The following is a 56,769-nucleotide window of genomic DNA, read 5'->3' as shown; positions in this document are numbered from 1 at the left end:
TGTGCTGCTGGCCGAGCTGCGCAATTTCCGCATGACGGCCGAGCGGCTGTACACCACGCAGGCCGCCGTCTCCAGCCGCATCGCCACGCTGGAGCAGGAGTTCGGCGTGCGCCTGTTCGACCGCGGCGTGCGCGAGGTCACGCTCACGGCCGACGGCGCCAAGGCCCTGGTCCATGCCGAGCGCATGCTGCGCCTCATGCGCGAGATGCGCGAGGACATGCTGGACAAGCAGGCCTATGCGGGCGTGATCCGCATCGGCGCCATCGAGTCCATCGTGCACAGCTGGTTCCCCGATTTCCTGGCGCTGCTGCAGCAGCGCTATCCGCGCCTGCAGGTGGAGATCGCCTGCGACACCACGCTGCACATGTCCGACCAATTGGTGAAGGGGCAGCTGGACCTGTCGCTTCAGGCCAAGCCCGTGACGGCGGCCGGCGTGGGCCATCTGTCGCTGGGTGAATTTCCCATGGCCTGGGTGGGCAGCCCCAAGCTGGGCATTGGCGACGAGACCCTGAGCCTGGCCGAGCTGGCGGCCTTTCCCATCATGTGCTTTGCGCGCGGCTCCGAGCCGTATGCGGTGATCGAGCAGTTGTTCTCCACCGAAAGCAGTGCCTCGGTGCACCTGAACTGCATTGCCTCGGTGGCCACCATGATCCGCGTGGTCTGCGACGGCCTGGGCGTGGCCGCCGTGCCGCCGGCCATCATCCAGCGCGAGCTGGCCGAGCAGCGCCTGCGTCTGCTGCGCGTGGACCGTGAGTTCCCCTCGTTGCCGCTGGTGGCCTGCTACCGCAACGACCACCAGAACCCGCTGACCGAAGTGGTGGCGCGCGCGGCCGAGGAGACTGCTGCCGCCTTTGCGCTGAACCACGGCCAGGCCGTGGCGCGGCTGCCGGGCAGCGGCCTGGGCGGCTAGGCCCGAGGCCGCCTGGTCGATCAGCCCTGCGCCGAAGCTAGCAGCTGCTCCACGGCCAGGGCCACGGACAGCAGTCGCCGGTCCTGCCCGCCGAGGCCGGCCAGGCTCAGGCCCACGGGTGCCTCGCCTGCGCGGTGGCAGGGCAGGGAGATGGCGCAGCCGTCGAGGAAGTTGATCAGCGTGGGGTTGCGCAGGATCAGGCCGTTGGCGCCGAAGTAGGCCTCGTCGCTCTGCGTGAGGTCGGCGATCTTCGGGGCGACCACGGGCACGGTGGGCATGACGATCAGGTCATGGTCGGCCATCTGCGTGCTCACGGCGGCAATCCACTGACTGCGGCGTGCCAGCAGGTCGATGTAGTCGGCCGCGCTGATGTCCTTGCCGCGCAGGATGCGCGTGCCCACGCGCGGGTCGTACTCGGACAGGCGCGTGGCGATGTGGTGGCGGTGCCAGGCCCAGGCCTCGGCGGCCGTGAAGCCGCCCTTGGAATTGATGTCGGCCAGCTCGCCGAAGGGCGCGACCACGGCATGGGTGATGTGGGCGCCCGCCTGCGACAGCCGGGCCAGCGTGCGCTCCCAGGCCGCGGCCACGGTGGCGTCCATGCCGTCCAGCACCACGTTGGTGGGTGCCAGCAGGCGCAGGCCCTGCAGCGGCGCGGCATGCAGCTCGCCCAGCGGCTCGCCGGAGAGGATGGCATCCAGCGTGGCGCAGCAGCGCACGCTGGGGGCCAGCGGGCCGATGGAGTCCAGGTTGGCCGACAGCGGCAGCACGCCTTCCATGCTCACGCGGCGCGCCGTGGGCTTGAAGCCCGTGAGCCCGCACAGCGCCGAAGGAATGCGCACCGAGCCGCCCGTGTCCGAGCCGATGGCCGCCATGGCCATGCCGTCGGTGACCGAGATGGCCGCGCCCGAGGACGAGCCACCCGGGATGCGGCCGTCGCCCTCGTCACGCTGCCAGGGATTGCGCGGCGTGCCGTAGTGCGGGTTGATGCCCAGGCCCGAGTAGGCGAACTCGGTCATGTTGGTCGTGCCCACGATGACGGCGCCGGCCTGGCGCAGGCGCTGCACCACTTCGGCCGTGCGCTGCGCGGGCGGTGCGTCGGCCAGCAGGCGCGAGCCGCCCAGCGTGGGAAAGCCGGCGATGTCGAACAGGTCCTTGACCGAGACCGGCAGGCCCTCGATGGGCGAGCGCGCCAGTCCGGCCGCACGCAGCACGTCGCTGGCGCGGGCCTCGGCCAGGGCCGCGCCCTGGAACACGCGCGTGAACACCTTGGGTCCTTCCCCCGACATGGTGCGGGCCAGGGCCTGCTCGGTCAGCTGCACCGAGGTGGTTTCGCCGCCATGCAGGCGCTGTGATGCCAGTTCCAGGCTGGGCAGGGGGAGGGCTTGGGTCATGTGGGAAGTCCTGTGGGTGAAGGCGGGCGTGGGCGGATCGGAGTCGCGGCTCAGGCCACGACGTCCAGCAGTTCGCTGCGGTAGCTGTGGCGGATGGAACGCTGGCTGCGGGGATCGTACAGCTCCATGGAGAACTGCGTCGAGGGGCGGATGCCGCCGATGGCGCCCACCGTGCCGCAGGTCATGCCGCAGCCTGCGGGCAGCAGATCCTTGCCGCCCGTGAAGCCTGCGATCAGGTCCTGGGGCGTGCGCAGGCTGGCCAGCGTGCCTTCCTGGTAGAGCACCTCGCGGCCGTCTTCCACGATCCACGAGCGCACGACCAGCTCATCCCAGTGGCCGGCCACGTCGGCAAAGCGCCAGGCCTGGGTGGCCACGGGCTTGACGCAGGCCTGCTTGGAAAAGGCCACGCTGTAGGCTTCCAGCTTGCGGTCCGTGTGGTCGGAGGCCAGGCTCACGAACATCTCGCCTTCGTGCGTGAACACGAAGACCTCGACCTCGCCCGAGGAGTCCGGGCCCAGCACCTGCAGCGCGCTGTGCTGGCTCAGCTGGTTGCTGGAGATGCGGTAGTACAGCGGCACGGCGCTGGGGCGCGGGATGCCGATGGCGGCCAGCTCCTCGATGTGGTGCTCGATGGCCTCGCGGTCGCGGCCGGCCCAGCCGGCGACGATGAGGGTGTCGAATTCAGGGGCGAAGGTCTGGCCTTCGGGGGTGGTGAACTGCAGTTGCATGGCAGGCGATCCAGGGGGAATTCGGGGCCGCGGGCCCCGGTGAGAAAACGCGGAAGTCAGGCTGTGGCGTGCGGAGGGCGTGGAGCGGCACCGCACGCGCAGGCCTCACTGCTTCCTGACGAAGAGCACGACCAGGAAGGCCGCCAGGAATTCGAGGGCTGCCACGAAGTACAGGCCCGAGGACAGCGATCCCGTGCTGGTCTTGAGCGCGCCGATCATGTAGGGCGCCACGAAGCCGGCCAGGTTGCCGATGGAGTTGATCAGCGCAATGCCGCCCGCCGCCGCCGTGCCGGCCAGGAAGGCGGCAGGAATCGACCAGAACACGGGAAAGGCCGCGAGGATGCCGATGGAGGCCAGCGTCAGCGCGCACAGGGCGAGCACGGCGTTGTGCAGGAACAGGCCCGTGAGGATCAGGCCCGCCGCCGCGATCAGCGCGGACAGGGCGCAGTGCATGCGGCGCTCGCCGGTCTTGTCCGAATGCATGCCGTTCCAGACCATGGCCAGCGTGCCGGCCAGGAAGGGAATGGCCGAGATCAGGCCGATCTGCAGCGTGTTCTGGATGCCGATCTCCTTGATGATGGACGGCGACCAGAACGCGATGGTGGCGTTGCCGCTGACGATGCAGAAATACACGGCGGCGCACAGCCACACGCGGTAGTTGCGGCAGGCGTCCAGGAAGGACACATGCTTGTGGCCGCCCTGGTTCTCGGCCTCCACGGCGGCGGTCACGGCGCGCTGCTCGGCCGCGCTCAGCCACCTGGCGTTGGCGGGCTTTTCGGGCAGGTACAGCAGCACGAAGAAGCCGGCGATCACCGAGGGAATGCCTTCCAGGATGAACAGCCACTGCCAGTTGGACAGATGGCCCACGCCCTGCATGCCGTTCATGATGGCGCCCGCAATCGGGCCGCCCACGGCGCCCGCAATGGCGAACGAGGTCATGAACAGGCCGTTGACGCGCGCCCGGTGGCGGGCCGGGAACCAGTAGGTCAGGTACAGCACCACGCCGGGGAAAAAGCCGGCCTCCACCACGCCCAGCACGAAGCGCAGCACGTAGAACATGGTGGGCGTGGTCACGTAGGCCATGGCCATGGAGGCCGCGCCCCACAGGATGGTGATGCGCGCCAGCGTCTTGCGCGCGCCGATCTTCTCCAGCAGCAGGTTGCTGGGCACCTCGAACAGGAAGTAGCCGATGAAGAAGATGCCTGCGCCCAGGCCGTAGATGGCCTCGCTGAACTGCAGGTCGTCCAGCATCTGCAGCTTGGCGAAACCGACGTTGACGCGGTCTATCCAGGCCAGGATGAAGAGCAGGACCAGAAAAGGGATCAGGCGCCAGGCGATCTTGCGGTAGGTGGCGTCCATGTCGAGGGACGCGGCCTCGCCGGCGCCTGTGCTCTGTGCGAGGGGGTGTGCGGCGGATGCCGGGCTGCTCATGGGGTGTCTCCTGTCTTCGAAAGTGCAGCGGGCACACGGGCCAGGCCGCTGGGACCGGGCCCGTGTGTCGTGGGAACCTCAGGCGTCTGGCGCTTGCAGCGGTTCCTTTGGCGGCAGTATCGAAAGGCAGGACAGGGCTGTCCAACAAGAAATTATGAGCAGGCCTGAATGCAAATTCTTATGGGCAGCAATGGTGCGGGCGCCGCACCGGCATGCGGCATGCGTGCACCATTTGCGCTCGGGAAAACCCTGATTTTTTCAGGCGGTGGCGGCGGCACGCGGTGCGCGCAAAGGCTGCTTCCACAGCTCGGCCAGCAGCAGGCCGCCGATGGTCAGCACGCCGCCCACGGCGTGGTAGGCCGCCAGGGGCTCGCCCAATGCCATGAAGGCGATCACGGCCGTGAAGATGGGCACGAGGTTGAAGAACATGCTGGAGCGGCCCGGCCCGATGCGCGCCACCGACATCATCCACAGCAGCGGCGCGGCGATGGAGGCCATGATGCCCGCAAAGCCCACCAGCGGCAGGTTGGCCGCGTTCAGCCCCGTGCGCGGCGCCATCAGGAACAGCGGCAGCTGCGCGATCACGGCCACCAGGATCTGCAGGTACAGCAGTTGCACCGTGGCCAGGCGCGGCATGGGCCAGCGCTTGAGCAGGATGTTGTAGACGGCATAGGCCAGCATGGCCACGAACATCAGCGCGTCACCGCCATTGAGGCCCTGGGTGAGCAAGGTGGCAGGCTGCCCCGAAGACACCACCAGGGCCACGCCCGCAATCGCCAGCACGCAGCCCAGCACGGCGCCCCGGCTCAGCGCCTGGCCCAGCATGGCGGTGGACAGGCCCAGCACCATCATGGGCGTGAGCGAGCCGATCAGGCCCATGTGCGTGGCCGATGTCATATGGGCCGCGTAATAGGCCAGGCTCTGGTAGATCACCATGCCCAGCATTCCCAGCACGATGAGGCGCGGAAGCAGTGGCCGGATGTCGGCGCGCTGGCGCCAGATGGACGGCAGCAGGAAAGGCGTGAACAGCACGGCCGCCACCAGCCAGCGGTAGAAACCGATCTCGGCCGCGCCGATGCTGTCGGCCGCCATCTTGCTGACCACGGTATTGACCGACCAGATGAGCACGGCGATCAAAGGGAAAAGGTAAGACCCCATTGTAAGACTCCTAAGACTGGTCCTATGATCGTTCTGTCCGACTTGGAGTGCATCCCTGGTTTCGGACAATCGATAGCGCAACCCGGACCATCCGCCATGCCCCGTCCCAGCAAGCCCATGCGCATCCAGAACGTCGAGGATGTGCCGGGCGAGTACTACTTCCGCTACGACGAATTCGGCGCCGACACCGAGGTGCCGCCGCACAGCCACAGCTGGGGCCACCTGAACTACACGCCCCACGGCAGCATGTGCATGGACACGGCAGGCCAGCGCTGGGTCTCGCCGCCGCAGTACGGCGTCTGGGTGCCGCCCGGCGTGGTGCACAGCTGCCATGTGGCGCACGCCGTGGTCTACCGCTCGGTCTACCTGGCGCCTGCGCTGTGCAGGGAGCTGCCGGCGCAGCCGTGCTCCATGCGCATCGGCGCCATCGTCAAGGCCATCCTGGCCGACTTTGCCGTGCGCGACGTGCACATTCCCGCCACGGATGCCGACCTGCGCCTTGCCCGTGTGCTCTACGACCAGTTGCGGGCCGTTCCCGTGGAGCCCGGCTATCTGCCGGCCGCCGAACACCCGGCCCTGGTCGAAGTGCTGACCCGCATGCGCGCTGCGCCCGAGGACCACCGCAGCCTGGCCCAATGGGCCGCCAGCGTGCACATGACCGAGCGCACCCTGGCGCGCCACTGCCAGCGCGAGCTGGGCATGGGCCTGGGCGAATGGCGCCAGCGCATGCGCTACCTGCTGGCCATCGACGCGCTGGAGGCCGGCCTGAGCGTGCAGCAGATCGCCTATGACCTGGGCTACAGCACGCCCTCGGCCTTCATCGCCATGTTCCAGCGCGAGGCCGGCACCTCACCCGAACAATTCCGCCGCGAGTTCTGCATGCCGCCGTGAGGCTGTTGCGCCATCTGTCTGCAGCCCGGCCCAAGCCGCGAGATAATGCCGCCCGTGAAGCACGCCAGACCGCCGCTGGTGCAATCGTGGAAACACGGCACTGGAGGAACGTCCGGACTGCAAAGGGCAGCGTAGCAGCTAACGGCTGTCCACCGTGAGGTGAGGATCAGAGCAACAGAGACGAGTCGGGGACATGTGCCGCCAACTTGGTGTTCTATGGGGTGCCAGCGCAAGCTGGCGACGGCTGGCGCAAGCCAGACGTCCAGGCGAAAGCCTGGGCCCCATAGCCACCCGGGGACGCGGAACGCGTCCCCGGGTGAAACGGGCAATCTCTACGCGCAGCAATACCAAGTAGGCACACGTTGACGGGGCCCCCGGAGTGTGCGGGTAGGTAGCACCGAGCCGGGCGGCGACGCCCGGCCCAGATTAATGGCGGTCACATGCGGGCAACCGCGTGCACAGAATCCGGCTTATCGGCGCGCTTCACACTTTCTTCCATGCCCCGCCACCGGCGGGGCATTTTCATGGGCGGTTCAGAACTGGTATTTGGCCGTCAGCAGCAGCCTGCGCGGCACGCCGAAATAGTTGCCGCCGTTGTTCGTGCCCAGGGTCTCGAAATAGCGGTGGTCGAACAGGTTGCTGATGTTCATCTGCAGGTCCAACTGCCGGTTCACGCGATAGCCGATGACCAGGTCGGCCACGGCATGGGCGGGCTGGCGGATTGCATAGCCCTCGGCGCTGGTCAGCGACTCGGACGTGGTGCGGCTCTGGTAGCGCAGGCCGCCGCCCACGCGCCATGCGACCAGCTCGCCGCCCAGGTGGTACATGGCCGACAGCTTGAGCTGGTGGCGCGGCGTGTAGCTGGCATAGGGCGCGCCCTTGGCGCCTTCGGTGCTGTCGCTGGCGATCTCGGCCTGGGTGAAGGTATAGCCAAGGCCGGCGTTCAGGCGCGGCAGGATCTCGCCGCTGATGTCCACGTCCAGCCCCTTGCTCCTGACCTTGCCGACGGAGCGGTAGCAATTGGTCTTCACCGTGCAGGAGTTGATGTCCGCGATGGCCTGGGGCAGGTTGTCCTGCGTGGTGTTGAACACGGCAACGGCCAGGTTCACGCGCTCGTCCAGGTAGCTGCCCTTGAGGCCCAGCTCGAAATTGCGGCCCTCCACCGGCGCCAGCATGCTGCCCGAGACATCCAGAAAATCCTGCGGCCGGAAGATGCTGGTGTAGCTGGCATAGGCCGAGTAGGTCTTGCTGATGTCATAGGTCAGCGCCGCATAGGGCGTGGCATGGGCTTTCTCGCTGAATTCGCGCTCCCGGCTCCAGCTGCCCTGGCGCTGGACGTTGGTGAAGTCGTACCAGTCCAGGCGCGCGCCGGCGATCAGGTTCAGTGGCTCGGCCAGCAGGAAGCGGCCCGTGGCGTAGGCCGAGGTCAGCGTGGTCTTCTGGCGGCGCGTCCACAGGTCTTCGGCCAGCAGGCCGGAGCGGTCCAGCGAGTCGGGGTTCCAGGTATAGGGATCGACGCCATTGGCGATCAGCCATTCCCCCGTGGGAGACAGGTAGCTGTAGCCCTGGTCGCTCCAGCGGATGGTGCGTCGGCTGAGGCCGAAGGCCAGGTCATGCTCGCGGCCGAACAGGCGCACGGGGCCCTGGGCCGAGGCATCGAGGCTGAGCTGGCGCTTGTCGTAGTCGTACAGGCCGCCGGCCACGTCGTAGCGTGTGCGGCCCTGTTTGTCCTGGCCGCCCGAGACCAGGTAGGCGCCGTCCAGCGCGGACTGGGCCTGCAGGGCGCGCGCGGCCAGCCTGGCCTTCCAGCCGTTGTCGAAGCGGTGCTCCAGGTCGGCGAACAGGCTGACCTCCTTCTTGTCCCATTTGCTCCAGGAGGGCGAGAAACGCCTGGATCGCGCAATGTCGAGGAAGGAGCCATCGAAGCCCATGGGCACGCCCATCCATTGCGAGCCGGGGTTGTCTTCGTTCACATAGGAGCCGCCCACGCTCAGCGTGGTGTCGCGCCCCAGGTCGAACTCGGCGGTGCCGTACAGCAGCTGGCGGCGGCTGCTATAGCCATCGATGAAGTGGTCACGCGACTGGGCCGAGGCCACCACACGCCCGCGCGCCGAACCGTCCTCGTTGAGGGCGCCGCCCACATCGAGCTCGCCCACGGCCTGGTTCCAGCTGCCGCCGCGCAGGGTGACCGAGCGCTGGGTGGTGCGCGGCGCGCGCTTGCGCACGAAGTTGATGGTGCCCGAAGGGTCGCCCACGCCCGTCATCAGCCCCGTGGGGCCGCGCACCACTTCCACGTGGTCGTACATGGCCATGGTGTCGTAGGTGGAGGTGTCGGTTTCATACGAGACGGGCACGCCGTCCTGCAGGAACGAACCGATCACGAATCCGCGCGAGAAATAGCGCGCCCGGTCGTCGCTCCAGCGGTTGATGGTAATGCCGGTGGCGCTGTTGGCCACGTCGTCGATGGACAGCATGCCCTGGTCGTCCATCTTCTGGCGCGTGACCACGGTGAGGGACTGGGGCGTCTCGCGGATGGACAGCGGCAGCTTGGTCGAGGTGCTCATCAGCCCCGTGGTGTAGGAGCCCGAGCCCTCGGTGGTCGTGGTCTCGCCCACGGCGGACACCGTGACTTCGGGCAGGGCCACGGTGCCGGCGGGCTTTTCCACCACCAGCGTGCCCTGGCTTACATGGCCTTCCAGCCCGCTGCCGCGCAGCAGCCGGGCCACGGCGGCGGCGGTGCTCAGGCGCCCTTCCACGGCGGGCGCACGGCGGCCCTGTACCAGTTCAGGCGCGGCCAGCAGCTGCAGGCCAGCCTGGCGGGCCAGTTGGGCCAGCGCCTGGTCCAGCGGCTGGGCGGGAATGTGGAAGTCGGTGCTGGCGGCCGTGGCCGGGGCCGGTGCTGCCTGGGCCAGTGCGGCTGGAGACAGCTGCAGGGCCAGCAGCGCGATGCCCGCGGCAACGGCATGGTGGCGGGCAAGGCTGCAGGCAAGGCGGGAAGGCTTGGAGGGGAATGAAGACATGGAAGGTCCCGTGGCGGATCTGGGCAATGGCGATTCCCGGGCTGCGAATGCGTCGCGTTCCCGGGTCCTCATGCCTATACGAACGGGCGCAGGCATTCCCTCATGCCTGGTGCGCATGCGACGTGCATTCCGGGGCTATGGGCGCATCAGCTGCGGCGGCGGATGACCAGAGTGCGCCCGCTTCCCGGGCCCTGTTCCTCTTCCTGCACGCTGACCGGCAGGGTGCGCGGGAGCATGCGCAGCCAGCCCTGGGCCGCCGCAATGCGCACGCGCCCCAGCACGGGCAGGGCGGCGGCGTCGGGCTCCACGCGCAGTGGCTGCAGGCTGTAGCGCTCCAGGCGGCGGGCGACCTCGGCCAGCGGCGTGTTCTGGAAGTCCAGCCAGCCCTCGCGCCAGGCGGCCACTGCCGCAACCGTTCGCACGGCGGCCGTCTGGCCTGGCGCCAGGCGCAGCATCTGGCCTGCGCCCAGTGCATGCCGGGCGCCGCTGCCGTCGCGCACCTGCACGCGGCCCGCATCGACGGCGACCAGCACCGCATCGTCCTCCAGCGCCACCTCGAAGCGCGTGCCCAGCACGCTGACCTGTACGTCCGCCGCCTGGACCACGAAGGGCCGTTCCGTGTCGCGCGCCACGGCGAAGAAGGCGCTGCCGGCCAGCAGCCGCACCTGGCGGCGCGTGGCGTAGAAATCCACCTCGGCACGGCTGGCGGCGTCCAGCGTCAAGCTGCTGCCGTCGGGCAGGGGCTGGTTCAGCAGGCGGCCGGTGGCCGTGGCCAGCCGCACCTGGTACTGCGGCATCCACTGGCGCCAGGCCAGCCAGATCGCCGGGCTGCCGACACCCAGGCCCGCCATCCCCAGCAGGGTGGACAGGGCGCGGCGGCGGCCCGTGCGTGGTGCGGGTGCGGCGGTGTCTCCGCGCCAGCGGTGCAGCGAGGCTTCCACGCTGTCCATGGCGCGCATGACCTCGCGTTCCACGGTTTTGACCGAGACGCCGTGGCGCTCGGCCAGCTCGGCATGCGAGGCGCCCTCGATGCGGTCGGCCAGGAAGATGTCGCGGCAGCGCGCGGGCAACTGCGCCAGGGCGCCTTCGACCCCGGCCAGGGCCTGGCGGTAGGAATGGGTGTCGGCCACATCGGGGCTGAGGGGGGAGGGCGGCTCGCCTTCCCTCGCGCTGGTGTCAAAGCGCTCGGCCGTGCGCTGGCCATGGCGCAGGTGGTCGATGGCGATGTTCTCCATCACCGCGTAGAGATAGGCGCGGCTGGCGCCTGGCGGACTGTCCGGCGCGGCGGGCGCATCGCTTTCGCCGCGCTGTCGTTCGGCCAGGCGTATCCAGGCGTCATGCACCAGGTCACGCGCTGCCTGCGGGCCGGCGCGGCGCGCCACGAAGCGCACCAGCTCGTGGTAGCTGTCCTGGAAGGTGCTCAGCAGGGAAGAGGAGGAAGAGGCGGGCGCAGGCATGCGGGAGGCCCGAAGGCAGCACGGGAATCCCGCATTCTATGAAATGATTCTCATTTGCCGAATGTGCTGCCCGCCGCGCACCCGGCAATGCCGGCCTAGAACCGCTCCCAGGGCATCAGGTAGCGCCACTGGCCTTCGGGCACCTTGGCCAGAGAGAGGCGGCCAATGCGCAGGCGGCGCAGGCTGACCACGCGCAGGCCCACTTCGGTGCACATGGCGTCGATCTCGTCGGGCGCGATGCCCTTGAGCGCAAAGCGCAGGTGGTTCTCGTTCTGCCAGCTCACGCGGCAGGGCGGCAGCTGGCGCTTGCCGATCGGCAGGCCGGCCTTCATCAGCTCCAGGCCGTCCTCGTGGATCTGGCCCTCGACGCCGACGATGCATTCCTGCTCCAGCCACATGCCTTCCTCGCCCAGCTTGCGCGCCACGCGCTTGTCCTGGGTGTAGACGATGAGGCCGCTGGCCGGCAGCGGCAGGGGCAGGAAGGATTCCAGGTTCTTGAAGTGCTGGGCCAGCACCAGCAGCGGCATGGGCGTGTCCACCTGGGCCATGCTGGCTTCGCCCAGCAGGGAGTGGGCGCTGCGCACCCGGCCATAGGGCCGGCCCTGGGTATAGCCCGCAGGCTTGTTCATCAGCAGGGTGACGGGCGGCACGGCCTCGGGCTGGGCGCCGCTGCGCAGCGTGACCTGCTGCTCGGGGCGCACGCGCGTCTCGGGCAGTTGCACGACCTTGCCGTCCACCTGGACGTTGCCGGCGGTGATATGCAGCTCGGCCTCGCGGCGCGAGCATTGTTCCTGTTCGGCCAGGCGCTTGGCCAGGCGAACGCTTTCAGATTCAGACATGCGCGCAGCTTAACCAGATACCAGGCCCCGCGCGCGTCGTCGGTCATTGCCGGTCATTGCCGCCCGCACAGCGCACGGATGCGCTCCACATGCGCCAGCAGCGAGCGCTCGGCAATCGGCCACAGCTGCGGCGGGGCGTCGTCATAGGCCAGCCGCACCCAGTCCTGCACGCTGCCGTCGGGCTGTCTTTGCATGGCGGCCAGTACCTTGGCCTCGCGTGCCAGCCGGTGGGCCTTCAGCTTGGCGATCGCCTGGCGCGCAAAGCCCAGCACATAGCCATGGGCCGGCAGGATGAAGCGCGCATCGTGCGCGGCGCACAGCGCGTCCAGCCTGTCCAGCGAATCGATGTACTCGCGCATGTTGCCGTCGGGCGGATCGATGATGGTGGTGCTGCCGTTGAGGATGTGGTCGCCGCTGAACAGCAGGGCATCTTCCTCCAGCAGAAAGCACACGTGGTTGGCCGCATGGCCCGGCGTGAACACGGCCTGCAGCGTGTGGGTGACGGCGCCTTGCGCATCCTGCACGGCGATGCGCTGGCCATCTGCCAGCACGTGGTCTGGCGTGAAGCGGCTGGCCGGCCGGGCCGTGGGTGCCGAAGGCAGGCCGCCGATGGCCGGGCGTGGCTTGCCGGCCTGCACCGCCAGCGCCTGCAGCAGGGCAGCGCCCGGCGAATGGTCGGCATGGGAGTGGGTGCACAGGATGTGGCGTATGTCGCCGCCGGCCGCCTCGAACAGGCGCTGCACATGCGCGGCGTCGGCCGGGCCGGGATCGATGCAGATGTAGCCCGTGGCGGCATCGCCCACCAGATAGCTGTTGGTGCCGGGGCCGGTCATCACGCCGGGGTTGGGGGCCGTCAGGCGCAGCAGGTTCTTGCGCAGGGGCACGGCGCGCTCGCTCTGCCAGTCCAGCGTGTGCAGGATCTGGCCGTCCGGGCAGACCATTTCCAGCTCGCCGAAGGGGGCCTCGTCCTCCATGTGGCGGGCTTCCTTGCCATCGAGAAAGCCGGTGCGCGGGCAGCACTGCCACAGCGGCCGCTCGCCTTGCAGGGCGGCGAACACGGCATCGGTGCCCGCGAAGCGGCTGAGCCGGTCCAGCGTGCGGATGGTGGGAAAGATCATGGGAAAGCTGCCGGCGCGGTGGCGCTCCAGCGCTTGCTGGGGGCTCACCCAGATGGGCTCGAACTGTTCCGATCCGTCGGCGTCAGGCTCCTGGCCTTCGGGCATGCGCGCCACGAAGAAGGGCACATCGAAGCGCCGGGGCAGGTCGCGGTCGGCCGTCCAGTGGGCCAGGTACCACAGCGCATCCACGGCCAGGCGCAGGCCGCGTGCCTCGCACTGGGGAACCAGGGGAGCATTGCGGTCCAGCGTGGCCAGCTCGGCGGCCGATACCGGTCGGCCCTGGGCATCGTGGGCCAGCAAAATGCCGAGCTCCTCGAAAGTCTCGCGCAGGCCGGCGATGGCCTGGGTGACGCGCAGGCCATCGCCGGCCTGGGCGGGGCGGGTGCTGGCGCAGGCATGGGCGGCGTCGGCGGCGTCCTGGGCCTCGATGCCGCCGCCCGGGAAGACATAGGCGCTGGGCACGAAGCTGGCCTTGGGCGAGCGCCTTGTCATGAGCACCTCCAGTCCGCTGCCATCGGCGCGGTCGCGCATCAGCAAAACGGTGGAGGCCTTGAGCGTGTCTACGGGCTGGCGCTGGGGGTGCAGGAGCTGGCTGGGGCGGGTCATGGGGGCATTATGCGGATGGACCTGCATCGTGCTGTTGCGCCGGAGACGCAGGCGGCTGGATGGCGCTCTGCGCCAGGGCATGCCCCGGATTGCGCCATGACGCTGCCGTGCAGGGGATAATCGCGGGATGCAGATCCGCTTTACCAAGATGCAGGGCGCTGGCAACGATTTCGTGGTCCTTGACGAAACCGCCGGCCCGCTGGGCCTGAGCGCAGCCCAGTACCGCTTTCTGGCCCACCGCCAATTCGGCGTGGGCGCCGACCAGATCCTCACGGTGCGGCCCTCGCCCGCCGAAGGCATCGACTTCGAATACGTGATCCACAACGCCGACGGCGGCGAGGTCGAGCAGTGCGGCAACGGCGCGCGCTGCTTTGCCCGCTATGTGCACGACAAGGGACTGACGGACAAGTCCGTCATCCGCGTGCAGACGCTGGCCGGCCTCATCGCCCCCGAGCTGCATGCCGATGGCCGCGTCACCGTGGACATGGGCCAGCCCGTGCTGGAGCCCGCCCTGGTGCCCTTCGATGGTGCAGGCCTGGTTCCCCGCCCGCTGGGTGCGGCGCAGCAATGGCCCCTGCAGCTGGGCGACGAGGCCACGGTCTGGATCGCCCCCGTTTCCATGGGCAACCCGCATGCGGTGCAGCTGGTGGACGATGTGGACCATGCGCCCGTGGCCACCTGGGGCCCGCTGATCGAGCGCCATGCGCGCTTTCCCCAGCGCGTCAATGCGGGATTCATGCAGATCGTCGATCGCGGCCAGATCCGGCTGCGTGTGTACGAGCGCGGTGCCGGCGAGACGCTGGCCTGCGGCACGGGCGCCTGCGCGGCCGTGGTGGCCGGCATCCGCTGGGGGCTGCTCGACGCGCGCGTCGATGTGCACACCCGCGGCGGCCGGCTGACCATCGAGTGGGACGGCGGCGCAGTGCGCATGACCGGCCCCGCAGAGTTTGTTTTTGAAGGACAGATCGAGGTTCCCGACCAGCCATGAACAGCACTACCGATATCGCCGTCACCGAAGAGACGATTGCCGACTACCTGCTGAACCATCCGGAATTCTTCGAGCGCCACGCCGAGATGCTCGCGCGCGTGCAGCTGGTCAGCAGCCACAGCCCGCGTACCGTCAGCCTGCAGGAACGCCAGGCCGAGATGCTGCGCGAGAAGATCAAGGGCCTGGAGCACCGCATCATGGACATGATGCGGCACAGCAGCGAGAACGCCTCCATCGCCGACAAGCTGCACGCCTGGAGCTGCGCCCTGGCCAAGGTCCAGGACCTGCGCGAACTGCCCCATGCGCTGACGGCCAGCCTGCAGCATGTCTTCGAGGTGCCCCAGGTGGCCCTGCGCCTGTGGAACGTCTCCGGCGCCCAGACCAGCAGCATCTACACCATGGGCGTCAGCGACGATGCCAAGTCCTTCGCTGCCTCGCTGACCATGCCGTTTTGCGGCCCCAACATGGGCTTCGAGCCCGGCGGCTGGCTGGTCGATCCCGACGCGGCCCAGTCCCTGGCACTGCTCACCCTGCACGATGGCGACCCCGGCAACCCGGCCCATGCCTTCGGCATGCTGGTCCTGGGCTCGCCCGATCCGCTGCGCTTCGAGGCCACCATGGGCACGGAATTCCTCTCGCGCATCTCGGCCCTGGCCAGCGCGGCCCTGTCGCGCATGCGGCCCGTGCCGCTGACCCTGGCGCGCGGCTGACCGGCTGAAAGCCCATGCCGGGAGCATCGGACAGGGACGGGCTCCCGGAAGGCGATCTTCCGGCAGAGGTTCTGGCGGCAGAGAACCTGGCGATGCTCCCCGCCGCCGTCCATGCCTATCTGGAGCATGTGCGCGTGCAAAAGCGCCTGGCCGACCGCACCTGCGCACTCTATGCGCTGGACATGGCCCGGCTTTGCACCATGGCCCGCGACGCCGGCCAGGAGCTGCTGGCGCTGCAGCCCGCCCACATCCGCCGCTTCGTGGCCCAGATGCATTCCCGGGGCCGCAGTCCGCGCGGCATTGCGCTCATCCTGTCTGGCTGGCGCAGCTTCTTCCGCTGGGCAGCCCAGCAATCGCTGGTGCCCTTCAATCCCGTCGAGGGCGTGCGCGGTCCCAAGGCCCCCAAACCCCTGCCCAAGGCATTGGGCGTGGATGACGCCGTGCAGCTGGCCGCCTTCAGCAACGCCGACGCCGACCCCTGGATCGAGGCACGTGACGCCGCCATCACCGAACTGCTCTACAGCTGCGGCCTGCGCGTGGGCGAGCTGGTGGGCCTGGACGTGGCGCCCGGCCAGGACACGCAGCGCCAGGGCCGTGGCTGGATAGATTTGCAGGCCGCCGATGCCCATGTGCAGGGCAAGGGCGGCAAGCGGCGCACCGTGCCCGTGGGCGTCGCCGCGCTGCAGGCGCTGCAGCGCTGGCTGGCCCTTCGGGAAACGGGTCTTGCGGGTGCGGCCGCGCAGGCTGCGCAACACGAACCCGCCCTTTTCATCGGCCGGCGCGGCGAGCGCCTGGGCGCGCAGTCGGTCTGGGCGCGGCTGCGCCAGCGCGGGCAGCAGGCCGGCCTGTCGGCCAGTGTCCATCCCCATGTGCTGCGGCATTCGTTCGCCAGCCACATGCTGCAGTCCAGTGGCGATCTGCGCGCCGTGCAGGAGCTGCTGGGCCACGCCAGCATCTCGACCACGCAGATTTACACGCGCCTGGATTTCCAGCATCTGGCCCAGGCCTACGAGAGCGCCCACCCGCGCGCGCGCCGCAAGAGCGGCGACAGCAGGCAAGTCGGCGAAACCCCTGAGAAGGACAACCTCGAATAAAAAAGGCCAAGCCCTCTGGCAAAACAGCACTTGACAGGCTCGCTAAACTTATTCGGAACGTCTTTTCGACAAGGCCCGTCCATGGTGGACGGGCCTTGCCGCTTCCCTTTGCTGAATTTTCTGAAAGCAATCCCATGGCACTGATTCCCGTCACCATCCTTACCGGCTTCCTGGGCTCGGGCAAGACCACGCTGCTCAAGCGCGTGCTCAGCGAGTCCCACGGCATGAAGATCGCCGTGATCGAGAACGAGTTCGGCGAAGAAAACATCGACACCGACATTCTCAAGACGGAGTCCAAGGAGCAGATCCTGCAGATGAGTAACGGCTGCATCTGCTGCACCATCCGCGAAGACCTGCGCGAGACCCTGCAGCTGCTGGCCTCCAAGCGCCGCAAGGGCCTGGTGGAGTTCGACCGCATCGTGATCGAGACCACGGGCCTGGCCGATCCCGGCCCCGTCGCCCAGACCTTCTTCATGGACGACGAGATCGCCGAGACCTATCTCATCGACTCCATCCTGACCCTGGTCGATGCCAAGCACGCCAACCAGCAGCTGGACGACCGCCAGGAAGCGCGCCGCCAGGTCGGCTTTGCCGACCAGCTCTTCCTGTCCAAGACCGACCTGGTCAGCGAGGACGAGAAGAACGCGCTCATCCACCGCCTCAAGCACATGAACCCGCGCGCGCCCATCCGCGCCGTGCATTTCGGCGAAGTGCCCCTGAACGAAGTCTTCGACCTGCGTGGCTTCAACCTCAATGCCAAGCTGGACATCGATCCCGACTTCCTCAAGGAAGACGATCACGACCACGGCCATGATCACAAGCACGAGCATGGCGAGCACTGCAGCCATGACCACGAGCATGACGAGAACTGCGAGCACGACCACGCCCACAGCCACGCCCATGATCACGAGCACGGCGAACACTGCAATCATCCTCACCACCATCACCACGATGACGACGTCAAGAGCTTCGTCTACCGTGCCGACCGCGCGTTCGACCCTGCCCGCCTGGAGGACTTCCTGGGCGCCATCGTCAACATCTATGGCCCGCGCATGCTGCGCTACAAGGGCGTGCTGAACATGCAGGGCACGGAGCGCAAGGTCATCTTCCAGGGGGTGCACCAGCTCATGGGCAGCGACCTGGGACCGCAATGGGCCGAAGACGAAAAGCGCCAGAGCAAGATGGTCTTCATCGGCATCGACCTGCCCCAGGACATCTTCCTGCAGGGCCTGGAGCAGTGCCTGGTCTGAGCCGTCTGTGAACTTTTGTGAGGAATCACATGGTTTTTGCTGACATCTGATTGACGCAGGAGCCGCCCGCATCTGCAGGCGGTTCCTCTGCTTTCATGTGGGGTATGTGCAACGGCTTGCGCTCCTGTAGAGCATCGATACAATCGCGCCCCTGAAGAGAGCCCCCAAGCCCAATGGACTGCCCCGCAGGGGTCGCCCATACCGTGAGGAGACAGCAAGTGAGCGCCGAATCCAGCAAGAAGCCGTCAGTGGCCGCCCAGGCCCCGGCTGCAAGCCAGAAGGCCGCGGTCCGCACTGCGGTCGGCGTCGTCGACCTGGCCTCCCGAGCCGGCTGGAAAAGGGCTCTTTGCACGCACGGCCGCCGCACGGCCTGGATTGCCGCACCCCGCCGCAAGGGGAAGCCGGCAGGTTCCGCAACTGCGGCGATCGGCTGTCCTACATGGCATTCGACCCGGGCGCCTCGATTGACAGTACCATCCATGGCCCCGTCCGATGCCCCCGGCTCGGACTAAGTTAGCGAAACCAACACTATGCCTACCACTACGCAAACGCCTTCGTCGGGATCGACGAAACGAGACCCCAAGCTGGCCAATGCCTGGAAGACCAAGTCGGCGGAGGAGCTGACGGATGCCGAAGTGCTGGCCATGTCCGATGACGACTACATGAATGAGAAGCAGATGGCGTTCTTCCGCCTGAAGCTGCTCACTCTCAAGCACGACATGCACACCAACGCGGGCGAGACGGCAGAAAACCTGCGCGAGGACACCGTGGTGGTTCCCGATCCGGCCGACCGCGCCACCATCGAGGAAGAGCACGCGCTGGAACTGCGCACCCGCGACCGCGAGCGCAAGCTGCTCAAGAAGATCGAGCAATCCATTGCACGCATCGACGCAGGCGACTACGGCTACTGCGACGAAACCGGCGAGCCCATCGGCGTGGGCCGCCTGCTGGCCCGTCCCACGGCCACGCTGTCGCTGGAGGCCCAGCAGCGACGCGAGCTCAAGCAGAAGATGTACGGAGATTGAGTTGCGGCAACGGCCTTCGGAACGGTGGTGCTAATCTGATTCGCCATGGCAAAAGAAGAGAGCAGCAAATCGGGAGGGTTGTTGTCCAAGGTGGTGCGCTTTGTGCGCCACCCGACGGTCAATTGGTCCGATCTCGACGGCCTCGACGCTGACCAGGAGAGCCAGTACAGCAAGCAGGCGCTCAAGGAAATGATCGAGCGCAAGCGCCGCAACGACTTCGTACGCAAGCGCGAATTCGACCAGTTGCGCCGCCTGCGCCAGGCCGAGTTGCAACAGGCCTCCCGGCCGGGCAGCGCATCTGTCGGCGTCGGCGTGCCCGGACCGGCTGCGCAGGGCTCGCAATTCCTCAGCAGCCTGCTGAGCTCCAAATCCTCCGGCGAGCGCGCCGTCACGCTCAAGAAGATCGACGAGATCGAGGCCCAGATGTCCCAGCAATGGTGGCGGGGCAAGCAGGCGGCCGACGCCACCACCATTCCCATGGCGCTGCCCGCTGGCGGCAACCCCGCGCCGGCGTCGTTTCGCAAGCAGCCGCCGCCGGGCCAGATCCCCATGCTCAGCGACGTGGTGCCTGCGGCCATCGCCTCGGCCGGCGATGTGGCGGCCTTTGCCACCACCTTGCCCATGAGCCTGGCACCTGCGCCGCAGGTGCCGTCCGTCTCCACGGCTCCCCTCATGGATTCCATGCCCATGGCCCGCCCCCTGCGGCCATTGGAGGGGGCGACCGATTTCCTGCCCGCCTTCGCGGCCACCGAGGTCTCTGCCCCGCAGCCCATGGACATGGTGCCGCCATCCTTCGTGGTGTTCGAGCACGATCCCGACCTCGAAGAGCCGGCCATCCTCTTTGCCAATGGCGACGTGGACGGCGCCGAGCAGGGCATGCTGGAGCTGATCGAGCGGCGCGATGTGCCTGCGCAGCTGCCGGTCTGGCTGGCCTTGCTGGACCTGTACCGCGCGGCCGATCGCCCGCTGCAGTTCGACAAGGCCGGCATTGAATTCGCGGCGCGCTTCGGCCGCTCCGCTCCCCAGTGGTTCGCGATGCCGCAGCAGCGCACCGCCGCGATGGCGCCCCTTCCCGGCGCAGCGGCAGGGCGCGGCTGGCGCTGGAGCGCTCCCGCCCAGGTCACGCCCAGCGCCGTCACGGCGCTGAAGGCCTCCCAGGCCAAGGCCGCCGGTCCCTGGACCCTGGACTGGGCTGCCGTGACCCACATCGACGAGGCGGCAGCCACCGCCTTGGAGGCGCTGCTGCAGCAATGGGCCGATTCCCAGGGCGTATTCGTGCTGCTCAACGCGGACCGGCTGCAGGCGCTGCTGGGCGAGCTGGCTCCGTCGGGCGACTCCGCTGTGGATACGCTGTGGTGGCGCCTGCGCATGGCCGTGCTGCGCCTGATGAACCGGCAGGATGATTTCGAGCTGGTGGCCCTGGACTACTGCGTGACCTACGAAGTCTCGCCACCTGCATGGGTGGACCCGGTCTGCCAGTGCCTGACGCAAGCCGTCGAGTCCGGCGGTGCACAAGCCCCTGTGCAGCCGGGCGCTGCCGCCCCGGCGGATACCGTGCGATTTGCGCTGTCCGGCACCATCGAAGGCGATGCCTCCACCTGGCTGGACCCGGTGCAGGAAGGCGCCAGCCTGGGCGAGCCGGTGTTCATCGACTGCACCCAGCTGGTGCGCATGGACTTTGCGGCGGCCGGCTCCGTGCTCAACTGGGCGGCCCACATGCAGTCGCTGGGCCATGTGCTGCAGTTCGGCCAACTGCACCAGCTGGTGGCCGTATTCTTCAATGTGATCGGCATCCAGGAGCATGCGCAGGTAACGCCGAGACGGGACTGACCTGCCGAGCGGCGGCATTCTTTGGAGGGGCTCTTGAGAAGACGGGAGCCGCCCTCATCTGGCACCGCTATGGAACAGTATCACGGCACCACCATCATCAGCGTGCGCCGGCAGACCCCCGAAGGCGTGCAGGTCGCCATCGGTGGCGATGGCCAGGTCACATTGGGCAACATCGTCGTCAAGGGTACGGCGCGCAAGGTGCGCAAGCTCTACCACGGCAAGGTGCTGGCCGGCTTTGCCGGCGCCACGGCCGACGCCTTCACGCTGTTCGAGCGCTTCGAGGCCAAGCTGGAAAAGCACCAGGGCCATCTGACGCGCGCGGCCATCGAGCTGACCAAGGACTGGCGCACCGACCGCGTGCTGCGCCGGCTGGAGGCCATGCTGGCCGTGGCCGATGCATCGGCCTCGCTGATCATCACCGGCAACGGCGATGTGCTGGAGCCCGAGCAGGGCATCGTGGCCATCGGATCGGGTGGCGCCTACGCGCACTCGGCGGCCAAGGCGCTGCTGACCAACACCGAGCTGTCGGCCGAGGAGATCGTGCGCAAGTCGCTGGCGATTGCCGGCGAGCTGTGCATCTACACCAACATGCACCATACGGTCGAGACGCTCTGAGACCCTCGCGGCGCGGGCGGTTCTCGCCCGGCCATTGAAACGGATAGCCGCCAGCGGCCAGGTAACGGAAGCGGGGCTGGCGGCGCAATGCTTCGAATACACACCATGTCCTCTGCCATGACCCCCCAGGAGATCGTCTCCGAACTGGACCGCCACATCGTCGGCCAGACCGGTGCCAAGCGCGCCGTGGCCATCGCTTTGCGCAACCGCTGGCGCCGCCAGAACGTGGCCGACGGCCTGCGCCAGGAAATCACGCCCAAGAACATCCTCATGATCGGCCCCACCGGCGTGGGCAAGACCGAGATCGCGCGCCGCCTGGCGCGGCTGGCCGATGCGCCCTTCATCAAGGTCGAGGCCACCAAGTTCACCGAAGTGGGCTACGTGGGCAAGGACGTGGACGCCATCATCCGCGATCTGGCCGAGGTCGCCGTCAAGCAGACGCGCGAGGCCGACATGAAGAAGCTGCGCCTGCGCGCCGAAGACGCTGCAGAGGACCGCATCCTCGACGTGCTCGTGCCCCAGGCCCGCAGCGGCGAGGTGGCTGCCGACAGCACGGCCCGCCAGGTCTTTCGCAAGAAGCTGCGCGAAGGCCAGCTCGACGACAAGGAAATCGATATCGACGTGGCCGACGCGCCGCCCCAGGTGCAGATCATGGGTCCCCAGGGCATGGAGGAGATGGCCGAGCAGCTGCGCGGCATGTTCAGCCACATGGGCCAGGAAAAGCGCAAGACGCGCAAGCTGCGCATTGCCGAGGCCATGAAGCTGCTGACCGACGAGGAAGCGGCCAAGCTCGTCAACGAGGAAGATGTGCGCACGCGCGCCATTGCCAATGCGGAGCAAAACGGCATCGTCTTCATCGACGAGATCGACAAGGTCGCCACGCGCCAGGAAAGCAGCGGCTCCGACATTTCGCGCCAGGGCGTGCAGCGCGACCTGCTGCCCCTGGTCGAGGGCACCAGCGTCTCCACCAAGTACGGCGTGGTCAAGACCGACCACATCCTGTTCATCGCCTCGGGCGCCTTTCACCTGTCCAAGCCCAGCGACCTCATCCCCGAGCTGCAGGGCCGCTTCCCGATCCGCGTGGAGCTGGACTCGCTGTCGGTCCAGGACTTCGAAGCCATCCTCACCCAGACCCATGCCTCCCTGGTCAAGCAGTACCAGGCGCTGCTGGCCACCGAAGGCGTCACGCTGGAGTTCACGCCCGAAGGCATCACCCGGCTGGCCGGCATCGCCTTCGAGGTCAACGAGCGCACCGAGAACATCGGCGCGCGCCGCCTGTCCACCGTGCTGGAGCGGCTGCTGGACGAGGTCAGCTTCGATGCGGCCAAGCTTTCGGGGCAGACCGTCACCATCGACGCGGCCTACGTGGACCAGCGCCTGCAGTCCCTGAGCCAGGACGAAGACCTGTCTCGCTTCATCCTCTGAAGCCTGCCCCGGCGGCCGAGCAGCCGCCATCGAAGTGACTGCCCGCATTGCCGGGCAGTCACTTTTTGTAGGAGGCCGGCCCGAGTTGCACCCCGTCGCCAGCGAATTGAATCGTTGCAATTGCCTGCCGGGATTGAGAGTTCACTTGCAATCACTCCCCTAAGTGCTTGTAAAGTCTCGGTTTTTTGTCATCACTCACATTGCATTCGATCTCTAAGTTGTTGATTTCATTGCAAATAATTGTCCATTCCCGGGTTGTGAAACACCAAATTGCTGCTACAGTGCAAAAAAGTGCAATTAAGTGGTGAAAGTTGCCTTTGTGCCCCGATTTCCGGGACGCGATGGCTCCAACCGACCGGGGTGACTGACCGTGTTTCAAGGGGCGTCCTCGCTGAATCTCGATGGCAAGGGGCGGCTGTCTGTGCCGACCCGGCATCGTGACGCCCTCTTGGCCATGGCGCAGGGCCAGGTCACCCTCACCAAACACCCCCATGGTTGCCTGATGCTGTTCCCGCGCACGGAGTGGCTGCAGTTCCGCGAGCGGATCGCGCAGCTGCCCATGTCGGCGCAGTGGTGGAAGCGCATCTTCCTGGGCAACGCCATGGACGTGGACATGGATGCCACCGGCCGTGTGCTGGTGTCGCCCGAGTTGCGCGACGCCGTGGGTCTGACCAAGGAGGTCGTGCTGCTGGGCATGGGCAACCATTTCGAGCTGTGGGACAAGGCCACTTATGAGGCACATGAAGCGAAGGCCATGCAGGAAGAGATGCCTGCGGCCTTCCAGGATTTTGCTTTCTAGGAAAGAGGCGTTCTCTTGAATCAGCCGTTGCAACACATCACCGTTTTGCTCGACGAGGCCGTCGATGCGCTGCTGGGCGGCGCCGCGCAGCCCGTTGCCGGGCAATGGGTGGACGCGACGTTCGGGCGAGGCGGGCATTCCCGGCGCATCCTCCAGCGGCTAGGGCCGGGCGGGACCTTGCTGGCGTTCGACAAGGACCCGGACGCGATCGAAGAGGCAGCGCGCATCACCGATGCGCGTTTTTCGATTCGGCACGAAGGGTTTCGCCACCTGGGCGAGTTGCCGGCCGGCAGCGTGCAGGGCGTGCTGATGGACCTGGGGGTGAGCTCTCCCCAGATCGACAACCCCGAGCGTGGCTTCAGCTTCCGCTTCGAGGGTCCGCTGGACATGCGCATGGACACCACGCGCGGTCAGAGCGTGGCGGACTGGCTGGCGGAAGCCGATGCCCAGCAGATTGCGGAGGTGATACGTGACTACGGCGAAGAACGGTTTGCTGGCCCCATTGCAAAGGCGATTGTTGCTCGGCGCGAAAGCCAGGGGCCCCTTCGCAATACCGCGGAGCTTGCCGAGCTCGTGGCTGGCGCGGTCCGGACCCGCGAGGCTGGGCAGAACCCAGCGACACGCACATTCCAGGCTCTTCGGATTTTCATCAATGCCGAGCTTGAAGAACTCGAACAGGCGCTAGAGGCCAGCCTGCGCGTGCTCGCGCCGGGCGGGCGCCTGGTGGTGATCAGCTTCCACTCGCTGGAAGACCGCATCGTCAAGCAGTTCATTGCCAGGCATTCCAAGGAAGTCTATGACCGGCGCGCACCCTTTGCCGCGCCCACACCCATGCGCCTTGAAGCCCTGGGCCGCATCAAGCCCAGCGAGGCCGAGGTCGCCGCCAATGCGCGTTCGCGCTCGGCCGTGATGCGCGTGGCCCGCCGCACCGAGGTGCCTGCATGAAGCGCACGCACCGTCTGGCGCAAGAGGAGGGCGTGGCATGCTGCGCCTGAACCTCGTGCTGCTGCTGGCGGTGATGGCCAGCGCCATCTTCCTGGTGCACAACCAGTACGAGTCGCGCCGGCTGTTCACCGAACTGGACCGCGCCGTGGCCGAATCGCGCCGCCTGGCCACCGAGCAGCAGCGCCTGCAGGTGGAAAAGCGCGCCCAGGCCACGCCACAGCGCATCGAGGTCATGGCGCGCGAGCGCCTGCAGATGAAGCCGGCGACGCCGGCCATCGCCCAGTACGTCAATGACGATGCGCGCACGGGAGTGGCTCCATGACGCGCAGCGTGCTCTACACCTCCAGCCCCTTGCTGGCGTCCAAGACACCCCTGTGGCGCAGCAAGATGATCGTGGCCATGCTGGGCCTGGGCTTTGTCGGCCTGGGCGCGCGCGCAGCCTACGTGCAGGTGTTCGGCAACGACTTCTTCCAGCGCCAGGGCCAGGTGCGCTTTGCGCGCACGCTGGAGTTGCCGGCCAACCGCGGCCGCCTGCTGGACCGCAATGGACTGATCCTGGCCTCCAGCGTGCCGGCCGCCAGCATCTGGGCCATTCCCGAAGATGTCGAGCAGGACGACCCCGAGGTCAAGGCCAAGCTCAAGCAGCTGGCCGCGCTCATGGAGATGCCGCTGCCCGCGCTGATGGAAAAGCTGGCCGACGAGGACAAGACCTTCGTCTGGATCAAGCGCCAGCTCGACTGGGACGTGGGCCAGCAGATCCATGCCCTCAACATCAAGGGCATCTACCAGCGCAAGGAATACAAGCGCCAGTACCCGGAAGGCGAATCGGCCGCCCACATCGTGGGCTTCACCAATGTGGAAGACCATGGCCAGGAAGGCATGGAGCTGGCCTTCGACAAGGAGCTGGGCGGCAAGCCCGGCTCGCGCCGCGTGATCAAGGACCGCCTGGGCCGCGTGGTCGAGGGCGTGGGCGAGGAAGTGCCGCCGCAGGACGGCCGCGACATCCAGCTGTCCGTGGACAGCAAGGTCCAGTACTTCGCCTACCAGAAGCTCAAGGAGCAGGTCATCGCGCACAAGGCCAAGGCGGGCAGCGTGGTGGTCATGGATGCGCACACCGGCGAATTGCTGGCCCTGGCCAACTACCCCAGCTACGTGCCCGACAAGCGCAAGAACCTGACGGGCGAGCAGCTGCGCAACCGCGCCATCACCGACACCTTCGAGCCCGGCTCGACCATGAAGCCCATCACCATCGGCCTGGCGCTGGAGTCGGGCCGCTTCAAGCCGGAAACGCCCATCGACACCACGCCGGGCCGCGTCAACGTCACGGGCTCGACGATTTCCGACACCCACAACTACGGCCTGCTCACCGTGGCCGGCGTGATCCAGAAGTCCAGCAACGTGGGCACGACCAAGATCGCGCTGCAGATGCCGGCCAAGGAAATGTGGGAAACCTTCTCGGCCGTGGGCTTCGGCCAGAAGCCGCAGATCTCCTTTCCCGGCGCCGCCAGCGGTCGCCTGCGTCCCTACAAGACCTGGAGGCCGGTGGAGCAGGCCACCATGGGCTATGGCTACGGCCTGTCCGCCAGCCTGCTGCAGATGACGCGCAGCTACACCGTATTTGCCAACGGCGGGCGCGTGATCCCGGCCACCATGGTCAAGACCGACGAGCCGCCCGTGGGCGTGCCCGTGTTCTCTCCGCGCACGGCCAACGAGGTGCGCAAGATGCTGGCCCTGGCGGCCGGCCCCGGCGGCACGGGCCAGCGCGCCCAGACCATCGGCTACTCGGTGGGCGGCAAGTCGGGCACGGCCCGCAAGCAGCAGGGCAAGGGCTATGCCGCCGGCAAGTACCGCGCCTGGTTCACGGGCATGGCGCCCATCGAGAACCCGCGCATCATCGTCGCCGTGATGGTGGACGAGCCCAGTGCCGGCACCATCTACGGCGGCACCGTGGCGGCACCCGTGTTCAGCGAAGTGGTGCAGCAGACGCTGCGCCTGATGGGCGTGCAGCCCGATATGGAAGTCAAGCCCTTGATCGTCGCCAACCCCGTGGAGGAGCCATCGCTATGAGTTCCTCCCAAGCCCTGCTGATGCTGTCGTCGGCCACCGAGGCTGTCCAATGGCTGGCCGCCCGCCTGCAAGGCAGCGGCACGCTGCAGACCGACAGCCGCAAGGTCCGGCCCGGCGATGCCTTCATTGCCTGGCCCGGCGCGGCCACCGATGGCCGCGCCCATGTGGCCTCGGCCCTGGAGCGCGGCGCCGTGGCCTGCCTGGTCGAAGCGCAGGGCGTCGAGCCCTTCGGTTTTTCCGGCGAGCACATCGCGGCCTTGCCTGGCCTCAAGGCCGCCACGGGCCTGATCGCCGACCAGTGGTTCCAGCATCCCAGCGCCCGGATCGACGTGCTGGCCGTCACCGGCACCAACGGAAAGACCACCACGGCCTGGTGGCTGGCGCATGCGCTGGCCCAGGTGAAGCTGCAGGAACGCAGCGGCTGCGCCCTGGTGGGCACGCTGGGCGTGGGCATCCCGCCCGCCCTGGAATCCACGGGCATGACCACGCCCGACCCGGTGCGGCTGCAGCGCGCATTCCGCGAGTACGCCGATGCGGGCCTGGCGGCCTGCGCCATCGAGGCCTCGTCCATCGGCATCGTCGAGCACCGGCTGGACGGCACGCGCATCCGCGTGGCGATGTTCACCAATTTCACGCAGGACCATCTCGACTACCACGGCAGCATGCAGGCCTACTGGGATGCCAAGGCCGCGCTGTTCGACTGGCCCGGCCTGCAGGCCGCCGTCGTCAATGTGGACGACGCGCACGGCGCGCGCCTGTGGGCCACGCTGCAGTCGCGCCCATCCTCTGCCGCGCTCGATGTCTGGAGCATTTCCATCGAGGGCGCGGCGCGCCTGCAGGCCAAGGACATCGCGCTGGGCGCCGAGGGCCTGAGCTTCACCGTGATCGAGGCCGGCCACAGCCTGCGCATGCACACGCGCATGGTGGGCCAGTACAACGTATCCAACCTGCTGGGTGTGCTGGCAGCGCTGCGCTGCCTGGGCCTGAGCCTGGACCAGGCCGTCGCTGCCTGCGCCCACCTGGAGCCCGTGCCCGGCCGCATGCAGCAGATCGTCCAGCCCGGCCAGCCGCTGGTGGCCGTGGACTACGCCCACACGCCTGACGCGCTGGACAAGGCCCTGCGCGCCTTGCGCCCGGCCGCCGAGCAGCGCCAGGGCCGGCTGTGGTGCGTGTTCGGCTGCGGTGGAGACCGCGATGCCACCAAGCGGCCGCTCATGGGGCAGGCCGCCCAGAAGAATGCCGACTGCGTGCTGGTCACCAGCGACAACCCGCGCAGCGAAGTGCCCGACCGCATCATCGACCAGATCCTGGCCGGCATGCAGCCGGGCGAGAACCTGCAGTCCCAGGCCGATCGCGCGGCGGCCATCGCCCAGGCGATCGCGCACGCCAGCGAACGCGACGTGGTGCTGATCGCCGGCAAGGGACATGAGGACTACCAGGAGACGGCAGGCCAGCGCCATCCGTTCTCCGACATGGCCGAGGCGCGCAAGGCGCTGGCGGCCCGTGAAGGAAAGAAGCGGTCATGATGACCTTGCAACAAGCGCTGGAGCTGATCCAGTCGCATATCCCCCAGGCACGGCTGGTCGGCAACGGCCAGACCGTGCTCACGCGCGTGCACACCGACACCCGCACGCTGCAGGCCGGGGATCTATTCGTCGCCTTGAAGGGCGAGCGTTTCGATGCCAACCAGTTCCTGGTCCAGGCCCGCGAGGCCGGTGCCGCCGCAGCCCTGGCCCATGGCGGCCTGGAGGCTGCAGGCCTGTCCGGCATCGAAGTGCCCGATTCGCTGGCCGCCCTGGGCGCGCTGGCCACGGCCTGGCGCGCGCGCTTTGCGCTGCCGCTGATCGCCGTCACCGGCAGCAACGGCAAGACCACGGTCACGCAGATGGTGGCCTCCATCCTGCGTGCCCATGCGGGCGAGGCGGCGCTGGCCACGCGCGGCAACTTCAACAACTCCATCGGCCTGCCGCTGAGCCTGATGCGCATGACCGGCCAGCACCGCGTGGCCGTGCTGGAGATGGGCATGAACCATCCCGGCGAGATTGCCGAGCTGGCCGCCATCGGCCAACCCACGGTGGCCCTGGTCAACAACGCCCAGCGCGAGCACCAGGAATTCATGCACACGGTCGAGGCCGTGGCGCGCGAAAACGGCAGCGTGCTGCTGGCCCTGCCCGCCGACGGCGTGGCCGTGTTCCCCGCAGGCGACACCTACACGCCGCTGTGGCGTGAGCTGGCGGGCGCCCGCCAATGCCTGCTGTTCGGCGAGTCTGGCGACGGCGCCCATATCCACGCGCGTGACGCGCTGTGGCTGGGCGATGCCTGGCAGTTCACCCTGGCCACGCCCGAGGGCGAGGCGCCGGTGCGCCTGCACATCGCCGGCCGCCACAACGTGCGCAACGCGCTGGCCGCAGCGGCCTGCGCCCAGGCTGCCGGCGTGCCGCTGGCCGACATCGCACGCGGCCTGAGCGTGTTCGAGCCCGTGCAGGGCCGCTCGCGCGCGCTGAGCGTTTCGGTGCAAGGTCGCCCGGTCACCGTGATCGACGACAGCTACAACGCCAATCCCGATTCGGTGGCCGCGGCCATCGAGGTGCTGCGCGAACTGCCCGCTCCCCAGCTGCTGGTGCTGGGCGACATGGGCGAGGTCGGCGACCAGGGGCCGCAATTCCATGCCGAGGCGGGCGCGCTGGCGCGCAGCCTGGGCATTGCCCGGCTGTTCACGCTGGGCGCGCAAAGCGCATCCGCCGCCACCGCATTCGGTGCAGGTGCCCGGCATTTCGAAGACATGGCCTCGCTGCAACAGGCAGCCTGTGCCGCGCTGCCCGAGGTGGGTAGCATTCTGGTCAAGGGTTCGAGGTTCATGAAGATGGAGCAGGTGGTTCAGGCGGTCGAGGCGGCCGGCAAGGATGACGGTTGCAAGAAGGAGGCCGCATGCTGCTGATGCTGTCCCAATGGCTGCAGGGCCTGTCCCCCGAGTTCGGCTTTCTGCGCGTCTTCCAGTACCTCACGATGCGCGCCGTGATGGCCGCGCTCACGGCCCTGGTCATCGGCCTGCTGGCCGGGCCGCGCCTGATCCGCATGCTGACCTCGCTCAAGATCGGCCAGCCCGTGCGCGGCTACGGCATGGAAACCCATCTGGCCAAGAGCGGCACGCCCACCATGGGCGGGGCGCTGATCCTGCTGTCCATCGCCGTGTCCACGCTGCTGTGGTTCGACCTGTCCAACCGCTTCGTCTGGATCGTGCTGCTGGTCACCCTGGGCTTCGGCACCATCGGCTGGGTCGATGACTGGCGCAAGGTGGTCAACAAGGACCCCGAGGGCATGCGCTCGGGCGAGAAGTATTTCTGGCAGTCCGTCATCGGACTGCTGGCCGCGCTCTACCTGGTGTTCTGCATTTCGGAGAACACCAATGCCCAGGTCTTCGAGCTGTTCGTGACCTGGGTGCAGTCGGGCTTTTCGCTGGACCTGCCGCCCAAGGCCGGCCTGCTTGTTCCCTTCTTCAAGGAAGTCAGCTACCCGCTGGGCGTGCTCGGCTTCGTGGTCATGACCTACCTGGTCATCGTGGGCGCCAGCAATGCGGTGAACCTGACCGATGGCCTGGACGGCCTGGCCATCATGCCCGTGATCATGGTGGGCTCGGCCCTGGGCATCTTTGCCTACGTCACCGGCAACGCCGGCTACGCCAAGTACCTGCTGTTCCCGCACATCCCGGGCTCGGGCGAGCTGCTGGTGTATTGCGCGGCGATGGCTGGAGCGGGTCTGGCCTTTCTGTGGTTCAACGCCCATCCGGCCCAGGTCTTCATGGGCGACGTGGGCGCGCTGGCGCTGGGCGCTTCGCTGGGCACCATCGCCGTGATCGTTCGCCAGGAAATCGTGCTGGCCATCATGGGCGGCATCTTCGTGGTCGAGGCGCTGTCGGTGATGCTGCAGGTCACCTGGTTCAAGTTCACCAAGAAGCGCTATGGCGAAGGCCGTCGCCTGCTCAAGATGGCGCCGCTGCACCACCATTTCGAGAAGAGCGGCTGGAAGGAAACCCAGGTCGTGATCCGCTTCTGGATCATCACCATGCTGCTGTGCCTGCTGGGCCTGTCCACGCTGAAGCTGAGGTGAGTCCATGAACACCGAAGACTTCAAGACCGAACCTCCTGCGCTGCCGGCTGGCGAGCCCGCTGTCCCGGCGCTGCATGCCGAACTGGCCAAGGGGGCCGACTTTGCCTCGGAGTCTGCCGGCGAGCGGGCGGACGAGCCGGTCGCGGATCCGGTCCTGGACGATTCGCCGGCTGCGGCTCTGGAAGGCGCAGAGCAGCCGCTGGCTGCGGAGCCTTCGCAGGCGCTTGGGCTTGAGGCAGCCCCGGCCCCTGCGGCGATGACCGAGCCTGTGCCCGACATCTCCACGCTGACGGCAGCCAGGGATGCCGCTGCCTTCGTGGCCCAGATCTTTGCCGACCCCAGCATCTCGGATTCCTCCGACGCCGAGGTCACCCCGGTCGCCACCGAAGAGGCGGTTGAAGCCGAACAGGTACTGCCACCCGTGGCTGCCGGCTGGCCCGGCGAGCAGGCCCAGCACCTGCAGGGCCAGCGCGTGCTCATCCTGGGCCTGGGCGCCTCGGGCCTGGCCATGGCGCGCTGGTGCGTGCGCTGCGGCGCCGAAGTCATCGTGGCCGATACGCGGCAGGCGCCGCCCCAGCTGCAACAGCTGTCCGCCGAACTGCCCCAGGCGCGCTTCGTGCCCGGAGATTTCACGGCCCAGCTGGTGGACGGCCAGAGCCTGGGGCTGGTCTACCGCTCGCCCGGCCTGAGCCCGGCCGCCGTGGCGCCCGTGGTCGACACGGCCCGGGCCCAGGGCCTGCCCGTGGGCGGCGAACTCGATCTCTTCGCCATGGCGCTCAAGGCCCTGGCCGCAGCCCATGGCTACCGTCCCACCGTGCTGGGCATTACCGGAACCAATGGCAAGACCACGGTCACCTCGCTGACCGGCCAACTGCTGGAGCATGCCGGCCTGCGCGTGGCGGTGGCGGGCAATATCGGCCCCACGCTGCTGGACACGCTGACCCAGGCCATCGATGCCGAAACGCTGCCCCAGGCCTGGGTGCTGGAGCTGTCCAGCTTCCAGCTCGATGGCGTGCAGATGTTCGAGCCCACGGCCGCCGCCGTCCTCAATATCACCCAGGACCACCTGGACTGGCACGGCAGCCTGCGCGCCTATGCCGATGCCAAGGCCTGTATCTTCGGCAGCAGCGGCATCATGGTGCTCAACCGCGAGGACCCCGAGGTCATGCGCATGCTGCCGGCACCCGTGGTGCCGCCGGGCAAGCGCCAAAAGCCTCAGCAGCGCGCCCACATCACCTTCGGCGGCGACATGCCGCGCCGCCCCGGCGACTTCGGTCTGGAAGTGGTCAGCGGCATGACGTGGCTGGTGCGCGCCCATGAGGCCGACGAAACCGCCAAGGGCAAGAACGCCGAAGACCTGTACATCCAGCGCCTGATGCCCGCCGACGCGCTGCGCATCCGCGGCCGGCACAACGCCATCAATGCCCTGTCCGCCCTGGCCCTGGCCAGCGCGGGCGGCTGCACGCTGGCGCCCCTGCTCTACGGCCTGCGCGAGTACCGGGGCGAGCCTCACCGCGTCCAGCCCATCGGCCGCGTCAACGGCGTGGAGTACTACGACGACAGCAAGGGCACGAACGTGGGCGCCACCGTGGCCGCGCTGTCGGGCCTGGGGCCTGACCACCGCATCGTGGTCATCCTGGGCGGTGACGGCAAGGGCCAGGATTTCTCTCCGCTGGCCGCACCCGTGTCGCGCCACGTGCGCGCCGCCGTGCTGATCGGCCGCGACGCGGGCCGCATCCGCGCTGCGCTGCAGGACTGCGGCGTGCCCCTGGTCGATGCCACCACCATGGCCGATGCCGTGGAGCTGGCCGCCTCGCGCGCCCATGAAGGCGACGCCGTGCTGCTGTCGCCCGCCTGCGCCAGCCTGGACATGTTCCGCAACTACGAGGACCGGGCCCACCAGTTCGTCGATGCCGTGCGCGCGCTGGCGCTGGATGCCGGGCATGAACTCGGAGGTGCTTCATGAGCGCGATGAACGCCATGAACCAGGCCCTGGGCCGCATGCGCTCCTGGTTCGGAGGCGCGCAGGAAAAGGCCATCGACGTGCTGCCCGTGCGCCTGGGCGGTCCCCAGTACCACCGGCCCACGCAGACGCCGGCCAGCGTGCTCGGCCTGGACCAGGCCCTGATCTGGGTGGTCATAGGCCTGCTGGCCTGGAGCCTGGTCATGGTGTATTCGGCATCGATCGCCATGCCGGACAATCCGCGCTTCGGCAAGATCGCGCCCACCCATTTCCTGATGCGCCATGCCATGTCCATAGGCATGGCCTTCGTCGGCGCGCTGCTGGCCTTCCAGGTGTCCATGGCCACCTGGGAGCGCATGGCGCGCAAGCTCTTCCTGGTGTCCCTGGTCCTGCTGGTGGCCGTGCTGATCCCGCACGTGGGCACCGTGGTCAACGGCGCGCGGCGCTGGCTGTCCCTGGGCATCATGAACTTCCAGCCGTCCGAGCTGGCCAAGTTCGCCGTGCTCATCTATGCGGCCGACTACATGGTGCGCAAGATGGAGGTCAAGGAGCGCTTCTTCCGCGCCGTGCTGCCCATGGGGCTGGCCGTGGTGCTGGTCGGGGTGCTGCTGCTGGCCGAGCCCGACATGGGCGCCTTCATGGTGATCGTGGTGATCGCCATGGGCATCCTGTTCCTGGGCGGCGTGAACGCGCGCATGTTCTTCCTGATCGCGGCCCTGGTGGTGCTGGCCTTCGTGCTCATCATCGCCACCTCCGAATGGCGGCGCGAGCGCATCTTTGCCTACCTCAATCCCTGGGATGAAAAGCATGCCCTGGGCAAGGGCTACCAGCTGTCGCATGCGTTGATCGCCATCGGGCGCGGCGAGATCTTCGGCGTGGGCCTGGGCCGCAGCGTCGAAAAGCTGCACTGGCTGCCCGAGGCGCACACCGACTTTCTGCTGGCCGTGATCGGCGAGGAATTCGGCCTGGTCGGCGTGCTCCTGATCGCCGTCACCTTCCTGTGGCTCACGCGCCGCATCATGCTCATAGGGCGGCAGGCCATTGCGCTGGACCGGGTGTTCTCCGGCCTGGTGGCCGAGGGCATTGCGATCTGGATGGGCTTCCAGGCCTTCATCAACATGGGCGTGAACCTGGGCGCGCTGCCGACCAAGGGACTGACGCTGCCCCTGATGAGCTTCGGCGGGTCGGCCATCCTCATGAATCTGATAGCGATAGCGGTGGTGTTAAGGGTGGACTACGAGAACAAGTTGCTGATGAAGGGAGGGCATGCATGACGCAGTCCACCTCTCAAGGCACGCAACGCCAGCGCACGGCCCTGATCATGGCCGGCGGCACGGGCGGCCATATCTTCCCGGGCCTGGCCGTGGCCCAGGCGCTGCGCGAGCGCGGCTGGAACGTGCGCTGGCTGGGCGCCCCCGGCTCCATGGAGTCGCGCATCGTGCCGGCCCAGGGCTTCCCGCTGGAGACCATCGAGTTCTCGGGCGTGCGCGGCAAGGGCATCATGACCCTGGCCTTTTTGCCCATGCGCCTGCTGCGTGCCTTCTGGCAGGCGCTGGCCGTGGTGCGCCGCGTCAAGCCCGACGTGGTCGTGGGCCTGGGCGGCTACATCAGCTTCCCCGGTGGAATGATGGCCGTGCTGGCCGGCAAGCCCCTGGTGCTGCATGAGCAGAACTCCGTGGCCGGCATGGCCAACAAGGTGCTGGCCAGCGTCTCCCACCGCATCTTCACCGCCTTCCCCAACGTGTTCCCCAAGGGCCGCTGGGTCGGCAACCCCTTGCGCCAGGCCTTCACCGAGCAGCCCGCGCCCGAGCAGCGCTTTGCGGGCCGCAGCGGACCGCTGCGCCTGCTGGTGGTGGGCGGCAGCCTGGGCGCCAAGGCGCTCAACGAGATCGTGCCGCAGGCGCTGGCCCTGATTCCGGCCGATGTGCGCCCCGTCGTGCTCCACCAAAGCGGCGCCGCACAGATCGACGCCCTGCGCGCCAACTACGCGGCGGCAGGCGTGCAGGCCGAGCTGACGCCCTTCATCGACGATACGGCGCGCGCCTTTGCCGAGGCCGATGTCATCGTCTGCCGCGCCGGTGCCAGCACGGTCACCGAGATCGCGGCCGTGGGCGCAGCCGCCATCTATGTGCCTTTCCCGGCCGCCGTGGACGACCACCAGACCGCGAACGCGCGTTTCCTGGTCGATGCCGGTGGTGGATGGTTGATGCAACAAAGCGCACTGACTGCCCAAAGCCTGGCCGAAATGCTACAAAATATGCAGCGTGCGACGCTGCTGGAGCGCGCTGGAAAAGCCAAGAAAATGCAAAAGACCGAAGCCACCGCCGAGGTGGTCGCCGCCTGTGAGGAACTGGCCGCATGAAGCACGCCATTCATCACATCCATTTTGTCGGCATCGGCGGCGCCGGAATGAGCGGCATCGCCGAGGTGCTGCACAACCTGGGTTACGCCGTCTCGGGCTCGGACCTGTCCGACAGCGCCACGCTGCGCCGGCTCGCAGGCCTGGGCATTGCCACCCACGTCGGCCATGCGGCCGCGAACATCGAGGGGGCTGACGCCGTCGTCACCTCCACCGCCGTGCAGTCCGACAACCCCGAGGTGGTCGCTGCGCGCACGCACAAGATCCCCGTCGTGCCGCGTGCACTCATGCTGGCCGAGCTGATGCGCTTCAAGCAGGGCATCGCCATCGCAGGAGCCCACGGCAAGACCACGACCACCAGCCTGGTGACCAGCGTGCTGGCCGAGGCCGGGCTGGACCCGACCTTCGTCATCGGCGGCAAGCTCAACAGCGCGGGCGCCAACGCCAAGCTGGGCCAGGGCGACTACATCGTGGTCGAGGCGGACGAGTCCGACGCCTCCTTCCTGAACCTGCTGCCCGTGATGGCCGTCGTCACCAACATCGACGCCGACCACATGGAAACCTACGGCCATGACTTCGGCCGGCTCAAGGGCGCCTTCGTCGACTTCCTGCACCGCATGCCGTTCTACGGCCGCGCCATCGTCTGCGTGGACAGCCCGGCCGTGCGCGAGATCCTGTCCCAGGTGGCCCGCCCCGTGACCACCTACGGCTTTGCCGAGGACGCCCAGGTGCGCGCCCTCAACGTGCGCGCCGAGGCCGGCCGCATGCATTTCACGGTGCGCCGCAGCAACGGCCAAAGCTATCCCGACCTGGACGTGGTGCTGAGCCTGCCGGGCGAGCACAACGTGCTCAACGCGCTGTCGGCCGTGGCCGTCGCCATGGAGCTGGAGATTGCCGACGAGGCGCTGCTGCGCGCCTTCGAAAGCTTCAAGGGCGTGGGCCGGCGCTTCCAGCGCTATGGCGAACTCCCTGCAGCGGACGGTGGCATCTTCACCGTCATCGACGACTACGGGCACCACCCTGTCGAGATGGCGGCCACGCTGGCTGCTGCGCGCGGCGCCTTCCCGGGCCGCCGCCTGGTGCTGGCCTTCCAGCCGCACCGCTACAGCCGCACGCGCGATTGCTTCGAGGATTTCGTCAAGGTCATCGGCCTGGCCGATGCCGTGCTGCTGACCGAGGTCTATGCGGCCGGCGAGGCGCCGGTGGTGGCGGCCGATGGCCGCTCGTTGGCGCGCGCCCTGCGCGTGGCCGGCCGGGTCGAGCCGGTCTTTGTGGAAGACGTTGCCGAGCTGCCGGCGGCCCTGGCCGCCCACGCCCGCGATGGCGACGTGCTGTTGTGCATGGGGGCCGGCTCGATTGGCGCCGTGCCCGGAAAGTTGGTTGAAATGCTTCAGAAACAAGAGCTGCAGGCGCAGCAGGGAGCTGCGCAATGAGCAGCTTCGGCACCCAGATCGATGTCAAGGCCCTGGGCAAGGTGGCCGTGCTGTTGGGCGGCCGCTCGGCCGAGCGCGAGGTCTCGCTGATGTCGGGCACGGGCGTGCTCAAGGCCCTGCTGTCGCAGGGCGTGGATGCCCATGCCTTCGACCCCGCCGAGCGGGACCTGGGCGAGTTGAAGAAGGACGGTTTCGACCGCTGCTTCATCGCGCTGCATGGCCGCTACGGTGAGGACGGCACGGTGCAGGGCGCGCTGGAGCTGCTGGGCATCCCGTACACGGGCCCCGGCGTGATGGCCTCCAGCATCGCCATGGACAAGATCATGACCAAGCGCATCTGGCGCTTCGAGGGTCTGCCCACACCCGACTGGCGGCTGGTCGCCAGCGCCGACGAGACCCGCGCCGCGCTGCAGGCGCTGGGCGCGCCCATGATCGTCAAGCCCTCGCGCGAGGGCTCGACCATCGGCCTGACCAAGGTCTGGACAGCCGAGGAATGTGAGCAGGCCTATGTGCTGGCCTCCCGGTACGACCCCGAAGTGCTCTGCGAAGAGTTCATCGAAGGCGACGAGACCACCTGCCCCGTGCTCGGAACCGGCGAGGGCGCCCACGCCCTGCCCGTGATCCGCATCGTCGCGCCCGAAGGCAACTACGACTACCAGAACAAGTACTTCACCGACGACACCCAGTACCACTGCCCCAGCGGCCTGCCTGCCGAGGAAGAGGCCGAGATCCGGCGCATCGTCGTGCGGGCCTTCCGCACGCTGGGCTGCCGCGGCTGGTCGCGCGCCGACATCATGATCCGCGGCAGCGACCGCAAGCCCTTCCTGCTGGAGATCAACACCTCGCCGGGCATGACGGGCCACTCGCTGGTGCCCATGTCGGCCCGCGCCATCGGCGTGAGCTACGAAAACCTGTGCCTGGGCATCCTGGCCAACGCCGCGCTGGACGCGCAACCGGAGCAGGAGCACGCATGAGCTACTCCCTGCCGGCCCCCTTCGACGTCAAGCTCATGAACGTGACCGCCACGGTCCTGTTCGTGGGCGTGGCTGCGCTGGGGCTGGCAGCGGTGAGCTGGTGGGCGCTGCGCCATCCGGCCTTCAATATCGGCCGCATCGTGGTCGAGGGCGAGCTGGTGCACAACAACGCGGTGACGCTGCGCGCCAATGTGGCGCCGGTGCTCACGGGCAACTTCTTCACCGTGGATCTCAAGGCCGCCAAGGCGGCGTTCGAGCAGGTGCCCTGGGTGCGGGAGGCGCAGGTGCGCCGCGACTATCCCAACAGCCTGCGCGTCATCCTGCACGAGCATGTGGCCGAGGCCTTCTGGGGGCCTGATTCGGGCACCGGCCTGGTCAACAGCTTCGGCGAGGTCTTCGAGGCCAACCTGGGCGAGCTGGACCGCGACGGCCTGCCGCGCCTGCAGGGCCCCGAGGACAGCGCCCCGCAGATGCTGCAGATGTACCGGCTGCTGGTGCCGGCGCTGGGGCCGCTGGATGTGGAGATCGACGGGCTGACGCTCAATGCGCGCGGCAGCTGGCAGCTCAGGCTGGCCAACGACGCACAGATCGAACTGGGTGGCGGCAGCGTGGAGGCCGTGCTGCAGCGCGTGCAGCGCTTCGTGCGCACGCTGCCCCAGATCACGACCCAATACAAGCGCAAGGCCGACGCCATCGAGTCGGCCGACCTGCGCTACGAAGACGGATATGCGCTGAGGCTGCGCGGTGTGACCACCGGCACGGCCAAGGCGCCGGCTGCAGTGCGTCCCCGACGCTGAAGACGAGGGAGGACAGACCTATGTACATGCACACCAAGCAGCGACACAGCGACAGGACAGAACCAACCGGGGGCGGATGCTGATATGGCAAGAGAATACAAAGATGTGATCGTCGGACTGGACATCGGCACGGCCAAGGTCATGGTCGTGGTCGCCGAGGTCCTGTACAACGGCGAACTCAAGCTCGCAGGCCTCGGCGTGGCCCCGAGCAACGGACTCAAGCGTGGCGTGGTGGTCAACATCGACGCCACGGTGCAGAGCATCCAGCAGGCGCTGAAGGAGGCCGAGCTGATGGCCGACTGCAAGATCCAGCGCGTGTGCACCGGCATCACCGGCAGCCACATCCGCGGCCTGAACTCCAGCGGCATGGTGGCCATCAAGGACAAGGAAGTCACGGCCACCGACGTGGCGCGGGTGATGGAGACGGCCAAGGCCATCAACATCTCCTCGGACCAGCGGCTGCTGCTGGTCGAGCCGCAGGAATTCGTGATCGACGGCCAGGAAGTGCGCGAGCCCATCGGCATGAGCGGCATCCGCCTGGAGGCCAAGATCCACATCGTCACGGGCGCGCAGAGCGCGGCCGAGAACATCATCAAGTGCGTGCGCCGCTGCGGCCTGGAGGTCGAGCAGCTGCTGCTCAACCCGCTGGCATCGAGCCAGGCCGTGCTCACCGATGACGAGCGCGAGCTGGGCGTGGCCGTGGTCGATATCGGCGCGGGCGCCACCGACGTGGCCATCTTCACGGGCGGCGCCATCCGGCACACGGCCGTGATTCCCATCGCGGGCGACCTGATCACCAGCGACATCGCCATGGCGCTGCGCACGCCCACCAAGGACGCCGAGGACATCAAGGTCGAAAGCGGCTATGCCAAGCAGCTGCTGGCCGACCCCGACGCCCAGGTCGAAGTGCCGGGCCTGGGCGACCGCAGCCCGCGCATGATCAGCAAGCAGGCGCTGGCCGGCGTGATCGAGCCGCGCGTGGAAGAGATCTTTTCTTTGGTGCAGCAGGTGGTGCGCGATTCAGGCTACGAGGAAGTGCTGTCCTCGGGCATCGTGCTGACCGGCGGCAGCGCCGTCATGCCGGGCATGGTGGAACTGGGCGAGGACATCTTCCTCAAGCCCGTGCGCCGCGGCATCCCCAAGTATTCGAGCGCATTGGCTGACATGGTGGCTCAACCCCGCGCCGCCACCGTTATGGGATTGCTCGAAGAGGCCCGCCTGGCTCGCCTGCGCGGTTTCAAGGTGGCACAAAAGAGTGGGTCGATGAAGACCGCTTTTGGCCGTTTCAAAGACTTCATCGTGGGGAACTTTTGATATGTGCTTTCATCGACTGCGCATTACCGGCCCGCCCACCGGCTTCCGAATACCGGACAGAAGACAGAATTTTCCCCAGACGGTGGTGACCACTTACAGAGAGCTACAGGAGAACCAACATGCCCATCGACATGATTGAAGTTGAAGAATTCAACCAGGGTACGCAGATCAAGGTGATCGGCGTTGGCGGCGGCGGCGGCAATGCCGTCGAGCACATGATTGCGCGCAACGTGCAGGGCGTGGAGTTCGTCTGCGCCAACACCGACGCGCAGGCGCTGCTGCGCAGCAGCGCCCACCGCACCATCCAGCTCGGTGGCAGCGGCCTGGGTGCGGGCAGCAAGCCCGACAAGGGCCGCGAAGCCGCCGAGCTGGCCGAGGACGACATCCGCACTGCCATCGAAGGCGCGCACATGCTGTTCATCACGGCCGGCATGGGCGGCGGCACGGGCACGGGCGCTGCGCCCGTGATCGCGCGCGTGGCCAAGGAAATGGGCATCCTCACCGTGGGCGTGGTCACCAAGCCCTTCGAGTGGGAAGGCGGCCGACGCATGGCCAACGCCGACAGCGGCCTGAGCGAACTCGAAGCCAACGTCGATTCGCTGATCGTCGTGCTCAACGAGAAGCTGCTGGACGTGCTGGGCGACGACATCTCGCAGGACGAGGCCTTTGCCCATGCCAACGACGTTCTCAAGAACGCCGTGGGCGGCATTGCCGAAATCATCAACGAGTACGGCCATGTGAACGTCGACTTCGAAGACGTGCGCACCGTCATGGGCGAACCCGGCAAGGCCATGATGGGCACGGCCAAGGCCGCCGGCCCCGACCGCGCGCGCATCGCTGCCGAGCAGGCCGTGGCCTGCCCGCTGCTGGAGGGCATCGACCTGTCGGGCGCCAAGGGCGTGCTGGTGCTGGTCACGGCCGCCAAGGGCAGCCTCAAGCTGTCCGAGTCGCGTCTGGCCATGAGCACCATCAATGCCTACGCCTCGCCCGATGCGCATGTGATCTACGGCGCTGCCTACGACGACAGCCTGGGTGACGAAATCCGCGTCACCGTGGTGGCCACCGGCCTGTCGCGCCCCAGCACACGCCGCCAGAACATGCAGGTGGTGCAGGGCGGCCTGCGCACCGGTACCGACAACATGAGCTACCAGCTGCCTTCGGCCTCCATGGGTGCCGCAACGGCAGCCGGCGGCCTGGTCGGCGGTGCCGCTGGCGGCGCCGACTATGCCAACAACATGTCGGTGCCCAGCGTCTGGCGTACCAACCGCACGCAGGCCGCTGCCCGCGTCGATGCCCTGGCCTCCGGCGGCATGGACGATCTGGAAATCCCGGCCTTCCTGCGCAAGCAGGCTGACTGAGCAGCGGCCGATACGGTCGCTGCATGGTTGTGATAGCGAATGCCGTGCCAGGGCCATGCCCTGCGCACGGCTGCCGCACTTTAAAATAGCCGGATGCTCCAACAACGCACCATCAAGACGATCACCCGTGCCGTGGGCGTGGGTCTGCACAGCGGCCAGCGCGTCGAATTGACGCTGCGTCCCGCGCAGCCCGACACCGGCATCGTGTTCCGTCGCGTGGACCTGCCGGAGCCCGTGGACATCCCGATCTCGGCCGAAGCCGTCACCGACACGCGCATGGCCTCGACCATCGGCACGGGCGGCGCCAAGGTGCATACCGTGGAGCACCTGATGTCGGCCATCGCCGGCCTCGGGCTCGACAACATCTACATAGACATCACCGCCGAGGAAGTGCCCATCCTCGACGGCTCCTCCGCCTCCTTCGTATTCCTGCTGCAAAGCGCGGGCATCGAGCTGCAGAAGGCGCCCAAGCGCTTCATCCGCGTCATCCGCCCCGTCGAGGTGCGCGAGGGCGAGGGCCAGAACCTCAAGTGGGCACGCTTCGACCCGTATCACGGCTTCAAGCTGCGCTTCGAGATCGACTTCGCCCATCCTGCCGTGGACTCCACCGGCCAGTGCGTGGAGTTCGACATGGGCGAGGACAACTACACGCGCGACATCGCACGCGCGCGCACCTTCGGCTTCACCAAGGACGTGGAAATGCTGCGCAGCCACGGCCTGGCGCTGGGCGGCGGCATGGACAACGCCATCGTCATGGACGACTACAAGGTGCTCAACAGCGACGGCCTGCGCTATGACGACGAGTTCGCCAAGCACAAGATCCTGGACGCCATCGGCGACCTGTACCTGATCGGCAGGCCCCTGCTGGCCGCCTACAGCGCCTTCCGCTCGGGCCACGGCATGAACAACCAGCTGCTGCGTGCCCTGCTGGCCCAGCCCGACGCCTGGGAACTGGTCAGCTTCGACAGCGAGCGCCAGGCGCCCAAGGGCTTCGCCCAGCCCGCGCGGGCCTGGTGAGGCGGGCGCCGCCATGCTGATCTTCCGCTGGCTGGCCACCGTGCTGCTGCTGGCGTCAGCCGTGTCCTTTGCGTTCTACCTGGGCACGGGCCAGCCCCGCTACAAGCGCTGGGGCTTCATCATCCTCAAGTGGACCGTGATTGCCGGCGTGACCTTCTTCGCCGTGCTGTTCTTTGGACGCATCGTCTGAGGTCCTGAATGGGCTGCGCTGCCGCCATTGCGGAGACTGCCGGGCCGCCATGAAGGAAATTCGGATCCGGGCCGGCGACGGCCACACCCTTGTGCTGGTGCGCAGCGGCTGCGTCCAGGGGCCTGTCGTGGCCATCACGCACGGCACCTTCTCCGGCACCGCATCCTGCGACCGGCTCGGCGCGTATCTGGCGGCGCAGGGATTCGGCACTTGGCTCTTCGACTGGCGCGGCCATGGACGGAACCCGGCCTGCGGCCATGGCCATGATCTGGAAGCCGTGGCCAGGCATGACATCGCCAGTGCCATCGAGGCCATCCGCAGCGAGGAGCAGGGCCGGCCTTTGACCCTGATAGGCCACAGCGGGGGCGGCATTGCGGCAGCCATCTGGGCCGCTCGCAATCCCGATGTGGCCCGGGACCATCTGGCCGGTGTCGTGCTGCTGGCCGCCCAGGCCACCCATGCTGCCGCCACACCGCTGGCCTGGGCCAGGATCCGGGGTTACCTGGCGTGGATAGGCCGCCGGAACTGGCTGGCAGCCAACCGCATGGTGGGGCCCGAGGCGGAAAGCGGCCAACTGATGCGCCAGTGGTGTCAGTGGAATCTCCAGCGCCGATTTGTGGGACATGACGGCATGAACTACCTGCAGGCACTCTCCCAGGTGCGTATTCCCGTTCTGGCGCTGGCGGGTGCTGGAGACCGCCTGATTGCACCCTGGCAGGGGTGCGAAGCGCTGGCAAGCGCTTTCGGCGGGACGGATGTGGAGTTCGTGCTGTGTGGCAAGGCCGCCGGTTTTGTCGAAGACTACAGCCACAGCAGGTTGCTGATGGCCGGCAACGCGCAATCCGATGTGTTCCCCCGGATCGCGCAATGGATCAGGCTCAGGGCCGAGCAGGGTGGCCAAGCACTGGTGTCCTAGTAGACGCGCCCACCTTTGTAGACCGCATGCTGACGGCGCTGCAGCTGCGTGACCTCGGCCATCTTCGTCATGGCGGCGCCTGCATGGGCGTGGGTGATGGCCAGGCCCAGGGCGTCGGCGGCATCGGTGCCGGGCAGGCCGGGCAGTTGCAGCAGGCGGCGCACCATTTCCTGGATCTGGCTCTTGGCCGCGCGGCCATGGCCGGTCATGGCCTTCTTCATCTGCAGTGCCGTGTACTCGGCCACCGGCAGGCCGGCGTTGACCAGGGCCGTGAGCGCGGCGCCGCGTGCCTGGCCCAGCAGCAGGGTGGATTGGGGATTGACGTTGACGAAGACGATTTCCACGGCCGAGGTGTCGGGCTGGTAGCGGCTGGCGACTTCCGAGATGCCGTCGAACAGCAGCTTGAGCCGGCCCGGCAGGTCGCCGAGCGCGATGCCCGTGGTGCGGATGGTGCCGCTGGCCACATAGGCCAGGCGGTGGCCGTCGACGTCGATCACGCCGAATCCCGTGGTCTGCAGACCGGGGTCGATTCCAAGGATGCGCATGGGGTGAATGTAGCTGTTCAGGGGACGACGGCGCTGGGCATTCTCTGCATGACCGTGCGCGTGCGCTGCAGCAGATAGCCGGAGTTGGGCAGCTTCTCGAAGCGCTTGGGCTGGGGCAGCATCACGGCCAGGCGCGCGGCCTCGGCGGCGCTGAGCTGGGAGGCGCTCTTGCGAAAGTAGTGGCGAGCGGCCGCCTCGGCGCCGAACACGCCCTGGCCCCATTCCACGCTGTTGAGGTAGATCTCCAGGATGCGCTGCTTGCTCAGCATCAGTTCCAGCAGCTGGGTCAGCACCAGTTCCTGCCCCTTGCGCAGCAGGCTGCGTTCGCCCGACAGCAGCAGGTTCTTGGCCAGCTGCTGCGTGATGGTGGAGCCGCCATAGATCTTGGGCGCCTTGCCGTTGTCGGCCTTCATGGCCCGGGCTTCGGCGCGCTGGTTGCGCTGCCAGGCTTTCTCGATGGCTTCCCATTGCACCCCGTGGTGTTCGGTGAAGCTGTCGTCTTCGGAGGCAATGACGGCGCGCTTGAGCGTGGGCGCGATGCGGTCATAGGGCAGCCATTGCTGGCTCCAGTGCAGGCCTTCGGAGCTGCGCAGCATCTGCCAGGCTTCGGAGCGCTGGAAGGCTGTGGACTCGGGATCGACCACCACCATCAGCGCAATGCGCAGCACGAAGAACAGCTGCAGCAGCAGGCCGGCGCACAGCACCAGCAGCAGGGCGCGTGCCAGGGATTTCATGAAGCGCTCAGCCGCCTTGAGCAATATGGGCGCGCAGCTCGTTCAGCACCTGGGCCGAGGGCGGGCGCACGCCGCGCCACAGCGCAAACGATTCGGCCGCCTGCTCCACCAGCATGCCCAGCCCGTCGCGGGCCGTGGCGCCGTGCTGTTCGGCCCACTGCATGAAGCCCTGAGCCGCGGGGCCGTACATCATGTCGTAGGCCAGGCTGCCAGGGCGCAGCACGCGGGCCGGCACGGGCACCTCGGCACCGGCCAGGCTGCTGGCGGTGGCGTTGATGACCACGTCGAAATCCTCATCCACGGCCTGCTGCTCCAGCGCCACCAGTTCCACGCCATGTTGCGCGGCAATGGCGGCATGGCGCTGCACCAGGGCCTGGGCGCGCTCGAAGGTGCGGTTGACCACGGCGATGCGGCGCGGGCGCTCGGCAAGCAGCGAGCCCAGTGCGCCGGCTGCGGCGCCACCCGCGCCCAGCAGCAGCAGGTCGCGTCCGGCCAGCGGCACGCCTGCATTGCGCACGATGTCGGCCACCAGGCCCAGGCCGTCGGTGTTGTCGGCATGGATGCCGTCCGCCGCCAGCACCAGGGTGTTGGCGGCGCCGGCCAGTTGCACGCGCTCGCTGGAGGTGGTGGCCAGCTGTGCGGCTTCCAGCTTGAAGGGCACGGTGACATTGCAGCCGCGTCCGCCTGCCGCGACGAAGCCGCGCACGGCCTCGGCAAAGCCATCCAGCTCCACATGCTGGCGCTCGTAGTGCAGGTCCTGCCCGCACAGTTCGGCAAAGCGGGCATGGATCCAGGGCGAACGGCTGTGCGCGACGGGGTTGCCCATGACGCAGTAGCGGTCGGAGGAGGTGGCGGCAACGGAAGTCATGTCGAAAAAATGGAGTGCGAAGAGGGCGGGGCGCTACTGGGCTACTGGACCGTGGTCTGCAGCGTCTGCTCACGCGTGAACTTGAAGCGCGAGACCACGGCGATCTGGTCGGCCTTGGCGCGCATGGCGGGGCCGAAGTGGCCGAAGGGGCCGGCCGCACGCGCGATGGCTTCGGCGCGGGTGTCCAGCAGGCGGTTGCCCGAGCCCTGCACGATCTCGGTGGACAGCACGCGGCCGTCGTGGTTGACGGTGAGGATCATGACCAGCTCGCCATAGAGCTTCTTGCCGGCCTGCTCGGGAAAGTTCTCCGTGCCCTTGTCCTCGACCTTGCGGCGCAGGCCGTCGTAGTAGATGGCGTAGACGGCCTCGCGCGTGGACGGGCTGATATAGCGCTTCTTGGGGCGGGCGTTTTCTTCGTTGATGCGTTTTTCGATCTCGGCCAGCAGCTTGACCAGCTGCTGGCGCTTTTCCTGCTGGGCCTGCTGCTCCTTGGTCTGCTTTGCCGCCTCGCGCGGGTCCAGCGGCGGCAGGGCCGCGACCTGCTTGCGCAACTGCGTCAGCAAGACGGTCTGCTGCTCCTGCATGGAGTCGATCTGGCGCTGGCGTTCCTCGAAGTCGTCGCCCACGGCGGTGAGCGCCGAGTAGGGCATGGGGCTGGAGGCCCGGCCCTTGTCGGCTTCGCCGCCGCCGGCCAGCGAGGTCTGCGCGATGGCCTGCGCCTTGTCGGGCTGCTCGTTGGCGCGGGCATTGACCAGGATGACTTCCAGCGGCGTGTCCTGGAACACGCGGTCGAAGCGTTCTGGATCGATGAACCGGAACGAGAGCAACCCGGCATGCAGGGCAATGGAGACACCCAGTGCCAACTGCAGCGTACTCAGGGAACGGAAGGCGGTAGGCAGTTTCACGTCAGATCTAAGGCAGTGGCTTGGATGCGAGGCAGGGGCGCGGGCAGATCAGGGCTGGGCAGGATCGGCCGCGGGCGTGCCGTCGGTCTCGTTCATGTCCACGGCGATGGCGATGGGGCCGGCTACGGCCTCCTCGTCGTCCTCCGCTCCATCGTCGGCAGCGGCGGCGTCGCTGTCCAGGCGCTCGATCAGCGTGCCCGAGACATCGAGCGCGATCTCGTCGATCTCGCCCAGGCGCACGCGCACATGGGCACCGCGCGGCAGGCCGGTGACGCCCAGCACGGGAAAGACCAGCGGCAGGTCGTCGGCGCGCACCAGCAGGCCGCCGCCCATGCCTTCCTTGATGACGGTGGCCGTCAGCTCGGTGATGGCGTTCTGCTGCAGGTACTTGAGCGTCCAGAAGCGCTCCATGCCTGCCTGGTAGCCGTTGTAGGCGCTGTAGGCGCCGTCAAAGCTGCTGATGATGCCGAACAGCTCGGCATCCTTGGGCTTGAACGGCGCGGCCAGTGCGGCGGTCTTGCCGTGGCGCGCGCAGGCAATGATCTGCCACTGGTTGACCAGGTCCACATAGCGGCGCAGCGGCGAGGTGGCCCAGGCATAGCTCTTGACGCCGATGCCCGCATGGGGAAGCGCCTTGGTGGACATGCGCACCTTGATGCCGGGGGCCAGGCTGGCCTGGCTGCGGTAGATGCCGGGCACGCCCAGATCGGCCATCCAGCCGCCCCAGGTGCTGTTGGCCACGATGGCGGCCTCTGCCACGATCAGGTCCAGCGGTGCGCCGCGCTTGCGCACGGTGATCTCGACCTGCTCGTTGCCGCGGGGCTCGGCGCTGCCGTTGCCCACCAGGCGGAAGTTGTAGTCGGGACGGTTGAAGTTCTCGGGCTTGCCTCGCACCAGTTCGCGCCCGGCCTTCAGGTGCCTGGCCCAGCGCTGCAGGAACGTCAGTTCGGCGCGCTTGCCCTGCAGCACTTCGGGCGTGCCCTCGACCTCGATGGACGGGTCGGCCAGCCACTGCTCGGTGACGATGTGGTCCAGCTTGTCATGGCGGAAGTTGACCTGCACGGGCACGCGTTCCAGGCGCGTCTCGCTGGCCGTGGTTTCCAGCGTGGTCTCGTCCACGGTGACGTACAGCGACACGGCGGGGTTGGCGCGGCCTTCGTCCAGCGTGTAGATCTGCACCACCTCGTTGGGCAGCATGGTGATCTTGTAGCCGGGCATGTAGACAGTGGACAGGCGCGAGCGGCCGAGCTGGTCCAGCGGCGTGCCCGGCACGATGGCCAGGCCGGGGGCCGCGATGTGGATGCCCACGGTGACCGTGCCCGTGCCCAGGCCGCGCACCGACAGCGCGTCGTCGATCTCGGTGGTGGCCGAGTCGTCGATGGAAAACGCCTGGACATCGGCCAGCGGCAGCTCTGCCGGAGGCTGGGGCGCCTCCAGTGGCGGAAATTGCGTGCCCTTGGGGAAGTGGTCGAAGAGGAAGCGCTTCCAGTGGAATTCGTAGGCCGATTCAATGGCGCCGGCCCTGTGCAGCAGATCCAGCGGTGCCAGGCGCGTGGCGCGGCTGGCCTCGACCACGGCCTTGTATTCGGCGGCGTTCTTGTCGGGGCGGAACAGGATCTTGTAGAGCTGTTCGCGGATGGGGCCGGGGCATTCGCCAGCGCCCAGCTGCTCGGCCCAGGCCGTGATCTGGGCCTGGATCTGCTTTTTCTTCTCTATGCCGGCCAGCGCCTGCTGCAGGATTTCGGCCGGCGCCTTTTTGAAGCGGCCCTTGCCGGCGCGGCGAAAGTAGTGCGGCGCCTCGTAGATGCGAAACAGCGCGCCGGCCTGCTGGGCCAGCGTGGCATTGTCCGAGAAATAGTCGCGTGCCAGGTCGGCGAAGCCGAATTCCTCCTCGGGGGCGAATTCCCAGGCCAGGTCCAGATCGATCTCGGCGGCCATTGCCTGGCCCTGGGCGATCAGCTCGGCAGGCGCCGGCTTGTCGAACTTGAGCAGGATGTTGGCGGACTTGACCTTGACCCGTTTGCCCGAGTCCAGTTCCACCTGGGCGGAGGTGTCGGCTTCGGAGAGGATGCGGCCGGCCAGGAACTTGCCGGCTTCTTCAAACAATGCGTGCATAGCCCGATATTCTCCCACGCTGCGGCTGGCAGCTGCCGCGCAGGCGTGTGCGGCATCAGGCCAGATTCAGGAACTCGTCGAGCTGGGGCAGGTACTCCTCGAAGTTGCTCAGCGCGTGATCGCCGCCTTCCTGGATGATCTGCAGCGCATGCGGGTAGCGCGCGCTCATCTCGCGCCAGTCCAGAACTTCGTCGCCCTCGGCCGCCAGCAGCATCTCGGGCGCGGCCGGTGTCATGGAGCGCGTGTCCAGCGCGCGCAGCTCTTCCATGTACTCGCGGCGAAAGAAAAAGCGTTCCTCGGGGTTGTGCCAGGACGTCTGCTCGCCAATGTACTTTTCAAGATCGCGCGCCGGGTTCACGGCCGGGTTGATCATCACGCTGCGGCAGCGCGCCAGCTGGGCCACCCAGCTGGCGTAGTAGCCGCCCAGCGAGGAGCCGATCACGGCCATGGTCTCTCGCGGCCAGCTGCCTATGCCGTCGGCAATCAGGGCGGCCGCCTCGCGCGGGGATGGCGGCAATTGCGGGCTCCACCAGCGCACATGGGGATGGCGCGTGGCCACATGTTCGGCCATGCGCCGGGCCTTGGTGGATTGGGGTGAGGAGCGAAAGCCGTGCAGATACAGCAAATGGGTGGTGGTCATGGCGGGCGCTCTCCTTTGCGTTGCTGGGGCCGGGCGCCGGATGCGGCCCGGACGGCTCATGGCCCATTGTGGCCGCTGCGGCGGGCGGCGCCCAGCAGGGAAGGCCCGGGCCGACAGCTGGATGACAACCGCCTCCGTGGGCAACCCTGCGCCGGGCTGGGCCGCATGCGCCACGGGATAATGGCGGCCCGTGCCCGCGACCGACCATCCCCGTGACCGAATTCGACAAGCCCTCCCTCTGGCAACGTGTTGCCCCGCTGCTGCGGGGCTTTGACTTCTGGTTGCTGCTGTTCGTGGGCATGCTGGCGTCGGCGGGGCTGATCGCCATGTACTCCTCGGGCTTCGACCACGGCACGCGCTTCACCGACCACGGGCGCAACATGCTGATCGCGGCGGCCATTCTCTTTGTCGTGGCCCAGATTCCCCCCCAGCAGCTCATGAAGGTGGCCGTGCCGCTGTACATGCTGGGCGTGGCGCTGCTGGTGGCGGTGGCGCTGTTCGGCATCACCAAGAAGGGGGCTCAGCGCTGGGTCAACGTGGGCGTGGTGATCCAGCCCAGCGAGCTGCTGAAGATCGCCACGCCGCTGATGCTGGCCTGGTGGTTCCAGCGCCGCGAGGGCCAGCTGCGCGGCACGGACTTCGTGATCGCCATGGTGCTGCTCATGGTGCCTGTCGGGCTGATCATGAAGCAGCCCGACCTGGGGACCTCCCTGCTGGTGATGGCGGCCGGCCTGTCGGTGATCTTCTTCGCGGGCCTGCCCTGGAAGCTCATCGTTCCGCCCGTGCTGGCCGGTGTGATCGGCATCACCCTCATCGTCTGGTACGAACCCCAGCTGTGCGCCGACGGCGTGCGCTGGCCCGTGCTGCATGAATACCAGCAGACCCGTGTCTGCACCCTGCTGGACCCCACGCGCGACCCCCTGGGCAAGGGGTTCCACATCATCCAGGGCATGATCGCCATCGGCTCCGGTGGCGTCTGGGGCAAGGGATTCATGGCAGGCACGCAAACCCACCTGGAGTTCATCCCCGAGCGCACGACCGACTTCATCTTCGCCGCCTATTCCGAGGAGTTCGGCCTGGTCGGCAACCTGTTCATCATCGTCTCCTTCCTGCTGCTGGTCTGGCGCGGGCTGGCCATCGCCATCCAGGCCAACACGCTGTTCGCGCGGCTCATGGCGGCGGCCGTGGCCATGATCTTCTTCACCTATGCCTTCGTGAACATGGGCATGGTCAGCGGCATCCTGCCCGTGGTCGGCGTGCCGCTTCCCTTCATCAGCTACGGCGGCACGGCCATGGTCACGCTGGGGCTGGCGCTGGGGGTGCTGATGTCGGTGGCGCGTTCGCAGCGGCAACTGCCGGGCGAGGGCGGCGGCCCGCTCTGAACACCAGTTTGCGGCGCCCAAGGCGCCTGCAAATGTCAAATAGTCTGGATGCCTGCTGCCGGAAAGCTCCGTTTCTCTCCATGATTTGGCGAGCAAGCCAAGCCTGCATGAGACTGGCATGCTCCTGTTTCCATAACGTCTGCGGGATGACCGTGCACTTGCCACGGACGCCGAGGCGCGCTACAAAGCAAGCGCGGACATGGGCCAGCATGTTCGCCATCCACGCGGATGCATGCCTACGGAATGCCGCTCAGCCTGGTGGGGCGGCATTCCGTTCTTTTTTGCAGGCCCATGAACCGTTGGCTGCCCCCGTTGCACGGCGAGGGCATGGCCGGCTCTCTACAATGGGCGAATGATCTCCCGCGAACCCACCATTGAACGCCTGGCCACAGCGCGCCAGTTGCTGCTTGAGCCCTTCGGGCTCGATGAAACCCATCTCGCGCGCGCACTGGCCGAGATCCGCAGCCACCAGGTCGACGACGCCGACCTCTACTTCCAGTACACCCGCGCCGAAGGCTGGAGCCTGGAAGAGGGCATCGTCAAAACCGGCAGCTTCAGCATCGACCAGGGTGTGGGCGTGCGGGCGGTCAGCGGCGAGAAGACGGCCTTTGCCTATTCCGACGATATTTCCGAAGCCTCCCTGCTGGATGCGGCACGCACCGTGCGCTCCATCTCGGGCGCGGCTCAGAGCAAGCGCGTGCGCGCCAACGCGTCCAAGATCGCGCAAAGCCGCTCGCTGTATCCGGGGCTGGATCCCATTGCCACGCTGGACAGCACGGCCAAGGTCGAGCTGCTGGGCAAGGTCGAAACCCTGGCCCGCGCCAAGGACCCGCGTGTCGTCCAGGTCATGGCCGGCCTGGCCAGCGAGTACGACGTGGTGCTGGTCGCCCGCGCCGATGGCACGTTGGCTGCCGATGTGCGGCCGCTGGTGCGTCTTTCCGTCACCGTGATCGCCGAGCAAAAGGGCCGGCGTGAGGTGGGCTCTGCCGGCGGCGGTGGCCGTTTTGGCCTGGCCTATTTCAGCGATGAGCAGATCACGCAATATGTGGACGAAGCCGTGAGCGCGGCCCTCACCAACCTGCAGTCGCGCCCCGCGCCGGCAGGCGAAATGACCGTGGTGCTTGGCCCCGGCTGGCCCGGCGTGCTGCTGCACGAAGCCGTGGGCCACGGCCTGGAAGGCGACTTCAACCGCAAGGGCGCCAGCGCCTTCAGCGGCCGCATCGGCCAGCGCGTGGCGGCCAAGGGAGTCACCGTGCTGGACGACGGCACGCTGGCCGATCGCCGCGGTTCGCTCAACGTCGATGACGAGGGCTGCACCAGCCAGAGCAATGTGCTGATCGAGGACGGCATCCTCAAGGGCTACATCCAGGACGCAATGAACGCCCGCCTGATGGGCGTCAAGCCCACGGGCAACGGCCGCCGCGAAAGCTATGCCCACATCCCCATGCCGCGCATGACCAACACCTACATGCTAGGTGGCGACAAGGATCCGCAGGAAATCGTGGCCTCGATCAAGAAGGGCCTGTACGCCACCAACTTCGGCGGCGGTCAGGTCGACATCACCAGCGGCAAGTTCGTGTTCTCCGCCAGCGAGGCCTATTGGGTCGAGAACGGCAAGATCCAGTACCCCGTCAAGGGCGCGACCATCGTGGGCAGCGGCCCGGAATCGCTCAAGCACATCACCATGATCGGCAACGACATGCGCCTGGACAGCGGTGTGGGTACCTGCGGCAAGGAAGGCCAGAGCGTGCCCGTGGGCGTGGGTCAGCCTACGCTGCGCATCGACGGCCTGACGGTGGGCGGCACGGCCTGACCGTCGCATGCCCGCGCCCTGCATGGCAGGGGGCGGGTCCTCTGTCCTGCCTGACGCGGCCCGCCGCGCTCCGTGGGCGCCGCCCGGCGCCGATTCCATGACCCAGCTTTCCTTTCCTTCCCGGCCAGGCCTGCAGACTTCTGCCCATCCCCTGCGCAGCCTGCCGGAACACTGGCGCACCTGGGCCGGCGAGTCGCGGCTGAACCGCGTCTGGCTGAACGAGTTGATCGTGGGCGATCTGCAGCCCATGCACCAGCAACTGGCCTTGTTGGCCGTTGCGCTGGACGAGGCCGTGCGCGTGCGCTATGCGGGCAGTGCACGCCCTGCCGTGGAAGAGGCCATACAGCAACTCGACCTGGCCGTGCTGGACCACCAGCACTTCCTCACCACGCTGGGGGCGGTATGGCACGCCCTCTACGAATTTCCCGCCTACCAGCGCCTGCTCAAGGGATTCAGGGAGGTCGTGCACGCCTGGCAGCAGTCCGTGCTGGTGGGCGATGCCCAGGAGCCCGAGCATTTCCGCCGCTGCGAGCGTCTGGGCTGGCGCCTGCTGGGAGATGCATGCCTGTTGATAGACATGTTTGCGGAATCCGCCGCTGTGGCGGGCGGGTTCGATGCCGCCGCAATGCAGCCTTGGTACCGGACGCGTCGCTGGCGTCCCTGGAGCGCCCTGCGCCGAGCACTGCGCAGGCTGCGCGACTCCTTGCTGCGGCGTTGAGGCGGGCCTGCCGCGATGCGCGGAAGCGTCATTTTCTGGAGTTTGCACGTTTTCAAAGGTGAATGCAAGAAAACTGCATGCCATCGTATTTTTATCCGTGTTGACAAAATATTTTTGCGTTGAACGGTTAGAAAAGCAGTTTAAGTGCGTGAAGGATTTTGAGGTTTCTCTCTGTGGCACTGTGAAGTGCGCCCCCCGTGCTGCCATGGCCATGTTGCACTGCGAAAAATGACTGTGCTACATTCAGTTCCCATGCAAGCCCGTACCTCCTTCTACTTTTACTTTTGGTTCTCCTCCCCGGCGGAAGAGAGGTAAGCGCGCGCACCCGAACAAACCTCCCTCAGAACCGCCGAAGCTGCAGAGCCCGGCGGTTTTTTGTTTTTCCCCTCCCGATTCTTCGCTCCGTTTTCCACGATCCATCTTTCCTCACGAAAGCAAGCAATGACTGCTCATCAAGCTTCCCTCGCCGATTCCTGGTATCGCGGCGGTTCCCAAAAGACTGGCCAAACCGACGACGCACGTATCAAGGACATCACCGTGTTGCCCCCTCCCGAGCACCTCATTCGCTTCTTCCCCATCCGCGGTACGGCCGTCGAAACCCTGATCGGCGATACCCGCCGCACCATCCACAACATCATGGCTGGCGAGGATGACCGCCTGCTGGTCATCGTCGGCCCCTGCTCCATCCACGATCCGGCGGCCGCCATCGAGTACGCGCGCCGCCTGGCGCCCATACGCGAGCAGTACAAGGACACGCTGGAGATCGTGATGCGCGTGTACTTCGAAAAGCCGCGCACCACCGTGGGCTGGAAGGGGCTGATCAACGATCCCTACCTGGACCAGAGCTACCGCATCGACGAGGGCCTGCGCATTGCGCGGCAACTGCTGATCGACATCAACCGCCTGGGCGTGCCGGCCGCCAGCGAGTTCCTGGACGTGATCTCTCCCCAGTACATCGCCGATCTGATCAGCTGGGGCGCCATCGGTGCGCGCACCACGGAAAGCCAGGTCCACCGTGAACTGGCCTCGGGCATCTCGGCGCCCATCGGCTTCAAGAACGGCACGGACGGCAACATCCGCATCGCCACCGACGCCATCCAGTCGGCCAGCCGTGGCCACCACTTCCTGTCGGTGCACAAGAATGGCCAGGTTGCCATCGTGAACACGGCGGGCAACCAGGATTGCCACGTCATCCTGCGCGGCGGCAAGACTCCCAACTACGACGCCGCCAACGTGGCCGCTGCCTGCGAGGACCTCGAAAAGGCGGGCCTGACGCCCACGCTGATGGTCGACTGCAGTCACGCCAACAGCTCCAAGCAGCATGAGCGCCAGAAGGACGTGGCCCGCGACATCGCCGGACAGATCAGCGGCGGCTCGCGCAGCGTGTTCGGCGTGATGATCGAAGGCCATCTCGTGGGCGGCGCCCAGAAGTTCACGCCCGGCAAGGACGAAGTGGCTGCCCTGACCTACGGCCAGAGCATTACCGACGCCTGCCTGGGCTGGGATGATTCCCTGGCCACGCTGGCCGAGCTGTCCGACGCCGTGCTGCAGCGCCGCGTCAAGCAGACCGAGGCGGCAGCAGCCTTGGTGGCTGCCTGAGGTGCAAAAGAAAACGGGGCGTCTGCGCCCCGTTTTTCGTGCCTGGCCGCTCCGTGGTCAGTGGGACGATGTGGCGTCCGGCGGAGTCAGACCGCACTGGTTCAGCGTGTCGTCTATGCCCTGCAGCAGGGCCAACAACTGGCGCTTGTCGAATTCCACGGGCTGGCTCCACTCATGTTCGGCCAGCGGATGAACGTGGCTCTGGCAGGGCAGCTGGCCGCCGGCCTCGATCACGGCACGCAGCCGGGGCAGGAAAACCCACTGCAGCCATTGCTGCAGCTTGAGCGTGTCGTACATGAAGGGCATGGTCGACGCCATGGCCTCGGGGCTTGGCGCCACGGCCGACCAGAGGCTCTGGCCGCGCAACTCATCTTCGAGCTGCTGCAGCTGGTCAAGCAGTTTCTGGTGTGTGGTGTCGGTCGTCATGCGATGCGGTTGATGAAGATTCGGGGTCCAATCTGCAGGCGATTGTACGTTTGCACCTTGAAGCGGGCGCCGTGCCGCCATGAAACACCTGCTGCTGGCAGTGCCAGCCCCAGGCTGCGGCGCTTGCGCCATGTCAGCTTGCCCGGGGTGTGGAAAAGGCGCTTGCGGTTAAGCTCGCGGTATGAGTAACGGCCCTGTCCGCGCGAGCAGGCACGGGGTTGTATCCAGTAATGACGAGAGGAGTTCCATGCGCAGCGAAGTGATTGTGGTGTTGGATGCCGGAAAAGAGTACCGCACGGACACCAACGGGCTCACCCCCATGAGTTCCGATGAAGGACGGCATTGGCTGGACCAGCAGTTCATCTCCATGGACTGCGAACCCCTGCGTGCCAGCGGCAAGGTACTGCTGGCCGACAAGCTGGTGGTGGTGGCGCGCGCGGCGCGTTCGCGTGCCGGGCTGTTCGACGACGAGCAGTGGCGCAACAGCTATGCCGTTGCAGCCCAGGCCGTGCTGTCCAAGCCGCTGATCCGTGTCGACGTGCCCGCCATGTCCATCAGCTACTGACGGCTGACAGGCGAAGGCACATGAAAGAAGCCCGGGCATGTCCCGGGCTTCTTTCATTGGGGTGGGGCCTGCTTGCGCTTTGTTCAGCCTGCGGCCTGCAGGGCGGCCAGCAGCTTGAGGTGTATGCCGCCGAAGCCGCCGTTGCTCATGCACACCACATGGTCGCCCGGCCGGGCGGCTGCGAGGATCTGTCCGATCAGCGTGTCCATGTCGCCTGCCACCTGCGCCTTGCGGCCAGGGCCCACGCCCAGGGGATGCAGCGCCTCGGCGGCGTCCCAGTCCAGGCCGGCCGTGTGGCAGAACACCAGATCGGCGCTTTCCAGGGACCAGGGCAGTTGCGACTTCATGGTGCCCAGCTTCATGGTGTTGCTGCGCGGCTCGAACACCGCAAGGATGCGTGCCTGGCTGCCGAGTTTGCGGCGCAGGCCGTCCAGCGTGGTGCGTATGGCCGTGGGGTGGTGGGCGAAGTCGTCGTAGACGGATATGCCGCCCGCCATGCCGCGCAGCTCCATGCGTCGCTTGACGTTCTGAAAGCGCGCCAGCGCCTCGCAGGCCTGTGCCGGCGTCACGCCCACGTGCTCGGCTGCCGCAATGGCGGCCAGCGCGTTGAGCTGGTTGTGTTCCCCGGTCAGCGCCCATTCCAGGCGGGCCACCTTGCGGCCACGGTGCAGCACGTCGAAGGCGCTCGGATCGCCCTCTGCGCTGAAGTCGCTGACCACCGCCCCGAAGCTGGAAACCTCGCTCCAGCAGCCCTGGTGCAGCACGCGGGTGATGCTTTCCTCGATGCCGTTGACAACAAGCCGGCCCGAGGCGGGGACGGTGCGCACCAGATGGTGGAACTGGCGTTCGATGGCACCGAGATCCTCGAAGATGTCGGCGTGATCGAACTCCAGGTTGTTGAGCACGGCCGTGCGCGGGCGGTAGTGCACGAACTTGCTGCGCTTGTCGAAGAAGGCCGTGTCGTATTCATCGGCCTCGATGACGAAGACGGGCTCCGCGCCGGTCGGGCCCTCGCCTGGCGTCGGGCGCCTGGATGCACCCAGGCGGGCCGAGACGCCGAAGTCCAGCGGCACGCCGCCGACCAGAAAGCCCGGGGCCAGGCCTGCGCATTCGAGAATCCAGGCCAGCATCGACGTCGTGGTCGTCTTGCCATGCGTGCCGGCCACGGCCAGCACATGGCGCGGGCAGGACGGATGGTGCAGCACATGTTCGCAAAGCCATTGCGGCCCGCTGGTGTAGGGAGCGCCGCTTTCGAGGATTGCCTCCATCAGCGGGAACTTGGGGCTGCCGTCGGGCAGGCGCGCGCGGCTGACCACGTTGCCTACGACATACATGTCGGGTTGCAGGGTCATCTGGTCGGCGCCGTAGCCCTCGATCAGCTCGATGCCCAGTGCACGCAGCTGATCGCTCATCGGCGGGTAGACGCCGGCGTCGCAGCCTGTGACGCGGTGCCCAGCCTCGCGCGCCAGCGCGGCCAGTCCGCCCATGAAGGTGCCGCAGATGCCCAGAATATGTATGTGCATGGCCGGGCATTCTACGGTTGCCGCCATGTCCGGGATGGCTGGCCTGCAAAAACAGGAGCTTGCGGCCCAGCAGGCACCGGGTCCCGGAAACACAAGGTTGCGAAATCGCCGGTGCAAGGCGCTGGCAGGAACATGCAAAGCCCGTCAGCGGCCGGCGTTGCCGCGGCTTGGGTCACAATGGCCCGGGGCCATCCGCAGGGAAGGCCTCTTA

At 67.5% G+C, this 56,769-nt stretch carries 49 protein-coding genes and 1 other RNA gene (1 of these 50 only partly in view); 34 read left to right on the top strand and 16 right to left on the bottom strand.

Features of this window, described 5'->3' with window-relative positions; translation table 11 throughout:
* Positions 1-910 carry the 3' portion of a LysR family transcriptional regulator gene (locus ACF8ML_RS01725; protein ID WP_017406934.1) on the top strand. 26 nt of this gene lie to the left of the window's left edge, so 910 of the gene's 936 nt are visible here — the last part of the coding sequence; its start codon lies beyond the left edge, outside the window; its stop codon occupies positions 908-910.
* Positions 911-930: 20 nt separating this feature from the next.
* On the opposite strand, the gene ACF8ML_RS01720 is transcribed toward ACF8ML_RS01725, so the two are convergent.
* The 4 genes from ACF8ML_RS01720 to ACF8ML_RS01705 form a co-directional block, all read right to left on the bottom strand.
* Complete coding sequence (locus ACF8ML_RS01720; protein WP_392406024.1) at positions 931-2,301, bottom strand: amidase; 1,371 nt, start codon at positions 2,299-2,301, stop codon at positions 931-933.
* 50 nt (positions 2,302-2,351) lie between these two features.
* A complete protein-coding gene (locus tag ACF8ML_RS01715; RefSeq protein ID WP_043822013.1) occupies positions 2,352-3,029 on the bottom strand; it encodes a DUF2848 domain-containing protein in 678 nt (225 codons plus the stop codon).
* 105 nt (positions 3,030-3,134) lie between these two features.
* Complete coding sequence (locus ACF8ML_RS01710; protein ID WP_016448052.1) at positions 3,135-4,460, bottom strand: MFS transporter; 1,326 nt, start codon at positions 4,458-4,460, stop codon at positions 3,135-3,137.
* 258 nt (positions 4,461-4,718) lie between these two features.
* Complete coding sequence (locus ACF8ML_RS01705) at positions 4,719-5,618, bottom strand: DMT family transporter (RefSeq protein ID WP_046241200.1); 900 nt, start codon at positions 5,616-5,618, stop codon at positions 4,719-4,721.
* A gap of 96 nt (positions 5,619-5,714) precedes the next feature.
* Between ACF8ML_RS01705 and ACF8ML_RS01700 the strand changes: the two genes are divergently transcribed.
* Both ACF8ML_RS01700 and rnpB read left to right on the top strand, forming a co-directional pair.
* Positions 5,715-6,509: a helix-turn-helix domain-containing protein gene (locus tag ACF8ML_RS01700; protein WP_016453123.1), complete on the top strand. Its 795-nt coding sequence runs from the start codon at positions 5,715-5,717 to the stop codon at positions 6,507-6,509.
* Between the two features lie 56 nt (positions 6,510-6,565).
* An RNA gene (gene rnpB / locus ACF8ML_RS01695) (RNase P RNA component class A) lies at positions 6,566-6,998 on the top strand.
* Between the two features lie 44 nt (positions 6,999-7,042).
* Here rnpB and ACF8ML_RS01690 read toward each other — a convergent pair.
* The 4 genes from ACF8ML_RS01690 to ACF8ML_RS01675 all read right to left on the bottom strand — a co-directional run bounded on the left by ACF8ML_RS01690 (position 7,043) and on the right by ACF8ML_RS01675 (position 13,549).
* Entirely contained in the window at positions 7,043-9,529 is a 2,487-nt protein-coding gene (locus ACF8ML_RS01690) for a TonB-dependent siderophore receptor (RefSeq protein ID WP_392406022.1), read from the bottom strand.
* Positions 9,530-9,675: 146 nt separating this feature from the next.
* On the bottom strand, positions 9,676-10,986 hold the full coding sequence (locus tag ACF8ML_RS01685; RefSeq protein ID WP_392406020.1) for a sigma-70 family RNA polymerase sigma factor: 1,311 nt from the start codon (positions 10,984-10,986) through the stop codon (positions 9,676-9,678).
* A gap of 95 nt (positions 10,987-11,081) precedes the next feature.
* Positions 11,082-11,825, bottom strand: coding sequence for a pseudouridine synthase (locus tag ACF8ML_RS01680; RefSeq protein WP_012203381.1), 744 nt, complete (start codon positions 11,823-11,825; stop codon positions 11,082-11,084).
* Positions 11,826-11,878: 53 nt separating this feature from the next.
* Positions 11,879-13,549, bottom strand: coding sequence for an MBL fold metallo-hydrolase (locus ACF8ML_RS01675; protein WP_392406017.1), 1,671 nt, complete (start codon positions 13,547-13,549; stop codon positions 11,879-11,881).
* A gap of 127 nt (positions 13,550-13,676) precedes the next feature.
* On the opposite strand from ACF8ML_RS01675, the gene dapF reads away from it, so the two are divergent.
* The 26 genes from dapF to ACF8ML_RS01545 all read left to right on the top strand — a co-directional run bounded on the left by dapF (position 13,677) and on the right by ACF8ML_RS01545 (position 42,725).
* Positions 13,677-14,537, top strand: a complete 861-nt coding sequence (gene dapF / locus ACF8ML_RS01670) for a diaminopimelate epimerase (protein ID WP_016448046.1) — start codon at positions 13,677-13,679, stop codon at positions 14,535-14,537.
* Positions 14,534-15,247, top strand: a complete 714-nt coding sequence (locus ACF8ML_RS01665; protein ID WP_392406014.1) for a DUF484 family protein — start codon at positions 14,534-14,536, stop codon at positions 15,245-15,247. The genes dapF and ACF8ML_RS01665 overlap by 4 nt, the downstream gene beginning before the upstream one ends.
* A 14-nt stretch (positions 15,248-15,261) precedes the next feature.
* Positions 15,262-16,341, top strand: coding sequence for a tyrosine recombinase XerC (locus tag ACF8ML_RS01660; protein ID WP_392406013.1), 1,080 nt, complete (start codon positions 15,262-15,264; stop codon positions 16,339-16,341).
* 134 nt (positions 16,342-16,475) lie between these two features.
* Positions 16,476-17,591: a CobW family GTP-binding protein gene (locus tag ACF8ML_RS01655; RefSeq protein ID WP_392406011.1), complete on the top strand. Its 1,116-nt coding sequence runs from the start codon at positions 16,476-16,478 to the stop codon at positions 17,589-17,591.
* A 530-nt stretch (positions 17,592-18,121) separates the two neighbouring features.
* On the top strand, positions 18,122-18,616 hold the full coding sequence (dksA, locus tag ACF8ML_RS01650; protein ID WP_016448042.1) for an RNA polymerase-binding protein DksA: 495 nt from the start codon (positions 18,122-18,124) through the stop codon (positions 18,614-18,616).
* 45 nt (positions 18,617-18,661) lie between these two features.
* Complete coding sequence (locus tag ACF8ML_RS01645; RefSeq protein WP_046240633.1) at positions 18,662-20,446, top strand: STAS domain-containing protein; 1,785 nt, start codon at positions 18,662-18,664, stop codon at positions 20,444-20,446.
* Between the two features lie 69 nt (positions 20,447-20,515).
* Positions 20,516-21,061 (top strand): ATP-dependent protease subunit HslV, encoded by a 546-nt coding sequence (hslV, locus tag ACF8ML_RS01640; RefSeq protein ID WP_016448040.1) that lies wholly within the window; start codon positions 20,516-20,518, stop codon positions 21,059-21,061.
* Between the two features lie 105 nt (positions 21,062-21,166).
* Positions 21,167-22,486 carry an ATP-dependent protease ATPase subunit HslU gene (gene hslU, locus ACF8ML_RS01635; protein WP_191625484.1) on the top strand — a complete coding sequence of 440 codons (1,320 nt, stop codon included), beginning with the start codon at positions 21,167-21,169 and terminating at the stop codon, positions 22,484-22,486.
* Between the two features lie 370 nt (positions 22,487-22,856).
* Positions 22,857-23,285: a division/cell wall cluster transcriptional repressor MraZ gene (mraZ, locus tag ACF8ML_RS01630; protein ID WP_026062826.1), complete on the top strand. Its 429-nt coding sequence runs from the start codon at positions 22,857-22,859 to the stop codon at positions 23,283-23,285.
* Between the two features lie 15 nt (positions 23,286-23,300).
* Positions 23,301-24,230, top strand: coding sequence for a 16S rRNA (cytosine(1402)-N(4))-methyltransferase RsmH (gene rsmH, locus ACF8ML_RS01625; protein WP_034366292.1), 930 nt, complete (start codon positions 23,301-23,303; stop codon positions 24,228-24,230).
* Between the two features lie 37 nt (positions 24,231-24,267).
* A complete protein-coding gene (gene ftsL, locus ACF8ML_RS01620; RefSeq protein ID WP_012203393.1) occupies positions 24,268-24,552 on the top strand; it encodes a cell division protein FtsL in 285 nt (94 codons plus the stop codon).
* Positions 24,549-26,297, top strand: coding sequence for a penicillin-binding protein 2 (locus ACF8ML_RS01615; protein WP_013804112.1), 1,749 nt, complete (start codon positions 24,549-24,551; stop codon positions 26,295-26,297). The genes ftsL and ACF8ML_RS01615 overlap by 4 nt, the downstream gene beginning before the upstream one ends.
* Positions 26,294-27,823 carry a UDP-N-acetylmuramoyl-L-alanyl-D-glutamate--2,6-diaminopimelate ligase gene (locus ACF8ML_RS01610; RefSeq protein ID WP_016453129.1) on the top strand — a complete coding sequence of 510 codons (1,530 nt, stop codon included), beginning with the start codon at positions 26,294-26,296 and terminating at the stop codon, positions 27,821-27,823. The genes ACF8ML_RS01615 and ACF8ML_RS01610 overlap by 4 nt, the downstream gene beginning before the upstream one ends.
* Positions 27,820-29,235 (top strand): UDP-N-acetylmuramoyl-tripeptide--D-alanyl-D-alanine ligase, encoded by a 1,416-nt coding sequence (gene murF, locus ACF8ML_RS01605; protein ID WP_070080662.1) that lies wholly within the window; start codon positions 27,820-27,822, stop codon positions 29,233-29,235. Before ACF8ML_RS01610 ends, murF begins: the two co-directional genes overlap by 4 nt.
* Positions 29,226-30,404, top strand: a complete 1,179-nt coding sequence (mraY, locus tag ACF8ML_RS01600) for a phospho-N-acetylmuramoyl-pentapeptide-transferase (protein WP_016448034.1) — start codon at positions 29,226-29,228, stop codon at positions 30,402-30,404. The genes murF and mraY overlap by 10 nt, the downstream gene beginning before the upstream one ends.
* A gap of 4 nt (positions 30,405-30,408) precedes the next feature.
* Positions 30,409-32,370 carry a UDP-N-acetylmuramoyl-L-alanine--D-glutamate ligase gene (gene murD, locus ACF8ML_RS01595; protein WP_392406004.1) on the top strand — a complete coding sequence of 654 codons (1,962 nt, stop codon included), beginning with the start codon at positions 30,409-30,411 and terminating at the stop codon, positions 32,368-32,370.
* 5 nt (positions 32,371-32,375) lie between these two features.
* Positions 32,376-33,641, top strand: coding sequence for a putative lipid II flippase FtsW (ftsW, locus tag ACF8ML_RS01590; protein WP_017404612.1), 1,266 nt, complete (start codon positions 32,376-32,378; stop codon positions 33,639-33,641).
* Entirely contained in the window at positions 33,638-34,729 is a 1,092-nt protein-coding gene (gene murG / locus ACF8ML_RS01585) for an undecaprenyldiphospho-muramoylpentapeptide beta-N-acetylglucosaminyltransferase (RefSeq protein ID WP_016448031.1), read from the top strand. Before ftsW ends, murG begins: the two co-directional genes overlap by 4 nt.
* Positions 34,726-36,159 carry a UDP-N-acetylmuramate--L-alanine ligase gene (gene murC, locus ACF8ML_RS01580; protein WP_016453132.1) on the top strand — a complete coding sequence of 478 codons (1,434 nt, stop codon included), beginning with the start codon at positions 34,726-34,728 and terminating at the stop codon, positions 36,157-36,159. The genes murG and murC overlap by 4 nt, the downstream gene beginning before the upstream one ends.
* Positions 36,156-37,133, top strand: coding sequence for a D-alanine--D-alanine ligase (locus ACF8ML_RS01575; RefSeq protein ID WP_252653254.1), 978 nt, complete (start codon positions 36,156-36,158; stop codon positions 37,131-37,133). Before murC ends, ACF8ML_RS01575 begins: the two co-directional genes overlap by 4 nt.
* Positions 37,130-37,930 carry a cell division protein FtsQ/DivIB gene (locus tag ACF8ML_RS01570; protein ID WP_016448028.1) on the top strand — a complete coding sequence of 267 codons (801 nt, stop codon included), beginning with the start codon at positions 37,130-37,132 and terminating at the stop codon, positions 37,928-37,930. Before ACF8ML_RS01575 ends, ACF8ML_RS01570 begins: the two co-directional genes overlap by 4 nt.
* Before the next feature lie 84 nt (positions 37,931-38,014).
* Positions 38,015-39,244: a cell division protein FtsA gene (gene ftsA, locus ACF8ML_RS01565; RefSeq protein ID WP_012203404.1), complete on the top strand. Its 1,230-nt coding sequence runs from the start codon at positions 38,015-38,017 to the stop codon at positions 39,242-39,244.
* A 119-nt stretch (positions 39,245-39,363) separates the two neighbouring features.
* A complete protein-coding gene (ftsZ, locus tag ACF8ML_RS01560; RefSeq protein WP_392406001.1) occupies positions 39,364-40,602 on the top strand; it encodes a cell division protein FtsZ in 1,239 nt (412 codons plus the stop codon).
* Between the two features lie 93 nt (positions 40,603-40,695).
* Positions 40,696-41,619, top strand: coding sequence for a UDP-3-O-acyl-N-acetylglucosamine deacetylase (gene lpxC / locus ACF8ML_RS01555; protein WP_012203406.1), 924 nt, complete (start codon positions 40,696-40,698; stop codon positions 41,617-41,619).
* Positions 41,620-41,632: 13 nt separating this feature from the next.
* A complete protein-coding gene (locus ACF8ML_RS01550) occupies positions 41,633-41,809 on the top strand; it encodes a hypothetical protein (RefSeq protein ID WP_016448025.1) in 177 nt (58 codons plus the stop codon).
* A 127-nt stretch (positions 41,810-41,936) separates the two neighbouring features.
* Positions 41,937-42,725, top strand: a complete 789-nt coding sequence (locus tag ACF8ML_RS01545) for an alpha/beta fold hydrolase (protein ID WP_279493338.1) — start codon at positions 41,937-41,939, stop codon at positions 42,723-42,725.
* On the opposite strand, the gene ruvC is transcribed toward ACF8ML_RS01545, so the two are convergent.
* The 6 genes from ruvC to ACF8ML_RS01515 are packed head-to-tail and all read right to left on the bottom strand — an operon-like array spanning position 42,722 to position 48,532.
* On the bottom strand, positions 42,722-43,270 hold the full coding sequence (gene ruvC / locus ACF8ML_RS01540) for a crossover junction endodeoxyribonuclease RuvC (RefSeq protein WP_016448023.1): 549 nt from the start codon (positions 43,268-43,270) through the stop codon (positions 42,722-42,724). The two genes, ACF8ML_RS01545 and ruvC, sit on opposite strands and share 4 nt — an antisense overlap.
* Before the next feature lie 17 nt (positions 43,271-43,287).
* A complete protein-coding gene (gene mtgA, locus ACF8ML_RS01535) occupies positions 43,288-44,004 on the bottom strand; it encodes a monofunctional biosynthetic peptidoglycan transglycosylase (RefSeq protein ID WP_016448022.1) in 717 nt (238 codons plus the stop codon).
* A gap of 7 nt (positions 44,005-44,011) precedes the next feature.
* Positions 44,012-44,872, bottom strand: a complete 861-nt coding sequence (gene aroE / locus ACF8ML_RS01530) for a shikimate dehydrogenase (protein WP_017404620.1) — start codon at positions 44,870-44,872, stop codon at positions 44,012-44,014.
* A 41-nt stretch (positions 44,873-44,913) separates the two neighbouring features.
* Entirely contained in the window at positions 44,914-45,777 is an 864-nt protein-coding gene (locus tag ACF8ML_RS01525; protein WP_016448020.1) for an energy transducer TonB, read from the bottom strand.
* A 48-nt stretch (positions 45,778-45,825) separates the two neighbouring features.
* Entirely contained in the window at positions 45,826-47,892 is a 2,067-nt protein-coding gene (locus ACF8ML_RS01520; protein ID WP_016453136.1) for a ribonuclease catalytic domain-containing protein, read from the bottom strand.
* Between the two features lie 55 nt (positions 47,893-47,947).
* A complete protein-coding gene (locus ACF8ML_RS01515; RefSeq protein ID WP_016448018.1) occupies positions 47,948-48,532 on the bottom strand; it encodes a YqiA/YcfP family alpha/beta fold hydrolase in 585 nt (194 codons plus the stop codon).
* Positions 48,533-48,744: 212 nt separating this feature from the next.
* Between ACF8ML_RS01515 and rodA the strand changes: the two genes are divergently transcribed.
* From rodA to ACF8ML_RS01495, 4 genes are all read left to right on the top strand, one after another.
* Positions 48,745-49,914 carry a rod shape-determining protein RodA gene (gene rodA, locus ACF8ML_RS01510; RefSeq protein WP_016448017.1) on the top strand — a complete coding sequence of 390 codons (1,170 nt, stop codon included), beginning with the start codon at positions 48,745-48,747 and terminating at the stop codon, positions 49,912-49,914.
* A gap of 352 nt (positions 49,915-50,266) precedes the next feature.
* Positions 50,267-51,727 (top strand): metalloprotease TldD, encoded by a 1,461-nt coding sequence (gene tldD, locus ACF8ML_RS01505; protein ID WP_017404622.1) that lies wholly within the window; start codon positions 50,267-50,269, stop codon positions 51,725-51,727.
* Positions 51,728-51,824: 97 nt separating this feature from the next.
* Positions 51,825-52,445 (top strand): hypothetical protein, encoded by a 621-nt coding sequence (locus ACF8ML_RS01500; RefSeq protein ID WP_016448015.1) that lies wholly within the window; start codon positions 51,825-51,827, stop codon positions 52,443-52,445.
* Positions 52,446-52,886: 441 nt separating this feature from the next.
* Entirely contained in the window at positions 52,887-54,044 is a 1,158-nt protein-coding gene (locus ACF8ML_RS01495; protein ID WP_016453139.1) for a 3-deoxy-7-phosphoheptulonate synthase, read from the top strand.
* Between the two features lie 57 nt (positions 54,045-54,101).
* On the opposite strand, the gene ACF8ML_RS01490 is transcribed toward ACF8ML_RS01495, so the two are convergent.
* A complete protein-coding gene (locus ACF8ML_RS01490; RefSeq protein WP_016453140.1) occupies positions 54,102-54,470 on the bottom strand; it encodes a YqcC family protein in 369 nt (122 codons plus the stop codon).
* Between the two features lie 247 nt (positions 54,471-54,717).
* Between ACF8ML_RS01490 and ACF8ML_RS01485 the strand changes: the two genes are divergently transcribed.
* Positions 54,718-55,035 (top strand): hypothetical protein, encoded by a 318-nt coding sequence (locus ACF8ML_RS01485; protein WP_016448012.1) that lies wholly within the window; start codon positions 54,718-54,720, stop codon positions 55,033-55,035.
* A gap of 83 nt (positions 55,036-55,118) precedes the next feature.
* Here ACF8ML_RS01485 and mpl read toward each other — a convergent pair whose 3' ends face one another.
* Positions 55,119-56,558 carry a UDP-N-acetylmuramate:L-alanyl-gamma-D-glutamyl-meso-diaminopimelate ligase gene (gene mpl, locus ACF8ML_RS01480; RefSeq protein WP_374006094.1) on the bottom strand — a complete coding sequence of 480 codons (1,440 nt, stop codon included), beginning with the start codon at positions 56,556-56,558 and terminating at the stop codon, positions 55,119-55,121.
* Positions 56,559-56,769: the final 211 nt, after the last annotated feature.

The organism is Delftia sp. WSY_10 (genome assembly GCF_043104705.1).
Taxonomy (GTDB): Bacteria; Pseudomonadota; Gammaproteobacteria; order Burkholderiales; family Burkholderiaceae_C; genus Comamonas; species Comamonas tsuruhatensis.
Note: the sequence above shows the minus strand (reverse complement) of the source record. Positions and strands in the feature narration are given on the sequence as shown.

Bases quoted from the DNA above. Each gene is read 5' to 3' on its own strand.
- ACF8ML_RS01720 (WP_392406024.1), bottom strand. From the start codon at position 2,301: ATGACCCAAGCCCTCCCCCTGCCCAGCCTGGAACTGGCATCACAGCGC.
- ACF8ML_RS01715 (WP_043822013.1), bottom strand. From the start codon at position 3,029: ATGCAACTGCAGTTCACCACCCCCGAAGGCCAGACCTTCGCCCCTGAA.
- ACF8ML_RS01710 (WP_016448052.1), bottom strand. From the start codon at position 4,460: ATGAGCAGCCCGGCATCCGCCGCACACCCCCTCGCACAGAGCACAGGC.
- ACF8ML_RS01705 (WP_046241200.1), bottom strand. From the start codon at position 5,618: ATGGGGTCTTACCTTTTCCCTTTGATCGCCGTGCTCATCTGGTCGGTC.
- ACF8ML_RS01700 (WP_016453123.1), top strand. From the start codon at position 5,715: ATGCCCCGTCCCAGCAAGCCCATGCGCATCCAGAACGTCGAGGATGTG.
- ACF8ML_RS01690 (WP_392406022.1), bottom strand. From the start codon at position 9,529: ATGTCTTCATTCCCCTCCAAGCCTTCCCGCCTTGCCTGCAGCCTTGCC.
- ACF8ML_RS01685 (WP_392406020.1), bottom strand. From the start codon at position 10,986: ATGCCTGCGCCCGCCTCTTCCTCCTCTTCCCTGCTGAGCACCTTCCAG.
- ACF8ML_RS01680 (WP_012203381.1), bottom strand. From the start codon at position 11,825: ATGTCTGAATCTGAAAGCGTTCGCCTGGCCAAGCGCCTGGCCGAACAG.
- ACF8ML_RS01675 (WP_392406017.1), bottom strand. From the start codon at position 13,549: ATGACCCGCCCCAGCCAGCTCCTGCACCCCCAGCGCCAGCCCGTAGAC.
- dapF (WP_016448046.1), top strand. From the start codon at position 13,677: ATGCAGATCCGCTTTACCAAGATGCAGGGCGCTGGCAACGATTTCGTG.
- ACF8ML_RS01665 (WP_392406014.1), top strand. From the start codon at position 14,534: ATGAACAGCACTACCGATATCGCCGTCACCGAAGAGACGATTGCCGAC.
- ACF8ML_RS01660 (WP_392406013.1), top strand. From the start codon at position 15,262: ATGCCGGGAGCATCGGACAGGGACGGGCTCCCGGAAGGCGATCTTCCG.
- ACF8ML_RS01655 (WP_392406011.1), top strand. From the start codon at position 16,476: ATGGCACTGATTCCCGTCACCATCCTTACCGGCTTCCTGGGCTCGGGC.
- dksA (WP_016448042.1), top strand. From the start codon at position 18,122: ATGCCTACCACTACGCAAACGCCTTCGTCGGGATCGACGAAACGAGAC.
- ACF8ML_RS01645 (WP_046240633.1), top strand. From the start codon at position 18,662: ATGGCAAAAGAAGAGAGCAGCAAATCGGGAGGGTTGTTGTCCAAGGTG.
- hslV (WP_016448040.1), top strand. From the start codon at position 20,516: ATGGAACAGTATCACGGCACCACCATCATCAGCGTGCGCCGGCAGACC.
- hslU (WP_191625484.1), top strand. From the start codon at position 21,167: ATGTCCTCTGCCATGACCCCCCAGGAGATCGTCTCCGAACTGGACCGC.
- ftsL (WP_012203393.1), top strand. From the start codon at position 24,268: ATGCTGCGCCTGAACCTCGTGCTGCTGCTGGCGGTGATGGCCAGCGCC.
- ACF8ML_RS01615 (WP_013804112.1), top strand. From the start codon at position 24,549: ATGACGCGCAGCGTGCTCTACACCTCCAGCCCCTTGCTGGCGTCCAAG.
- ACF8ML_RS01610 (WP_016453129.1), top strand. From the start codon at position 26,294: ATGAGTTCCTCCCAAGCCCTGCTGATGCTGTCGTCGGCCACCGAGGCT.
- murF (WP_070080662.1), top strand. From the start codon at position 27,820: ATGATGACCTTGCAACAAGCGCTGGAGCTGATCCAGTCGCATATCCCC.
- mraY (WP_016448034.1), top strand. From the start codon at position 29,226: ATGCTGCTGATGCTGTCCCAATGGCTGCAGGGCCTGTCCCCCGAGTTC.
- murD (WP_392406004.1), top strand. From the start codon at position 30,409: ATGAACACCGAAGACTTCAAGACCGAACCTCCTGCGCTGCCGGCTGGC.
- ftsW (WP_017404612.1), top strand. From the start codon at position 32,376: ATGAACGCCATGAACCAGGCCCTGGGCCGCATGCGCTCCTGGTTCGGA.
- murG (WP_016448031.1), top strand. From the start codon at position 33,638: ATGACGCAGTCCACCTCTCAAGGCACGCAACGCCAGCGCACGGCCCTG.
- murC (WP_016453132.1), top strand. From the start codon at position 34,726: ATGAAGCACGCCATTCATCACATCCATTTTGTCGGCATCGGCGGCGCC.
- ACF8ML_RS01575 (WP_252653254.1), top strand. From the start codon at position 36,156: ATGAGCAGCTTCGGCACCCAGATCGATGTCAAGGCCCTGGGCAAGGTG.
- ACF8ML_RS01570 (WP_016448028.1), top strand. From the start codon at position 37,130: ATGAGCTACTCCCTGCCGGCCCCCTTCGACGTCAAGCTCATGAACGTG.
- ftsA (WP_012203404.1), top strand. From the start codon at position 38,015: ATGGCAAGAGAATACAAAGATGTGATCGTCGGACTGGACATCGGCACG.
- ftsZ (WP_392406001.1), top strand. From the start codon at position 39,364: ATGCCCATCGACATGATTGAAGTTGAAGAATTCAACCAGGGTACGCAG.
- lpxC (WP_012203406.1), top strand. From the start codon at position 40,696: ATGCTCCAACAACGCACCATCAAGACGATCACCCGTGCCGTGGGCGTG.
- ACF8ML_RS01550 (WP_016448025.1), top strand. From the start codon at position 41,633: ATGCTGATCTTCCGCTGGCTGGCCACCGTGCTGCTGCTGGCGTCAGCC.
- ruvC (WP_016448023.1), bottom strand. From the start codon at position 43,270: ATGCGCATCCTTGGAATCGACCCCGGTCTGCAGACCACGGGATTCGGC.
- mtgA (WP_016448022.1), bottom strand. From the start codon at position 44,004: ATGAAATCCCTGGCACGCGCCCTGCTGCTGGTGCTGTGCGCCGGCCTG.
- aroE (WP_017404620.1), bottom strand. From the start codon at position 44,872: ATGACTTCCGTTGCCGCCACCTCCTCCGACCGCTACTGCGTCATGGGC.
- ACF8ML_RS01520 (WP_016453136.1), bottom strand. From the start codon at position 47,892: ATGCACGCATTGTTTGAAGAAGCCGGCAAGTTCCTGGCCGGCCGCATC.
- ACF8ML_RS01515 (WP_016448018.1), bottom strand. From the start codon at position 48,532: ATGACCACCACCCATTTGCTGTATCTGCACGGCTTTCGCTCCTCACCC.
- tldD (WP_017404622.1), top strand. From the start codon at position 50,267: ATGATCTCCCGCGAACCCACCATTGAACGCCTGGCCACAGCGCGCCAG.
- ACF8ML_RS01500 (WP_016448015.1), top strand. From the start codon at position 51,825: ATGACCCAGCTTTCCTTTCCTTCCCGGCCAGGCCTGCAGACTTCTGCC.
- ACF8ML_RS01495 (WP_016453139.1), top strand. From the start codon at position 52,887: ATGACTGCTCATCAAGCTTCCCTCGCCGATTCCTGGTATCGCGGCGGT.
- ACF8ML_RS01490 (WP_016453140.1), bottom strand. From the start codon at position 54,470: ATGACGACCGACACCACACACCAGAAACTGCTTGACCAGCTGCAGCAG.
- ACF8ML_RS01485 (WP_016448012.1), top strand. From the start codon at position 54,718: ATGCGCAGCGAAGTGATTGTGGTGTTGGATGCCGGAAAAGAGTACCGC.
- mpl (WP_374006094.1), bottom strand. From the start codon at position 56,558: ATGCACATACATATTCTGGGCATCTGCGGCACCTTCATGGGCGGACTG.